Raw genomic sequence first — 50,973 nt, forward strand, 5'->3', positions numbered from 1 at the left:
TCCTTATAAACGTACGTCACTTCCGTCGTCCCTTCACTTACTTTCCCTTGTTCGTTACTTGGAAGTTGGTCTAAAAGCAATTCGTAAGTTTTTCCATTAGAAGTTACTATAGTCGTTTGTCTATGTTCCGTCGTATCATAATTAGCACCAATGGATGTATTAGGTGTATCTTCAACACTCTCTTTAATCGTTTCGCCAGCTTGATTTCTATAATTTACGATAACATTTCCAGTCACTTCAACGTAAGAATTATATACATTGGTTATTCCTAATTTAACTGTACCTGTTATATTATCAGATGACGATACATATTTATAAACTTTACCATTGAATGTTATTCGGTCTTCATGCGTTCCTGTATAACTTTCACCTATAAGTGTGCCTTTAGGTTTGACAGTTTGTGTTTCTGTCAACTTAGTAGTTGTACCTTGAATATAATTGTCAAGTAATACAGTCCCTGCTTTATTATAGCTAAAGAATTTATAACTTAAATTAGGCTTAGTTAAAACGAAAGGTGAAGGCAATTTACTTGTAATGGCTAGCCAATATCCTTTATCAAATTCCGAATATCTACGCATAGTAAACGAAATAACACTGCCATTTTCTGTTACACCTGCAATACTAGTTTTATAAAAATCAGGATTGTCGTAGCTATCTGTAATTCCTGCTGTAGAAGTAGTTGCAGCTAAACGATTATCAGATTGTTTCTCAACATAAGAACCAGTTATTTTTACTGGTTTGAAGTTATAATCTGTTATCCCTTCCTCATGAGTCTTTCCATCAGCAAGTATCGTTTTTGACAAACTTGTCAGCGCCAATATAGCCGGATTGTCTTGATTAAATTGAATGAGATTATCATCTTCATCATAAAAACGGATTTTGACACCATACCTAGACGGTGCTGATAAATTATAAAAAGTATAGATTCCTTTTGTTGGATCTTTTTCCGCAAAACCGATGATACCTGTTCCACTATTTAAATTTGTTACTTCATACACGACTTTAGCAATTTTTTTACCATTATAGCTTGAATTTTGTAAATTTGTGTAAGTGGCTGTTATAGTCTGACCTTTGTCAATCTTTGGAATAACAAATCTACCCGAAAGAGTGGTGGTATAAGCTGCTACGGGATTGTTAGCAAATTTCTTACCACTGCTTACATATTCTTCGTATGACATCGCTTTAGGCATATCTTGCTGACCAAATTCAGTTGTACCTGTAATTGATAGGTGAGCATTTGGTTCGTTTTCAAATTTCAGTCCTTGAGTTACAACTTCACTAAGATATCCTGGCTTAGTTGTATTGGCCTGCGCTACTGCAAGATCGTTTTTGTATTTCTCTATCGCTTCTTTGATACGTTTTGCTTGTTCTTTTTCACGCGCATTAGCTTCTGCTTCTAGAGTAGCGACTTCTGCTTCAGTATTCGCAGTTCCAATATTTTCTGTCGCCTCTTGCTTTGCTTCAATCCCATTATTCTTGGCTTCTGTTACAGCGTCTTTTAATTCTTGATTTTCAACTGTTACATTTGGATTTTGATTTTCTGTCTGTGCAGTAGATAGCATTGCTTGAGAAGCGGCTGCAGTAGGTGCTGTTGCAGCTGCTCTACTAGTTGAATTCATAGTAGTAGCTGAATCAGCCTTTGTAGTTGTCAGAGTAGTATTATCTTCTTGTCTAGCCATTTGTGATTGTACAACAAGACTTGTATCTGACGCTTCAGCTATAGGTATAGGTGCTGTTGTTTTAGGACTTTCAATATCATCAGCCGCCACACTCTTGTGTAAACTAAACATTGCGATTATTCCAAATATAATAACACCAACAGTCCCGTAAATTTTATTTTTACGAATTGAGCCATGACCTTGAAGTTCATTATTTTTTCTAAACATGCTAGTATCCTTTTTATAAATTATTTATCTTATCTATTCCTGAAGGTATAACTATATATGGAAATAGAAGAATTTCATTACTAATTACAACTATATTATTACTTGTAATCACGTTAAAGATGTCATTATACATTATACTTTGATAACTGGAATAATTCAACTAATATGATACTAAAATACATAAAAAACACATATAAACTGTAGTTAAAATAAAGATAGCTGCAAAGTTGTTCACAGCTATCTTATAATGAGATGAAGATTGTTCGTTTTATCTACATTTCTTTTGTTGTTTTCAAATTATCATTTTCAAAAGAAAGACCCGTACCATGAGGTAGGGACTTTCAATTCTTATTTCGCAATTGGGTAAACAGAAACTTGTTTTTTATCGCGACCTTTGCGTTCAAAGCGTACAACACCTTCAACTTTTGCAAACAAAGTGTCATCTCCACCACGTCCAACGTTGATACCTGGATAAATGTGAGTACCGCGTTGACGATAAAGAATTGATCCACCAGTTACAGTTTGTCCGTCAGCCGCTTTAGCTCCAAGACGTTTTGCTTGTGAATCGCGTCCGTTAGATGTAGAACCTCCACCTTTTTTATGGGCGAAAAGTTGCAGATTAGCAAGATTCATTTTCAACATAATGTTTTTCCTCCGTGTTAGTTTTCTGTGATAACTCTTGTCTGGACGAACTCAGCTGAGTCCTCCGATAGGTTTGCCATACCCAAGAAGAATGATTCAAAGAAAAGCTGAGTCATTTCTCTTTGGTGAGGTGGAATATCTGTAGGAATCTCTACCCGTAAGAATCCACCTTCTTCTTCGTTTAATTCTAAGATTGGTTCATAGCCTGCGAATTTTTCAATCGAATTGATGAAATTTATGGCAAGCGTAGAAACCGACGCACACACGACATCAAAGCCGTATTCGCCACTTTCGGCGTGTCCAGTAATTTCTGCACTCCTCAGCTCACCATCCTCGGCTCGTTCAAAGACTGCTTGTATCATGTGCTCTCCTTAAAAATCAAGCGTTGATTGCATTGATGACAACCTTAGTATATGGTTGACGGTGACCTTGTTTACGATGGCTACCTTTTTTAGGTTTGTACTTGTAAGTAACAACCTTCTTTTGTTTTCCTTGTTTTTCAACAGTTCCAACAACAGTAGCTCCAGAAACAAGCGGAGTTCCGACAACAGTGTTTTCACCACCAACAAGAACAACTTCGTCAAATGTTACATCTTGACCAGCTTCAACGTCTAATTTTTCAACGTAGATTGCTTGACCAACTTCAACTTTAACTTGTTTGCCGCCAGTTTTAATGATTGCGTATGTGCTCATTATGCACCTCCTATGAATTTTACGGGTTTCCCCTAATTTTGTGAAGACTCGCCTAGCATCGTGGGACGAACCACTTATGACGATGTTCGAGCGGTTGCACAGGCTGTGCATAGTCAACTCTCTAAGTATAGCATTTCTAGAATTATTTGACAAGTATTTTTTATCAAAAGACTAACTGAGTAGCTTTTAGTAATTTCCCAGAATAACTTCCAATCTCAAAATCCGTTCTTATTACAACAATCCTTCAATCATCTCATCCACTTCGTCTGTTTCTGCTTCTGGTGTGATTTCAGTAATGATGATATCAGCAACAGCACGTTCCACTAATCCTTCCACATCCATACGTGTTTCGTATTGCTCTGCATTTTTTATCTTTGGATTGGTTTTCGGACGATCTGGGGCAAAAATGGTACAGCAATCTTCAAAGGGCTGAATTGAGATATTAAAGGTATCAATCTTTTCAGCAATGTCAATGATTTCCAGCTTATCCATGGTCACAACTGGGCGAATAATTGGAGTGTTAGTGACAGCATTGATTGCTTGCATGCTTTCTAGCGTTTGGCTAGCAACTTGACCAAGGCTTTCTCCGTTGATGATAACGAGCCCACCACGTTCTTCACGAATGCGATCTGTAATGCGCATCATAAAACGGCGAGTCAGGGTCATCAGATAAGCTTCTGGTGCTTTCGCTTTGATTTCTTCTTGAATTTCCGTAAATGGCACTTCAATAAATTGGATATTACCACCAAATTTGGTTAACTTGCGTGTCAAATTCTGCGCCTTTTTAAGAGCACCTGGACTTGTATAAGGCGGGCTCGCAAAGTGAACCGCTTCAATATCCACTCCACGTTTAAGGGCTAGATAGCCCGCAACCGGGGAGTCAATTCCGCCTGACAGCATCAACATCCCTTTTCCAGATGTCCCAACAGGAAGCCCACCTGCTCCACGGATTGTTTCATAAGACAGATAAGCTGCTTCTTCGCGGATTTCTACTTGCAGTGTAATATCTGGCGCTTTCATCATGACTTGAACATGTGGAATCGCATCAAAGACTGCATTTCCCAAGGTCTGGTTCAATTCACGACTATCCAATTCAAAATTGTGGTCACTGCGTTTACTGGCAATCTTAAAAGTCATCCCCTCTTTATAAATCTCTTTCATAATTGTCTGCACCGCTTCAACTAAAGCTGGTACTGATTTTTCAATCTTATAAGACGGAGAGAAATTTTGAATCCCAAAAATCTGTTTGAGCGATTCTGCAACTGGCTGATAGTCCGTTCCGTGAAGATAGACATGTGCACGATCTCGGTCTGCTTTCACATGCACATCTGGGTAGATAGAGAGGACTGCTTGCATATTGCGTTTCAATTTGTTAATAAAACGCATGCGATTTTTTCCTTTAGTTGAAAGCTCGCCGTAGCGAACCATAATTTCTGAATATTGCATTGCTTACCTTACTTTTCTAGTTTTTTCATAAATGAGTTTAAACGTTGTCAGGAATTGCTCAATCTGACTCATATCATTATTGACATCCAGACTAATTCGCACAGCCGTTTGAGCTAAGGATTTTTCAACACCCATGGCTATCAAAGTTCCAGCTGGTTTGCCAGCTTTAGAGGAACAAGCACTCGTAGTAGATATATAAATGTCATACTCTTCAAAAGCATGAACCACTACTTCACCTCGTACGCCTTTAATCCCAAAAGTCAGGATATGGGGCGCAAACTCTTCTATTCCTGAAAAAATCGTCACATCAGGGTATTTTGCTAGTTCTTCTAAGATAACCTCTTTCATCTTGGTCGTTCGTGTGATGAAGACTTCCAAATTTTCCATAGACATGCGCAAGGCTTTTGCAGTTGCTGCAATGCCCGCCAAATTTTCAGTTGTAGAACGCTTGTCTGATTCTTGACCGCCACCATTCAACAGCGGACTGATTTTCTTACCAGACTTGATATAGACAAAACCAACACCTCGTAAACCATGGAATTTATGGCTAGAAAATGTCGCAAAGTCCACGCGCTCGGTCAAGTAATCTTCCGTTGAAATCTTAGCTATGGCTTGTACTGTATCCACATGAAAAGAAATAGTTGGCTTGTCCGCTAAAAGTTCTGAAATAGCTGCAATTGGTTGAACAGAGCCGATTTCATTGTTGACCGCCATGACTGAAATTAAAGTCGTATCCGATCGGATAAGGGTAGCTAATCTTTCAACATCTACAAAACCTTTTTTATCAACAGGCGCAAAATCCACTTCAAAACCTTGCTGCGTCAGCCAGAGAGCGGATTCTTTCACTGCTGGATGCTCAATAGCAGATACAATGATATGCTTGCCATAACGCGCTTTTTCAAAAGCCACGCCCTTGATAATCCAATTATCTCCTTCCGTCCCTCCGGACGTAAAGAAAATCTCTTGAGAGGATTTACCGAGAAGCTCCGCAATTTGCCTGCGAGATGCATCTAACAAGCGGATCGCCTGATTGCCCAAACTGTGGAGACTAGAAGGATTTCCCCAAATTTTAGAAGCAACTTCTGTATAGGTAGCCAAAGCCTCTGGGTAAGGCTTGGTTGTTGCTGAATTGTCTAAATAAATCATCTTAAACCTCTACATTTCAATACTCCTATTGTAACATGAAAAAGAAATGGGGACAACAGCAAGACTTGAAATGAAAAGGCCCTCCAAGTTTTGGCTTGGAGAGATGTAAAGGTTAATCATAAAATTCATGCAAGAAAGCAGATAGTTCCTGTTGTTGTTCGATGAGGCTTTGCCCGATTGTCGTTGATTTTATCAAGGTTCGTTCGCGAACGTGCTCAATTACTCTCTTCAAGGATGAGAGATCTAAAGCTTCCTCAATCATTTTTTGGACGTTTTGGAAAGGTTGATGCGTCACAATTTGGAAACCATAAGAATTATTAAGCAAGGAATAACCAGCAATTCCTGTTTTCTTTTGATAAGCTTCGCACAAACCACCATCAATAACGAACAGCATTCCTTCTCCTCGAATCGGCGATTCTCCCTTCAGCGTTTTCACAGGTGTATGCCCATTTACAATCCTAGAATGTTCTGAAAAAAGCCCAAATTCTTCCAAAATCAACTTGCAAATCTTAGCAGAATTCCGATAGGAGAAATAGGGATTTTCCTTTTCAACGTGCGTTTCCTTATCCTCAATAAAATAACGCTCTAGGGTGGTCATCTTGTCCTTGCCAAACAAGGGAGACAGTTTTCCATTCCAGCAATACCAGATAAGATCCGTTGAGAAATCGTCTTGAATCTCCGGATTTTTAGAACTTTCCCGAATATGGTATTCAAAAAAGTCGAGCAATTCTTTACCAGCATAGCGGATTTGATTGATTTGCAAAGGTTGAAAGTCTCCTGATGTCTCTAGAGGAATACAGCCATGAAACAGGAGATGGTTGTTATAAATCTTATACATGGAACCCTTGTTCATCAAAAACGAAATGTGGTTCTTGAGCTGAATAGAATGCTGGAATGAATCCAGCAAAGTAGCAACCACTTCTTCTTCCTCGGCTGTCAGTTGATCTGGCTGTTGAGGATTGATTGTTTGGAAGCAAGTATTAGCTAAAAAATGCTTCTTTTCTCCAACTAGAATACTTTCTTCCCAATAATCAATCTTATCCAGAGTAAGGTGTTGAGACATATTAAATTCTGGTCGTCTTTTGATGAGCTGATTTTCCAATTTAAACTGGATAATCGCTAAAGCTTGGTGAATCTTTTCCAACTGAAGAATTTCCTCAGGAGAATAATCGTCACTTCTTTTTCCTAATTTTGGTTTGAACTTTGCATTTTCAGAATAAGTTTTTTCTGCAAAGAGAACGAGCGGTCTTAGATTGAGACCATAAGCTCTCTCAATATCGTAAAGATAGCCATATCTAGCAGCTATTCGCAAGAGAATAAGCAAGCATTCTTTTGATCCGAAGAAAGCCCCCATCCAGATAATATCGTGATTGCCCCATTGAATATCCACAGAATGATAAGCCATGATTTCATTCATTACTTTATCTGCGGCTGCCCCACGGTCAAAAATATCACCAACTATGTGAAGATGATCAATGATTAACTGCCGAATGACCTTTGCTAATGCCGAAATAAACTGACTTGCCTCGCCTAAATCAATCAAATAGTTCTGAATCGTTTCAAAATAAATATTGCTATCCGGCAGATTTCTATCAGTGTAAAGCAATTCCTCAATAATGTAAGCATATTGTGGCGGCAAGGCTTTCCTTACTTTAGAGCGTGTGTATTTGGCTGCTACAAAAGCTAGCAAAGTCAACAGATTTTGAATGATTTCTCCATACCAACTTTTATCTTTCAAAGGATAAAGGAACCCATCGCTCAAAACTTCCTGAGGATACGCAATTAGTAAGGTCAGCTTGTCTTTTTCCTCTTTTGATAATTTCTCTCCAAAGCAATCATTGATTTTTTCGTTCAGGTTTCCTGCACAGGTTCTCAAGATATAGTCAAAAGCCTCAAACTCACCATGAATATCACTAAGGTACAACTCGGTTCCCTTTGGTAAATTTAAAATGGCTTCCAGATTGATTAACTCTGTGATGACCTTTTGCTTAGAATCAAACTCTTTTAATAAAATTCGTTTGTATTGTTCCATTCGTTCACCTCGTTTAAATACAGCACCTTAGGGCTTTAATTCTTATTTTGAAGCCAGAGATTTTAAGTGTTCTTCAATAATGCAAGCCGTCTCTTCAATAGATTTATCTGTCATATTGATAACATGAGCCTGATATTTTTGGAAAACTTTTTTAGAATAGTCCAATTCTTCATAAATTTTTTCAATATCTGTATAGCTTGTAGTTTGCGTCAAACCGAGCGCATCCAGACGGTTACTTCTCACTTTTGCCAATTTATCTGGGTCACACACCAAGCCTATCATTCTTCTTCTATCTACTTTATCCAAGATTTGCGGTAGCGGAACTTCAGGAATCAAGGGAAGATTGGATACTTTGTAGCCTTTATTAGCTAAATAGATGCTGAGCGGAGTCTTGGAAGTTCGAGAAACTCCTAAAATCACAAGATCCGACTCCAAAAATCCTTGTGGGTTCTTACCGTCATCATATTTAACAGCAAATTCAATAGCTGAGATTTTATTGAAATATTCCGTGTCCAAACGGTGCAGAACTCCCGGAACTTCAATCGGCTGAGTACCTGTTTTTTCCTTGATGATTTCAAAGAACGGATTCATCAAATCCAGATAAGACAAATGATTGACTCTGCTAAATTCCCTCGCAGTTGCTGCTAAATGACTGTCTACTAAGGTACTGATCACAACTGCGTCATCCTTGATAGCGTCCTGCAAAATATCCAACAATTCAGATTCCTTATTTATAAAAGGAAACCGATAGCTATTATTAAAAATCAAATCTGGGTATTGAGCCATGACGGCTGATAGTAATTTTTGGGATGTTCCTCCCAAAGAATCAGAAATGGCGTAAATGGTAATCTCTTGTTTCATGAAAACTCCTTTTTTATCTATTCACTTCTGCATTTCTAGCTTCTTGGATAATAAAGTCCAACAAAGCCGACTTCGTAATTGTTCCGATAATATGACCTTCATTTTGCTCCTCCACAACAGGCAAGGAATCAATGGCAAAATCCTGCAAAAGCGCCGCAGCTTCAAGGATATTCAAATCCTTATGGCAGGTTTTTATATGTGGCATTCTGGTCATGCAAACGGCTACTGGTGTCACATCAATATTGTCATTGAGCGCCGCTCTTAACAAATCCTTTCGCGATAAAATACCTAGTAGCTGCTTTTTTTCATCTATCACATAGAGAACATCTGCATCATACATAAATAAAGTAATAATGGCATCTTGAATAAACGAATCGTGCGCCACCAATACTGGTGAGGTCATGACATCTTCAACTTTCTTCTGAAAAGTATCAAAGAAAAAGAGCGTTTCCAAATCCGAACCAGCATAAGTGTAGCCAACTTTCGGACTTGCTTTTAAAATCCCCACTAAGGTTAGAAAGGATAAATCTGAGCGCAAAGTTGCTCTAGACACATCTAGCAGTTCTGAGATTTTTTCACCGCTAACCGGTTGATCTTTCTTTACAATCTCAACGATCTCTTTTTGTCGTTTTGTTAATTTCAACTTTTACTCCTTTTCCAATATCAATTTCAAATTATTATTATGTGTCATATTATAACAAATAAAACTCGTTTGTCAACGATTTATGATTGGTTTTTTCAGTTGACAAACATATATGATGTATATTACAATGTATTTGTCTTTCATTATGACACATATTTAATAAATTGGAGGCAAAAATGGATAAATGGATTTATTCTTTTGAAGAAGGACGCGCTGAAGACAAGGCGCTACTAGGTGGTAAGGGTGCCAATTTGGCAGAAATGACCCATTTGGGGCTGCCTGTACCTGAGGGATTTACGATTACAACTCAAAGTTGTCTACGTTATTTAGAAACTCCTTCCTTTTTCGAATCTATTTTAAAAGAGGAAGTTTTGAAAGCGGTTACTAAACTAGAAACCAAAACAAATAAATTTTTCATGGGGAATGAACCCTCACTACTACTGGTTTCTGTCCGTAGCGGAGCTAAAACTTCTATGCCTGGTATGATGGACACGATTCTCAATCTTGGACTAAATGACTTGCGTGTTCAGACTTTAGCAGACGTAACAAACGCCAATTTCGCTTACAATTGTTACCGGCGTTTATTGCAGATGTTTGCAGATGTCGTTTACGGCATCCCCAAAGAAGAATTCGACCAATGTTTAGAAAAAACCGAAAAACAATTGAATAAGAAGGTCAATGACTTTTCAAAAGAAGAACACCAATCACTTATTCAACAATATAAAGAACTCTATCAAGAACACTATCAAAATTTCCCACAAAACCCTAAAGAGCAACTCTACGCTGCTATCAAAGCGGTATTCAAATCATGGAACAATCCACGCGCTAAAGTCTACCGTGAACTAAACCACATTCCACATGATTTAGGTACGGCTGTCAATGTCCAGAGTATGGTATTTGGCAATAGCGACCAAAAAAGCGGCACAGGCGTTGTTTTCACCAGAAATCCTGCCACTGGTGAACATCATCTGTTTGGGGAATTTTTGCTCAATGCTCAAGGAGAAGATGTCGTTGCCGGTATTCGGACTCCAGAGCCGATTGACTCTCTTAAACGAATCTTACCACAGGCCTATGAAGATTTTTGCAACTACGCCAAGATTCTTGAAAAACACTACAAAGATATGCAAGATATTGAATTTACTATTGAAAAAGAAAAACTTTATATCCTGCAAACTCGAAACGGAAAACGGACGGCTAAAGCAAGCTTAAAAATTGCTTTGGATTTAGTGAATGAAAAAATGATTTCAAAGCAAGAAGCTCTCCTACGAGTCAGTCCTTCTGCCATTACCCAACTGATTCACCCTGTTTTTGAAGAAAAAGCTTTAACATCAGCTCATCACTTAACTCAGGGGCTTCCCGCTAGTCCAGGTGCCGCAACAGGAGAAATTGTCTTTACTGCCGAGCGCGCCAAAGAATTTCATGCACTTGGAAAGAAAGTGATTTTAGTTCGCCAAGAAACTTCTCCCGAAGACATTGAAGGAATGGTAGTTAGTCAAGCAATCGTGACCAGTCACGGTGGCATGACTTCTCATGCAGCCGTTGTAGCTCGTGGCATGGGCACTTGTTGTGTCGCAGGATGCGGAGAATTATCTATCAATGAAGACGGAAAAACACTTGTATGCGGTAAGGTAACCTTAAAAGAGGGAGACATCCTTTCTGTAGACGGCACTTCCGGCAAACTCTACATTGGAAGCATTCCAACCACTATGATTGATAATAATGACGAATTACAACTGTTCCTTTCTTGGGCAGATGAAATGGCACAGCTAACCGTTCGAGCAAATGCCGAAACCATTCAAGATTTGAAAACAGCTGTTCAATTTGGAGCCAAAGGCATTGGTCTTGCTCGTACAGAGCACATGTTCTTTGGTGAGGAACGGATTTTAGAAATGCGCAGATTGATTTTATCAACGAATGAAATCGAAACTAAGTCTGCTTTAATGACACTTTTAGCTTTCCAAGAAGAAGATTTCTATCAGATGTATCAAACCATTCAAGATAAACCGATGATTGTCCGTTTACTAGATCCGCCTATGCACGAATTTTTACCAAAAACACAACAGGAAATTGAGCAATTAGCTGGGAAATTGCAAGTACCTCTTGATTCACTAATGCGGAAAATCACTTCTCTGCAAGAAACGAACCCAATGCTGGGACATCGTGGTTGCCGCTTGGGAATTACACAGCCTGAAATTTATAAAATGCAGGTAGAAGCCATTTTTAATAGCGCTATAAGACTAGCCAAAGAAGGCATGGTTATTAAACCAGAAATCATGATTCCTTTAATTGCAGAAAAGGCGGAGTTGGTTTCAATCAAAACATCTCTTTGTCAGCATATTGAGAAGATTTTCAAGAAACATCACATGCAGCCATTCCCTTATGAAATCGGTACAATGATTGAGCTGCCACGCGCTTGTTTCATCGCAGATCAATTAGCCAAGGAAGCAGACTTCTTTAGTTTTGGTACCAATGATTTGACGCAAATGACCTATGGTTTTTCTCGTGATGATATTGGAAAATTTATCCAGCATTACAAAGAGGGAGAAATCATGTCATTTGATCCATTCCAAACCATTGACCGAGCTGGAGTGGGCGAGCTCATGAAAATAGCTATTTCAAAAGCTCATCAAGTAAATCCAGAACTTCCAATTGGCATTTGTGGTGAAGTCGGAGGAGATCCTGCTTCTATTCCTTTCTTCCAAGAGATTGGCATTACTTATGTTTCTTGCTCACCTTATCGCGTTCCTGCTGCACGATTAGCTGTTGCGCAAGCACATCTTTCCTAGTTCCTTCCTTATAAGTGAATCAGCTCTTTCTATCTGCTAACAGGACAGACAAGGATGGAGCTGATTTTTTGTAAAAGGTAATTTTTTCAATCAATTTTCGATTGCTTTACATGAAATTTTCAACATTTTAAATTTTTTTAAGACAATTTTAAATAAAGAGGGTATAATGAAGATGAGAAAGGAGATTATCAACTCACAATGGAAAATTATTCTCGAAAAAACAAAACTTCAACTACTAAAGAAGAAAAAGCGCCTACTCGTCACCATATCAAAAAAGGGCTGTCAGCTTTTCAAAAGACCCTTGCTACGATTGGGAGTATTCTTGGGATTATCACCGCAACAATCACAATCCTGACTTTCATGAATAACAATAAATCTGATAACAAAACAAAAACCAGTCAGACAACACAAACAACTATTATCAAAGAAATTCAGAAAGAAACAACAACAGACGGGGCTCAATCTAGCAACACGACTGCTACTAGTCAAGGCGAAACAGAAACAAGTAGCGCTAGTTCTGACACCACGCAGTCTAGCAATACATCAAACGATATTAGCTCTAGTCAGACAAGTAGCAAAACGACTGACAACGACACAAATACAACTACTTCAAGCTCTAGTAATTAAAAAAACGGAAGTGAGACAACCAATCAGATCAATGTCTAGGAGTTGCTCAACTTCCGCTTTTTTATATTTAATTTCATACTCTCAATGAAAATCAAAAAGTTTGAATGAGATTCACTGCGTGAACCTTGTCCTACGACTTCAACTGACTTCCAGAAGTTTTTTGATGGAAACCTTGCTTCCTTTATCCGCAGTCTTTAATAGTTCCTCGAGCTGTTAAAGTTTACGAAGTTCGAAACAATTTTCACGGAGCATTATTTCCGATACATTTTCACTTGAAGATACAAGTCATTATAAATTCCTAGCCATTTTGAGCCGAGCTGTTGATAGACTTCTAAGTGCTTCATTGTTTCTTCATCTGGGTAAAAAGCTTTGTCCTCTTGGATTTCTTTTGGCAGCATCGCCTTAGCAGGCATGTTAGGCGTTGAGTAGCCAACATACAAAGCATTTTTATAGGCATTTTCAGGTCTTAACATAAAGTTAATAAATTGATAAGCAGCTTTTTTATTTTTGACCGTTTTAGGAATGACAATATTGTCAAACCAAAGATTGCTAGCTTCTGTTGGGACAACGTAGCGAAGTTTGTCATTCTTTTCCAACATTTGCCGTGCTTCTCCTGAAAAACTAACGCCAATCGCTGCATTGTTTTGAATCATATAGCCTTTCATCTCGTCTGCTACAATGGCTTTGATATTCGGCGTTAATGTATAAAGCTTATCAACTGCTTCTTGTAATTGCTTAGTATTTTTAGAATTGAGGCTATAACCTAAAGCATTTAGCCCGACACCCATTACCTCGCGAGCTCCATCAATCATCATAATAGAGTTTTTATATTCAGGTCGCCACAGGTCACTCCAATGCTTAGGTGCTGTTTTAACTAATTCTGTGTTGTAGACAATGCCTAGCGTTCCCCAAAAGTAAGGAATAGAGTATTGATTTTGGGGATCAAATGATTGATTTAAAAATCGTTTTCCAATATTTTCTAGCCCTTTAATTTTTGAATGATCCAATTTTTCAAGCAAGTGTTCCGACATCATTTTAGAAATCATGTATTCACTAGGAATTGCAATATCGTAAGTTGTCCCGCCCTGCTTAATCTTAGTGTACATGGATTCGTTGGAATCAAAGGTTTCATATTGGACTTGGACACCGGTTTCTCTGGTGAACTTCATCAGCAACTCTGGATCAATGTAGTCTCCCCAATTGTAGATGACCAATTTGTCACCATTCCCGCTTTTTATCCGACTTTCAATATGATAGCTTACTCCCCAAAGGACAAGGATAATGGCAACAATGCCCATTAAAAATGAATAGAGCTTTTTCATGCTGCATCCTCCTTCTCACGAGAAATAAAGTAATAGCCAATCACCAAAAGAATACTAAACAGAAATACCAAAGCAGAGAGAGCATTGATTTCTAAGGAAATTCCTTGCCGAGCCCGCGAGTAAATCTCAACCGATAAGGTTGAAAAACCATTTCCAGTCACAAAGAAGGTCACTGCAAAATCGTCCAAGGAATAGGTGAACGCCATAAAATACCCTGCAATAATCGCTGGTGTCAAATAGGGCAACATGATTTCTTTTAACATCTGAACTTGGCTTGCTCCTAAATCATAGGCCGCCTTAATCATGTCGTCATTCATCTCTTTTAGCCGTGGCAATATCATCAAAACTACAATAGGAATTGAAAAAGCAATATGACTCGCCAAAACGGATAGAAAACCTAATTGAAATTTGATAGTTGTAAAAAGAATTAAGAAACTTGCCCCAATCATGACATCTGGCGCCACCATGAGGATATTATTAACCGATAAAAAGGCATTTTGGTATTTCTTTTTGGCTTGATAAATATAAATGGCACCAAACGTTCCGATTGCTGTGGCAATCAAAGAAGACAAAAAAGCCAGAAAAAAGGTTTGTGCCAAAATTAGCATCAAGCGAGTATCACTAAACATATTTTGAAAATGCGTCAGACTAAAGCCTGTAAACTTGCTCATATCATCGCCAGCATTAAACGCATAGCCAATCAAATAAAAAATCGGCAAATAAAGAATTAAGAAGACGACTGTTAAATAAATACTAGCAGTTTTTTTCATCGTTCTCCCCTTTCTTTCGTTGCCCACATGATAACGAGCATGGCTACAATCAAGACAACACCAATGGTTGAGCCCATTCCCCAATTTTGTGTAGTCAGAAAATGCTGCTCAATGGCTGTACCTAGCGTAATAACACGATTGCCACCGATCAAACGCGTCAGCATAAAAAGACTGAGACTGGGAATAAAGACAGACTGCACACCACTTCTCACGCCATTCATAGATAAAGGAAAAACGACACGACGGAAGGTTTCCCAACGATTGGCACCAAGGTCATAGCTGGCATTGATCAGATTTTGATCCATATCCTCTAGAACATTAAAAATCGGCAATATCATAAAGGGCAGCTCAATATAGCTGGCTACAAAAATAAAAGAGAAATCTGTAAACAGGATTTGTTGAGCACCTATCCCAATAAAACTTAAAAATTGATTGACAGATCCATTTTGTCCGAAAATCCCAATAAAAGCATAAGCTTTGAGAAGCAGATTGACCCATGTCGGCAAAATAATGAGCATCAACCAAAGCTGTCTATGCTTTAATTGTGTCAACAAAAACGCAGTAGGGTAACTAATTACCAAGGTAACAACTGTGATAATTCCTGCATATAAAACAGAGTTCAAACTCATTTTAAGATAAGTCAGATTTTGCGAAGCGAAGTAAGTTTTATAGTTTTCAAGGGTGAAATGACCTTCGATATTGAAAAACGACTGCCAAACAATCATGGCAACAGGTGCCAATACAAATAATAAAATCCAAAGAATATAAGGAGCAACAAAAAGATTAGAGGTTGTTTTCTTCATCGCGCTCCTCCTCAATGGCATTGATTAAGCCAGCTTCTTGCTCTTCCATTTCCACATATTCTTCAATTCGAGCATCGAACTCTTCCTCTGTTTCATTAAGCCGCATGATATGAATGTCTTCTGGTTCAAAGTCCAGCCCAATCTCTTCTCCGACAATGGCCTTGCGAGTCGAATGAATCATCCACTCATTGCCCAATTCATCATAAGCGATAATCTCATAATGCACGCCACGGAAAAGCTGCGTATCAACCTTAACTTGCAGTTTTCCTTCTTCCGGAAGTGTAATCCGCAAATCTTCTGGACGAATGACCACTTCCACCTGCTCATTAGGACGCATCCCTCCATCCACTGCTTCGAATTGCTTGCCATTGAACTCAACCAGATAGTCTTCAATCATCTTTCCTGGAAGAATATTAGATTCGCCGATAAAGGTCGCTACAAAGTGATTGATAGGTTCGTCATATATATCAACAGGTGTTCCTGACTGAACAATCTCTCCCTCATTCATAACAAAAATCCAGTCGCTCATGGCCAGAGCTTCTTCTTGGTCATGGGTGACAAAAACAAAAGTAATCCCTAGACGCTGCTGCAATTCACGTAATTCATACTGCATGTCTGTTCGCAACTTCAAATCCAGTGCAGATAAAGGCTCGTCCAGCAAAACAACCCGCGGTTCATTGACAATAGCACGCGCAATAGCCACTCGTTGGCGTTGTCCACCGGACAATTTGCGAATAGAGCGTTTCTCAAAACCATCCAAACGCACCATTTTCAGGACTTCTGCAACCCGTCGCTCTATTTCTTGTTTTTCAACTTTACGCAAACGCAACGGAAATGCCACATTTTCAAAAACAGTCATGTGCGGAAAAAGGGCATAGGACTGAAACACCGTATGCACATCACGTTTGTTGGTCGGAATATCGTTGATTCGGACGCCGTCAAGAAAAACATCACCGCTGGACGCATCCAACAAGCCAGCGATGATATTTAGAATGGTTGATTTTCCTGATCCTGATGCACCCAGAAGTGTGTAAAATTTGCCTTCTTCTAGCTCAAAGTTGATGTCCTTTAAGACGACTGTATTATTATCTTCAAAAACCTTTGATACGTTTTTAAATTCAATGATTGGTTTGTTCAATTGCCATAAATTCCTTCTTTTTCATAGATTGACAGATTAAAGTCTTGTCCTGACTGATTTTTTTAGAGAATAATATGAATGTTGCCGCTAGAGACACTCATTTCTCGCCAATAATGCGGACTTCTCTTTCCAAAGTCACACCAGAATGAACTTTCACTGTCTCAATCACATGTGCAATCAAATTTTCATAATCTGCTGCAGTTCCATTATCAACATTGACCATAAAACCTGCATGTTTTGTCGAAACTTCTACCCCACCAATGCGGTACCCTTTTAAATTTGCTTCACTAATCAATTGCCCTGCGAAATGCCCCACCGGACGTTTAAAAACAGAGCCACAAGAAGGATACTCTAAAGGCTGCTTCAATTGACGAAGATGTGTCAATCGTTCCATTTCCTGACGAATCACACGATGCATACCTGGCGCTAGGGCAAACTTGGCAGAGATTACCACATCGCCTGTCTGTTGAACGTAAGAACGGCGATAGCCAAATTTCATGTCTTGAGCACTAATATTTTTTATTTCTCCATCTCGTGTCAGCACCTTACAAGAAAGTAAAATATGCGAAATTTCACCACCATAAGCACCAGCATTCATAAAGACAGCTCCGCCAATACTCCCTGGAATCCCACAGGCAAACTCAAAACCTGTCAGACTGTGATAAAGCGCAACATGGGTCGTCTCAATCAGATTGGCACCTGCTTCTGCTTCAATGGTGTAGCCATCCACTGCAACACCATTTAATTTATCAAACATAATCACAAAACCACGAATACCACCATCACGAACGATGATATTGCTAGCATTTCCTAGTACCATCCAAGGAATCTGCTCCCGATTAGCAAATTTTACCACTCGTGCCAATTCATAACGATTTCGCGGAAAAACCAGATAATCGGCAGCTCCACCTACTTTTGTATAAGTGTATTGTTTCAAAGGTTCATCAAAACGGATATCAATTCCGTTCAATTCTGATTTTAACATTTCTAAAGTTGACATTTTCTCTCTCTCTTAAACAAAACTCAATCTATTATACCAAATTTAGCAAATATTTACGATAAATTGAAGAAAAATATTCTTTCAAAAAAGCCCCAAATAATGACAGAACCCTTTCTTATAGCTTTCCAGACTATTTAAAAAGTGGATTGAAATCGCGATGCTTGTAAAATCACAATTTGAACTCCACTTTACTTTTAAATTTTTGTTTTTTCTTTACTCAAGCTCCATGTATTTTCGATATAATTAATGAACCTTATGAGTGTTGCTCGATCGCCCTCGAATGCAATGAGATAAACTTTCTCGTCTTTTTTGAAAATCCAACTAATCAAGTATTGACCTGATTTCATTATAACATTAACTTGATAAGCTTCGTTACCTGCAACCGTGCTTTTTGAACCCCAAATTTTCTTTACGTCTGCATTGTTTTGCCAATTGTAGTAAATGCGATTAGCAATCGTTTGTGCTGTAAATTCTTCTCCTTCTTTGATGTTGGCTTTTTCTTTCGTATAGGCATTCATGGTCACAATATTATAGGCAGAACCATCTGTATATTGAATACTATCGCCACCATTTACATCAGTAAACTTCACCCACTTTTTAGGAATATCAATATAACCGTAATCATCCGAACCAACACGTTGCATTTCTTCCATCTTCACATCTTTTTTCGTAGCATTTGATGAACTTGAGCTACTGCTTTCTTTTGCAGAGACTCTACTTAACGAAGATGACTGTTGTGATGATTTTGGTTTATTCCCTCCGCTTGAACTACATGCTTCTAGTATAAAGATAAGGAGTACCACTAAAAATAAAATCAGCCAGCTCTTTTTCTTCTTCATAACCAATCCCTCCTATCTTTTTATTTTAGCATATTTATTTAGAGTTCACAATTATTTCACGACACAAGAAAAGAGAGCATTCCACTCTCTTTATAACTTTTGTACATATCACTCATCATCCATGCTGAGGACGCTGAGGAACGCTTCTTGTGGCACTTCAACAGATCCGATGGCCTTCATCCGCTTCTTACCAGCCTTTTGTTTTTCCAAGAGCTTACGTTTACGGGAAACATCTCCACCATAACATTTGGCAAGTACATTTTTCCGTAGAGCTTTGATGTCTGTCCGTGCCACAATTTTCTGACCAATTGCTGCCTGAATCGGCACTTCAAATTGCTGACGCGGAATAATTTTCTTTAATTTTTCAACAATCAATTTTCCGCGTTCATAGGCAAATTCCTTGTGAACAATGAAGCTAAGAGCATCTACTTTGTCACCATTAAGGAGAATATCCATTTTAACGAGACTCGACTTGCGGTATTCTGAGATTTCATAGTCAAAGCTAGCATAACCACGAGTTGAGGATTTTAGTTTGTCAAAGAAATCAAAGACAATTTCTGCCAACGGAATTTGATAGATGACATTGACCCGATTTTCATCGATATAGTCCATAGTCACAAAGTCACCGCGTTTACGCTGAGCCAATTCCATGACTGCTCCGACAAATTCCTGCGGCACCATAATCTGTGCTTTGACATAAGGCTCTTCAATGGAATCAATCTTGGTCGGTTCTGGAAATTCGCTCGGATTGGAAACATCAAGGGATTCGCCGTCTGTCATATTAACCTTGTAGATAACCGACGGTGCCGTCATAATCAAGTCAATATTAAACTCTCTCTCCAAACGTTCCTGAATCACATCCATGTGGAGCAAACCGAGGAAACCACAACGGAAGCCAAAACCTAAAGCTTGAGAAGTTTCGGGTTCAAATTGAAGACTAGCATCATTAAGCTGAAGTTTTTCCAAAGCTTCCCGCAAATCATTATATTTATTGGACTCAATCGGATAAAGTCCAGCAAAAACCATCGGGTTCATCTGCTTGTAGCCATGAAGTGGTTCATCTGCTGGATTGTCCGCTAAGGTCACCGTATCTCCGACCCGAGTATCCTGCACCGTCTTGATAGAGGCTGCGATATAGCCAACATCTCCTGTTGCAAGAAAATCTCGTCCAACAGCTTTTGGAGTAAAAATACCCACTTCAGTTACATCAAAAGTCTTGCCATTACTCATGAGCTGAATGGTATCACCTGGCTTCACAACTCCGTCCATCACGCGCACTTGCAGAATAACTCCACGATAAGCATCATAAACCGAGTCAAAAATAAGGGCTTTGAGTGGTGCAGTCACATCTCCTGTCGGCGCAGGAACTTTCTCCACGATTTGCTCTAGAATCTCTTCAATCCCGATACCAGCTTTAGCCGAAGCCAACACAGCTTCGCTTGCATCCAAACCAATGACATCTTCAATCTCTGTTCGAACTCGCTCTGGATCAGCAGCTGGAAGGTCAATTTTATTGATAACTGGTAAGATTTCCAAATCATTATCTAAGGCAAGATAAACATTGGCTAAAGTTTGTGCTTCAATACCTTGTGCTGCATCGACCACCAGAATAGCCCCTTCACAGGCTGCCAACGATCGCGATACTTCATAAGTAAAGTCCACATGCCCTGGTGTATCAATCAAATGAAAAATATAAGTTTCACCGTTCTTAGCTCTATAATTGAGTTCAATCGCATTGAGCTTAATAGTAATGCCCCGCTCCCTTTCCAAATCCATACTATCTAAAAGTTGAGCTTGCATTTCCCGGCTGGATACAGTATCCGTCGCTTCCAAAATTCGATCTGCCAAGGTTGACTTACCGTGGTCAATGTGAGCAATGATGGAGAAATTCCGAATCCGCTCCTGCCGTTTTTTTAATTCATCTAAGTTCATTTTTCTCATCCTTTTCGGGTATTCTATTTATTATAACATAAGGCAGGTGACTTTTACCAGTCTTGAAAAAGCGTTCCATATCCCGTTTCATTTGTGCTATAATAAAAGCAAATACATTTACAGAAATGAGGGTGCTATGATTAAATTAATCGCATTAGATATGGATGGCACACTTTTAAATAGCCAAAAAGAAATTCCCCAAGCACATATTGATGCTATTCATGAGGCAGTTGAAAACGGAGTAAAGCTCGTTCTTTGTACAGGTCGTCCCTTGGTCGGAGTGAAACCTTACTATGAACAATTAGGGTTGAGCGGAGAAAACGAATATGTCATCATTAACAACGGCTGCTCTACTCATCAAACGAAAGATTGGAATCTTGTTGCTTGGAAAGAACTGAGTGTGAAAGACATTCTTTATCTAGATAACATTGCCAAGCAAACTCCCGCCCAATTGACTCTTTTTGATGAAGAACGTTATTTAGTGGTAGACGAAAAGCCAAGTGAGCTAGTCACTTATGACGCTAGCCTTGTTTTTACAACCCCCACAGAAATCAGCCTCAAAGAAGCTATCAGCGGCAAGAATATCATGTTCCAAGCTATGTTTCTAGCACAGCCTGATGAATTAGACACCTTTGAAAAGCAATTTGCAAGCCAGATTTGCCAGCATTTCAGCGGCGTTCGTTCCCAACCAGTCATTTACGAAGCTATGCCCAAAGGCACTACTAAAGCGACTGCTCTTAGGGAATTAGCTCAACGATTAGATATCAAGCCCCAAGAAATTATGGCAATTGGTGACGCCAATAATGACATCGAAATGCTAGAGTTTGCAGGTCTTGGTGTGGCTATGGGAAATTCCAGTGATTATGTAAAAAAACTCGCTGATTACGTTACAGATAGCAATGATGAAAACGGTGTTGCCACAGCTATTGAAAAACTCATTTTGAGTAACTAATAGGATGAATCATGAGCTTCTTTTCAAGTTCATGATTTTTATTGAAACATATTGTCATTCTTTCACTATTTGTAGATAGCCTTCCCTCCCAAAATATGATACACTAGTTACATCTATGCAAAAAGGAGAACTTATGAACTACCCTACTCTTTTAGAACGTTTTTTGACTTATGTAAAAGTAAATACGCGTTCAGATGAACATTCTACGACGACACCAAGCACACAAAGCCAAGTAGATTTTGCCAATAACATCCTCATTCCTGAAATGAAACGCGTTGGTTTGGAAAATGTATATTATTTACCAAATGGCTACGCTATCGGCACTCTTCCTGCAAATGACCCAAGTCTCACGCGCAAAATTGGTCTCATTTCCCACATGGACACAGCAGATTTCAATGCAGAAGGTGTCAATCCGCAAATCATTAAAAATTATGATGGCGGTGTAATTCCGCTAGGACAATCTGGTTTTAACCTTGACCCTGCTGATTTTGATAGTCTGAAAAAATATAAGGGACAAACCTTGATTACAACTGATGGAACAACCCTTCTCGGCTCTGATGATAAATCAGGTATTGCTGAAATTATGACAGCGATTGAGTATCTGACAACTCATCCTGACATCAAGCACTGCGAAATTCGAGTTGGCTTTGGTCCAGATGAAGAAATCGGTGTTGGAGCTGATAAGTTTGATGCAGTAGATTTCGATGTAGATTTTGCTTATACGATTGACGGTGGACCTCTCGGAGAACTTCAATTTGAAACTTTCTCTGCAGCTAGTGCAGAAATTATTTTCCAAGGACGCAATGTCCACCCAGGCGCTGCCAAAGGACAAATGATTAACGCTCTGCAATTAGCCATTGACTTTCATAATCAATTGCCAGATGGTGCTCGCCCAGAGCTGACAGATGGCTACGAGGGCTTCTATCACCTTATGAATGTAGAAGGAACTGTCGAAGAAGCAAAAGCAAGTTATATCATTCGTGACTTCGACACAGCAACTTTTGAGCAACGCAAAGAACTGATGCGCTCTATTGCCGCTAAAATGAATGCAACGCTTGGCGGTGAACGCGTTCAGCTAGAGCTTAAAGATCAGTACTACAATATGCGCCAAGTCATTGAAAAAGACATGACACCTATCAATATTGCAAAGGCTGTTATGGAAAAATTGGACATCCAGCCAATTATCGAACCTATTCGTGGCGGAACAGACGGCTCAAAGATTTCCTTTATGGGCATTCCTACACCAAATATCTTTGCCGGCGGTGAAAATATGCATGGGCGCTTTGAATATGTCAGTCTGCAAACAATGGAACGCGCTGTTGATACCATTATTGGTATCGTTTCTTACAAAGACTAACATTCCATAACTCTATCAAAAAACTGCAACCCTCATCAAAGCTGAGTTGCAGTTTTAATTTATCTTCTGCGAATGTATTGCACCATTCTAAAAGTTAAAAATGCTAGTAAAATAATAGCTACGAGCCAAATTGTTTTCAACAAATAAAATTGTATCAAATAAGTGGAAACAATCGCTCCTGTCACAAAACTTCCTAATAAAGCAACGAAGAAAATACCTTCCGCTAAGCAAGTTTTTTCTTTTGTCCGCACATAAGTACCAAAAGCAACCATTGTTTTTTTGATATTGCCCGTCATAAAGGAATTATTGTAGACAATACCGTCCACTTCACCAAAAGCTGTTGCCACCATCCCCATACAAAAACCAATCGGTGGAACAATGAAAAGGTTGGACACGGTTACTGGTAGAAATCCTGTAAGCCCACAAACCAAAATCAGTGGAAGAATGCTGGATAAGCGCCATAAAGAATTTTCAAAGTTATTTTTGAAAATAGTTAGCACAAAAATGCCTAGCATAAAAGCCAGCATCGTTGCTAACTTCACTTCTATTTCTCCTGTCTCATGATGAATCAATTCAACTGACAAGAAAACAACGTTTCCTGTTTGGCCCGCAACCAATGTCCCGCCTCTTTCAATAAATGTATAAGCATCAATAAATCCCGCACAAAAAGTCAGCAGACAGGCAAAAAATTTCGATCGCGAATGAAACTCTCTTTTTCTTTTTACACTATTTATCATCATCACCTAAAAAGTCTAGCACTCCCTCACTAGACTTCCTTTCTATTACTCTCTTGCTTCCTGCAAGATTTTTTCAATTTTCGTTGTAATCAAATCAATCGCCACTGTATTAGAAGCTCCTTCTGGAATAATCACATCCGCATAGCGCTTCGTAGGCTCAATAAATTGATGATACATGGGTTTTACCACACCTAAATATTGCTCAATGACACTGTCTAAACTACGTCCACGCTCATCCATATCACGCTTAATCCGACGAATGATTCGAACATCATCATCCGTATCAACAAAAATCTTAATGTCCATTAAATCACGTAAGCGTTTGTCCTCTAAAACCAGAATTCCTTCTACAATAAAGACATCCTGTGGGTCTTGACGATAGGTTTTATCACTGCGTGTATGAGCTGTATAGTCATACGTCGGAATATCTACCGGACGTCCTGCCAATAATTCCTTGATTTGCGCAATCATCAAATCTGTATCAAAAGCAAAAGGATGGTCATAATTGGTCTTAATCCGCTCTTCAAACGTCAAATGTGACTGATCCTTATAATAAGAATCATGCTCAATCATAGAAATCTTTTCATTTGGAAAATTTGACAGAATGGCTCTTGAAACACTCGTCTTACCGCCGCCAGAACCACCAGTAACGCCAATAATAATCGGTCTATTTTGCATTATTCACTCCATTTTTTATCATCTTATCTATTTTACACCAAATCATGATATAATGAAAGAGGTAAATCAAAATAAATGACAAGACAAAAAATAAGGAGAAAACGATGTTAAAACTTGGAACGATTGGAACAGGAGACATTGTTCACCAATTTGTCAAGGCTGCTCATGCTACAAAAGAGTACCAATTGACTACGGTGTATTCACGGACGATACAAGCTGCTCAAGCATTTGCCAGTCATTATGAAAATGTAGATTGCTACACAGATATGGCTGATTTTTTAACTAGTGATATAGACATTATTTATATTGCAAGCCCCAATTCTCTGCATTTTCTACAAGCAAAAGCTGCTATTTTAGCAAGCAAACATGTAATTGTAGAAAAACCTGCTGTCTCACGCCCAGAAGAATGGGCTGAATTGGTAACATTAGCTCAAGAACAGCATGTATACATTTTTGAAGCAGCTCGTAACTATCATGAGCAATCATTTGATGTCATTTCAGATTTTCTCAAAAACAAAACGATTCTTGGGGCACATTTCACCTATGCGAAGTATTCTTCCAAAATGCCAGCTCTGTTAGCTGGACAAGAGCCAAACGTCTTTTCTGCTAAGTTTTCAGGCGGTGCTCTAATGGACTTAGGCATTTATCCTGTCTATGCAGCCATACGACTTTTTGGATCACCAGAAAATGCTTATTACACCGCTCAGCAGTTACCAAATACCGTTGATCTAAATGGAATAGGAAGTTTAATCTATCCAGAATTTCAAGTGACTATCCAAACCGGAAAAAATATCAATAGCTTTTTCCCTGCTGAAATTTACACAACAGACGGTACGCTAACCTTAAATTCAATCGAATTCATCACTTCTGCTGTTTTCCAAAATCTAAACAAGGAGAAAACAACTCTTGAAATCACACGCTCTTCTCACACCATGGCTGAAGAAGCCAAACAATTCGCTAAAGTATTGAGCGGTGAGATAAAACAAGAAATTTACCAAAACTGGCTAGACGCTGCTGCCGCCGTGCATAAAGCTCTGTTTAGTATGCGACAAGATGCTGGTATTAGATTTGAGGCTGATGATGATAACAACTAAATTTCCCCAAAGTTGGCAAGACCAACTCACCAAACTTGGCTTCGAGCATTTAACTCCCATTCAAGACCAACTCTTTTCTCCCATTACGGAAGGAGAGAATCTCCTTGGGATAAGCCCTACCGGAACTGGAAAAACACTTGCCTACCTTTTCCCAACTCTTCTAAAACTAAAACCTAAGAAATCCCAGCAATTACTTATCTTAGCTCCCAACACTGAGTTAGCTGGACAGATTTTTGACGTTACTAAAACGTGGGCTGAACTACTTGACTTAACAGCTCAACTCTTTCTATCTGGTTCCAGTCAAAAACGACAAATTGAACGATTAAAAAAAGGTCCTGAAATTCTCATTGGTACGCCAGGACGCATTTTTGAACTCATCAAACTAAGAAAAATCAAAATGATGAATGTTGATACAATCATTCTGGATGAATTTGATCAACTGCTTAGCGATTCGCAATATCATTTCGTTCAGCAGATCCTGCACTATGTACCACGTGAACATCAATTGATTTACATGAGTGCGACTGCTAAGTTTGACCAAGACAAGCTTGCTGAAAATACTCTGCTCATCAAACTAGAAGAGCAACAGCTTGACAATATTCAACATTTTTATATGCAGGTCAAACAGCGCGACAAAGTTGAATACTTGCGAAAGCTGGCTCAAGTCTCAGAATTTCGCGCCCTTGTATTTTTCAATGCCCTCTCAGACTTAGGAAGTGCTGAAGAAAAGTTGCAATATCGTCATATTCAAGCTGTGTCCTTAGCTAGTGATGTCAACATTAAATTCCGTAAGATTATCTTGGAGCAATTTAAAAACGATGAACTCACACTCTTACTTGCTACCGACTTGGTAGCTAGAGGAATTGACATTGATTCTCTCGAATGCGTCATCAACTATGACCTGCCTCGCGATCTTGAAACCTATACTCACCGCGCTGGACGAACCGGCCGTATGGGCAAAGAAGGCTATGTCATTACATTCGTCAGCCACCCAGAAGAATTAAAAACGCTTAAAAAATATGCTCACGTTCAAGAAATTATCTTAAAAGATCGTGAACTCTATGTGAAATAAAAAGAGTATAGAAAAAGGATAGGAAATAACCATTTCTATCCTTTTTTTCTATCTAATTTGCACCGTAATACAGCTGATGTCCTTCTAATCGATGATTCAGAAGTTCACTAACTGTAACCAAAGTGTACCCATTCTTTTGCAAATATTCAATCACACTCGGCAAGGCATTAATGGTTGTTTGATGAATGTCATGCATTAAAATGATTGATCCTGGACAAGTCTGCTTTTTCACTTGCTCCATGATAGACCCAGTATTGCGATTTTTCCAATCCAAGCTATCCACATTCCACATGATGAAAGACATATCAACAGCATTTCGAATTGTATCGTTGATAGCTCCATAGGGCGGACGCATCATTTTTGGACTCTCTCCGATAACAGCCCGCAGTGCTGCTTGTGTATCCTCAATCTGTTTTTTAGCTTGTTCAAGAGAAAGAGTTGGTAACTGCGGATGACTCCAACTATGATTGCCAATTTCATGCCCCTCATCATGAACACGTTTGACAAGTTGCTCATTTTCAGCTACATTTTTCCCCAACATGAAAAAAGTTCCTTTGACATGGTATTTGGCTAAAATATCCAAAGCCTGCGATGTCGTTGCTGCATTGGGACCATCGTCAAACGTCAAAGCTACTAATTTTTGCTGTTTTTTAGCTTGATAGGACTGATAAGCTGCCAAATCCTCTCCCTTTAAATAATGCTCATCAATTACCTCATATAAGGCTGGTAAGGCGATTTCTACCTTTGAAGCTCGTTCATTGTTTTTATAAAATAGTTTGAGTTTTCCTTTTTCATAACTGAATGTCCATTGGGAGACATCTCTTGTTTGAAATTCTTGTAGAGTCTTCTGTCCTTCTGTTTTATGGAGAGTAGTGATTTGCTGCTGAATTTCTTCTAGCAATAACTTTTTGGCTTGCTCAGTATTTTTAAAAAGTCGATTTAAGCTAAACAATTTATTGTCAGACGACATGTAAAGCGAGTCCAAAACCTCTTCTCTAGCCTTTCCAACTTTCGTAGTCAACACTGGATAAGAGATTCGCTTGATTTCAACTTGCTTTACTCCAGAAAAATTTGTCTCTGTAAAATGACTCACATAAAAAATAAGTTTATCGTATTGCGATACTTGACTTTGTTTATCTGAAAATTTCTGAATATCGGCATCGATTTTCTCTTTAATAACACCAATATCTTGCTTACTCTCTGTTAATGGATAGTAAGACGTAATGAGCCGACTTCCTACACGTCCTGTTTGCTTTCGTACTGAACCCTGATGATATTTTGTATCTGCCCTTTTCAGAACTTGTGAAATTTGTTGATTTAATTTTCTTTCTTGCAGTAATTTTCTAATCCGAAAACTCCCAAAAATAATAATCATTAAAAAAGCGACATTTAGGACAATGAGAAGTATTTTTTTCACTACACTACCTTTCTACCTCGTCTCTTTCGTTTAAAAAAGACTTTACCTACTAAAAAAGGCTAAAATAGTTTCAAGCCTTTCATTTTCAATTATTTACAAACTTATAAAGTTTTTTCTTGAATCACTTCAACTTTATAACCATCCGGATCCTTAATAAAGTAATAATTCGGCTTTGTTCCAGGAAGTCCATTTGGCTGTGTAACCTCATATCCTTTAGCAGTGTGTTCAGCGTGAAGCTGTAGCAAATCAGCCGTACTCAAAGCTACATGAGAAAATCCATCGCCAATCACATAAGGTCCGTGTCCATAATTATAAGTCAATTCTAACTCATACTCATCACCTTCAAGCCCCAAATAAACAATTGTAAATTGATGTTCTGGGAAGTCCTTGCGCCGTAATTCTTTAAATCCAAATGCATCTGCATAAAATGCAATAGATTTTTCTAGATTTTCCACTCGCAAGCACGTATGCAACATTTTCGAAACCATAACATCCTCCTTTGCTTTTTTCCATTATATCCTAAATCACGAATTTTCTCCAGCTTCAGCTATGAAGAAAAAATAAGGAGTGGGATCGAACTAAACAAAAATTTAGTCCCATCCCGCTCCTATAAAGTTGCTGAGTTAAAAAACAAATAGCCCTGAGATTTGTTTCGCACATTCTATCTTGCAATCTCAAGGCTCTCCTTTGAACAATCAATCATTGCGTCGTTGATCTATGACACAGTATAATTTAAGGCTGGAAACATTCTCCCAGCCTATTTTTCATTATTTACCTAATTTTGCTTTAGCTGCATCTGCAAGAGCTGTGAAAGCTGCTACATCGTTGACAGCTAGGTCCGCAAGCATTTTACGATTGACTTCAATTTCAGCCAATTTCAAACCATGCATCAATTGTGAATATGACAAACCATTCATACGAGCTGCCGCATTGATACGTGTAATCCACAATTTGCGGAAATCACGTTTCTTTTGACGACGGTCACGGTATGCATAGTAGTAAGAATTCATTACTTGTTCTTTTGCTGTACGGAACAAGATATGTTTTGCACCATAGTAACCTTTAGCTAATTTTAAAATACGTTTACGACGTTTGCGTGATACAACGCCACCTTTAACACGTGCCATTTATATTTCCTCCAATATTTCCTAGAATAATCTGCTACAAAATCTCTTATTTAAGACCTGTCAGCATTGCTTTGATACGTTTGAAATCTCCTGAATGCACCATTGCTGCTTTACGAAGATGACGACGTTGTTTTTTTGTTTTTCCGTGGAAACGGTGAGAAGTGTAAGCACGGAAACGTTTCAAGCCACCAGAACCTGTACGTTTGAAACGTTTAGCTGATGCGCGGTGTGTTTTTTGTTTTGGCATGATATTTTTCTCCTTTTTCTAACTTCTGACAGATTACTTTTTGTCAGGGATTGGTGCTAATTGCATGAACATTTGACGTCCATCCATTTTAGCTCTCTGCTCAATAATCGCAATGTCTTGCGTTGCTTGAGCAAAGTCGGCTAATACTTTAGCTCCGATTTCTTTGTGAGTAATCATCCGCCCTTTAAAGCGAATAGAAACCTTCACTTTATTTCCTTTTTCAAGGAACTTGCGTGCGTTGCGAAGTTTTGTATCAAAGTCACCTTTATCAATCGTTGGACTGAGACGAACTTCTTTCACAGTAACAACACTTTGTTTTTTGCGCTGTTCTTTTTGTTTTTTCTGATACTCAAATTTGAACTTTCCGTAGTCCATAATTTTCGCAACAGGTGGTTTAGCTTGTGGTTGAATTAGAACAAGGTCTACATTTGCATCGTCGGCAATTGCTTGCGCTTCGCTAAGTGGTTTAATGCCTAATTGTTCACCATCAAGACCGATCAAACGAACTTCACGCACACGAATTTCATCATTGATGAATAAGTCTTGTTTTGCTATGGTTTTCACCTCTTTTTTATTTTTAGAGAAAAACAAGAGCAGACTTGCTAACGCAAGCCCGCACTACATGATAGTATTTCATTTCTGAAACTTAATCCGTAGAGCCAGACAACGTTAGTCGCAAGGCGAGAAGTTCTCACTTCTGCTTTTCTCAACTTTTATATAATACCAAGTTTTGGATTATTTGTCAAGGATTTTTTTAGCTTTTTCTTCGATAAAAGCCACAACTTCATCAATTCCAACACCCGTTGTATCAAAATGAATGGCGTCGGCTGCTGGTTTTAAAGGAGAAACCGCTCGGTGACTGTCTTTATAGTCCCGCTCTGCAATTTCTTTTTTCAGAGTTTCTAAGTTCGTCGGAATGCCTTTTTCACGATTTTCTTTATAACGGCGCTCAGCTCTTTCCTCAACTGAGGCTACGAGGAAAATTTTTAATTCTGCATGAGGCAATACAACCGTTCCAATATCACGGCCGTCCATAACGATACCGCCTTGAGCAGCAATTTCTCGCTGTAAATCAACCAACTTTTCTCGTACTTCTGGAATTGCAGACACCCAAGAGACATTGTTGGTCACTTCGTTTTCACGAATCGGATGCGTCACATCTACATCTCCGACAAAAACAAGCTGCTCCCCATTTTTATCACGCCCAAAACTAACTGGATAAGTGTCTAATAATGCGACAATTTCAGACCACTTTTCTGCCGATAAATCATTCTTTAAAGCTAAGTAAGTCGCCGCACGATACATAGCGCCTGTATCCAAGTAAGTGTAGTCGAAATCTTTCGCAATAATCTTGGCAACTGTTGACTTTCCGCTTGAAGCTGGACCATCAATGGCGATTTGAATTTGTTTCATTCTATACTCCTATCGAATTTTCACCACATCACCCGGATTGGCATACCAAGCACCTGTCGTCATGTGAGAAGGATTTAAACGCTCCAATTCAGCAATCGAAATCCCTGCACGCGCAGCAATAGCCGCCTCACCTTCTCCAGCTTGAACAGTAAGCGTTCCTTCAGATGATTGGGGTTGACTGCTATCACTTGTTGCCTTAGAAGACTCTGGAACGCTAGAACTTTCACTTGGTTTGCTGGTAGCCTTAGTATTATAAAAGCCCTCTGTTGCTGCTTTTTTGCTGCTTCCGCCAGTTGATAAATAAATCATCATACCTACAATTGTAATCACCATGATGAAAAAAATAACCGCTAAAATTGTCAACACACGATTGGCCACTACATCGCTCGTTTTTTTACTTCTCGTCAATTCTTTTTCTCCCTCGTCGTAAATATCTTCTTCCCATGGTTCCTTTGCCATGACTTCCTCCTTGTATTTTTTCCAAATTCCGATTACAATATGAATATGAAAGTTACACTCATTCCTGAACGGTGCATTGCTTGCGGGCTTTGCCAAACTTATTCTAACTTATTTGATTACCACGACAATGGCATTGTCAAATTTTATCAAGATGATGAATTGCTAGAAAAGGAAGTTCCTGAAACAGCTGATGTTATCGAAGCCATCAAAAACTGTCCTACAAAAGCTCTTAAGAAAGAGTAGTTTTTTTAGGATGAGCATAATAGGTTTCAAAATAGTCTACGTGGGTTAAGTTGTCCATTAGTTCAACTTCCCCTTTAAAATGGTCATTCAAAGCCAAAGCATTTACAAAATACTTCTTAGGCCACTTACGCATACAAAACGTACGGCCTTTTTCTTTGCCATCAAATAAAAGAGTAATAGAAGTTTTTGTCACTTCCACTTTACGAATTGTTGAAATTTCAATCTTTGAAGGTGTGAATGGATTTGCCGTAGTAATTCTCAAAATCCCGTCATCGTATATAGTGAAATATCTATGTACGCCAATCCCTAACAAAACCATAAAGAGAAAGAAAGAGAAAAGAACTAAAAACGGAACTTCTGAACTCTCAAATAAAAATGCAAAACCTATAAAAATCGGAATGACCGATAAAGACCAATAAATGATTAGAAGAGAAAGATCTGGCTGCCAATGATAACGCAATTGACCAAAAATCTTTATCATATCTACACCTCCTCTTATATAGTTTATCATAAAAAAAAGAAAAATGGGAGTGAGATTAGACAACAAAAGAAAAAATTAAGGAAGTGAAAGAATACTAGCTCTAATCCCTTATTAAATTAGTCGAAAATGGCAGATGTGATAGAGATAATCGCCTCAACGAAAATGCAAATAGCTCAAATTCCACTTTCTCAAGATTCAGCCGATAGAGTGAAATATTACATTTTCATCTTCAACAAATTTCCAATATTTTGGGCTGTTCGGATGAGACTTTCTTCTGCCTTGGCTAGAGTAATAGCTAGAGGTTCAACTTGAGAAATGATCGGAAAAGCAGCTTGAATATTTTCTACTGGAAAATCAGGTAAGTTATCACTTAAACTACCACAAATAGCAATCACAGGAATATTACTAGGCGTTCTTTTGGCTACTCCAATCGGAGCTTTGCCTGCCAGACTTTGTTGATCCATTCGTCCTTCACCCACGATGACTAAATCAGCTTTTTTGACATGATTATCAAAATCAAGCAAATCAAGACAAGTATCAATTCCTGAAACAATTTTTCCATGTGCAAATGTTACCAGACCAGCTGCCATACCTCCTCCAGCACCTGCACCAGTCAGTGAAAAAATTGCTGGATTAGCCTGTTTATAAAATGTTGCCATTGCCTGATCCACTTGAGAAAATAGCAGAGCGGATAAGCCTTTTTGACCTCCAAAAACGTATGTAGCTCCGTTTTCACCACAGAGAGGATTCATAACATCTGTCAGAATCTGAATATCCAAATTTCCTAAAATTTCAGGAACTTTATCCGCTGAAATGCGAGCCACACGGTCTAAAGACGAACCCTTTGCTTGGAGCAAGTGATTATCCTTATCAAAAAATTTATAGCCCAATCCAGCTGCCATTCCAATTCCACCATCATTGGTAGCCGAACCACCTACGCCAATATAAATTTGCCTCACACCTTCTTTGGCGAGATACAAAATTAACTCTCCTAATCCTCTGGTATCAAGAGTCAAAGGGTTTCTTTTTTCTGACGGGATATTCGCCAACCCAACCAAATCAGCCATTTCAAAGAGAGCTATATCGCCTTTTTGAGCATATTTCATCGTAACCGGCTCGCCGAATGGTCCGGTTACTGTCCTTTCATATTCGGATAATTTCATTGAGGCGGCTAAAGCAGCAACTGTTCCTTCACCACCATCTCCAATGGGTAGCAAGTCAAATGTTGCTTCCGGGAGCGCCTTGGAAAAACCTGCTTTTATAGCCTCTGCAACGCTTTGAGCTGATAAACTTTCTTTAAAAGAGTCCGGTGCAATTAAAATATGCATGACCTAGTCCTCACTTTCTATCTTTTCTAAAAGGCTTACAACTTGATATAAGTCAGCTTGATCGATTTGATAAGGTGCTTGCTCTCTCACAATAGGCTTGGCATTAAAAGCAATCCCAATTCCTGCTGTTAATATCATTGGAAGGTCATTAGCACCATCTCCTACAGCAATGGTTTGAGCAAGAGTCAAGTTGTTTTCCTCTGCCCATTGCTTTAGCATTGCTTTTTTGACTTCTTTTGTGACAATTGTTCCTAAAACTCTGCCGGTTAGCTTACCGTCTTTCACTTCTAAACGATTAGCTTTTACGTAATCTACATTCAATTTCGCGGCTAATTCGTCTACCATCTCATGAAAGCCACCTGATACAACGCCAACCTTGTATCCACGCTGATGCATGTCTTCTATCAACTGTTGAGCTCCTTTTGTAAAATGAATTTGCTTAGAAACTCGTTTAAAAATTGTTTCAGGAAGTCCTTTGAGCAAGGCCACGCGTTCTATCAGAGCTGTCTCAAAATCATATTCCCCTTGCATAGCCCGTTCTGTAATGGCTGCGACTTGCTCACCAACTCCTGCTGCAGCACCTAGCAAATCAATTCCTTCTTCTCTAATCAAGGTACTGTCAACATCCAGTACCAATAGCCCTCTTGTTTTCACATCATCACCCCATATATTGCTTGTATTATATAAAAAATTGATTAACAAAACAAGTTGCAATAGAAAGAAAAAAGCCTCGTTTGCTGTACAAACAAGAGCTTCTTTACTTTATTCAATACCAATTTCAGTACGTACAATATCTGCAATTGTATCAACGTAATAGTCTACTTCTTCGTGGCTTGGTGCTTCTGCCATGACTCGTAAAAGTGGTTCTGTTCCGCTTGGACGAACAAGAATACGACCATTGCCAGCCATTTCCGCTTCCATTTTTTCAATCACCGCTTTAATAGCAGGTACTTCCATAGCCTTGTGCTTCATGCTGTTTTCAACACGGATATTGACCAATTTTTGTGGATAAATCGTTACTTCTGACGCTAATTCAGACAAAGGTTTACCTGTTTCTTTCATCACTTTTGTCAATTGAACGGCTGTTAGCTGACCGTCACCCGTCGTATTATAATCCATGATGATTACGTGACCAGATTGCTCACCGCCCAAATTGTAACCAGATTTGCGCATTTCTTCTACAACATAGCGGTCACCAACAGCTGTAATCACCTTGTTAATGCCTTCACGATCCAAAGCTTTATGGAAACCAAGATTTGACATAACAGTTGTTACAATTGTATTTTGAGCAAGCAAACCTTTTTCAGAGAGGTATTTCCCGATGATATACATAACTTTATCACCATCGACAATCTCACCATTCTCATCAACTGCAATCAAGCGATCGCTATCTCCGTCAAATGCCAGACCAAGTGCTGATCCTGATTCACGGACTGTTTCTTGCAATTTTTCAGGATGTGTAGAGCCAACATTCAAGTTGATATTTAACCCATCTGGATTTTCCCCAATGACTGTTAATCTAGCTCCCAAATCTGCAAATACTTGGCGAGCACTGGTTGAAGCAGCACCATTTGCTGTATCAAGAGCAACTTTCATTCCGTCTAAATCAAGACCAGTAGATACGAGATATTGTTGATATTTGCGCAATCCTTCTGGATAATCCATAAGAGTTCCTAACCCTTCCGCACTTGGACGCGGTAAATCGTCTTCTTTAGCATCAAGTAGAGCTTCAATTTCTAATTCACGTTCATCGTCCAATTTATAGCCATCGCCACCAAAGAATTTAATACCGTTGTCAAGCGCTGGATTGTGGCTAGCTGAAATCATGACACCAGCACTTGCTTTCTCAGATTTCACCAGATAAGCCACACCTGGTGTGGCGATAACCCCAAGCTTGTAAACACGGATTCCAACCGATAAAAGTCCTGCTATTAATGCACTTTCCAGCATTTCTCCTGAAATACGTGTGTCACGTCCTACAAAGACGCGCGGCACATCTTTCTCATGTTGGCTCAATACATAGCCACCAAATCGCCCTAATTTAAACGCTAACTCTGGTGTTAATTCCACATTTGCTTCTCCACGAACTCCGTCCGTTCCGAAATATTTTCCCATTTTTATAAAATCCTTTCGATACTTTTATTTAGATGAGCTCGTCGAACTTGAAGACGAACTTGATGATTTAACAGTAATTTTTATGGTTGTCTCATAAGGAGTAATCACACTTGGCAAAACTGTACCATTTGCATCAACCGCCTGTAGTGGGGCATTTCCTGAATAGTTAGCGGATATTTTTTCACTAGTTGGCACTACCGCTTCTACATGATCTACCTTAGCCAGCGTATCTTCGTCACTTGTAACAGTTACCTTATTGTCACCAACCGTCACGCGATCAACCATCAACCCATCTGCTAACTGGGCTGAACTGATAGTTGTTTTCACTTCAACTGTCTTACTTGCTTTCTTGCCAACTTTCACCGTAATCTTAGCCGGTGTAACAGTCGCAGTCAACCCACTTGGTAAATTTTTAATAGCTAAAGGTACCTCTCTTGTTCCTTCTGTAGCTTTTGTCAAATCTGCCACAACCTTGAATTTTCGTGTACTTTCTTGCATTTCACTAGCAAGTGTCACACGGTTAGAGCCTGTTAACACTACTGATACTTCGGACGCAAACCCACTAATAAAATACTTTTCACTATTGTATTTAATATCAATTGGTACACTAGGCAAGGTGTTGGTATAGGTTTCAGAAGTTGTTTGTCTAGCATTTGAATTATTTTGGTAATTTGTCGTGGTGGCGTAAATAAATAAAACAGCAGCAAAAAAGATGGAAGAAACGATATACCAAATCTGTTTACGATTTTTCATGTTTCCGACCTCCTAGCACACGATTTCTAAAGGGTGATTTTGGTTGTTCATCTGAAATCAGCACTTTCCGCAATTCTGCTTCAAATTCCTCTAATGTCAAATTATGCTTGAAAACTCCATTATGTGTGATAGAGATACCTCCAGTTTCCTCCGATACTACAAAAGTAAGGGCATCGGATACTTCTGACAGACCGATTGCCGCGCGGTGACGTGTCCCAAATTCCTTAGAAATCCCTGTGTTTTCTGTGAGCGGAAGATAAGCGCAAGAAACGGCTATTTTATTGTCTCTTACAATGACAGCACCGTCATGTAGCGGTGTATTGGGAATGAAGATATTGATTAACAACTCACCAGATACATCAGCGTCCAACGGAATCCCTGTTGCAATGTATTCTTGCAAGGTTCTGCTACCTTGGATAGCAACGAGAGCTCCAATTTTCCGCGGACTCATATAATCTACTGCTTTGACAAATGCCTGCACCATTCTTTCTTCTGAGCTAATCGGTGCTGTCGAAAACAAATCGGTAGCACGCCCCAGCCTCTCCAGACCTGTACGAATCTCAGGTGTAAAAATCACAACCGCCGCAATGACCCCATAGGTGATAACTTGGTTAATCAACCAGGAAACCGTTGTTAAACCAATTGCATTGGCAAGAATCTGAGCCAGCACAAATATTAAAACCCCTCGAACAAGAATCATAATTTTAGTGCCCGCGATTGCCTTTGTAAAATAAAATAAAATCCAAGCAACCAGTGCAATATCTATAATATTGGTAACAATACTCCAAGGGCTAGAAAATAAACTAGACCAATATTGGAGATTGGACAATTGCTGAAAATTCATTTTCAGTGTCCTCTCTTTCTCAACCTAAAAACGTTCTTGACTATTATATCACTTTTCAAAATATTTTTCTGTAACCTTCTTTACTTTTTTATGATAAAATATTTCTTATGAAGATAAATACATTATTTGGCAAACTTGTAGGAAAATCCTCCCATTTTGTGTTAAGCAAATTGGGACGCGGATCGACCTTGCCCGGAAAGCTTGCTCTGAAATTTGACAACAACATTTTAAACACACTAGCGCGTGACTACGAAGTGGTGGTAATCACAGGAACCAACGGTAAAACTCTGACTACTGCTCTTACAGTTGGAATCCTCAAAGAGGCTTTTGGCGAAGTTGTGACCAATCCCAGCGGAGCCAATATGATTAGCGGGATTGCGACGACTTTTCTGACCGCTAAAAAAGGAAAATCCGGCAAGAATATCGCCGTACTAGAAATCGATGAAGCCAGTCTCTCACGCATTTGCGACTACATTAAACCGAGCCTCTTCGTCTTTACTAATATTTTCCGCGACCAAATGGATCGTTACGGGGAGATTTACACGACCTACCAAATGATTTTGGATGCTGCTCAAAAGGTTCCTACGGCAACCGTCTTGCTAAATGGAGACAGTCCGCTGTTTAACTCTGTTACTCTCAAAAATCCGGTTCAATATTATGGTTTTGATACAGAAAAAGGAAAGCCAAAACTAGCTCATTACAATACGGAGGGTATTCTCTGTCCTAAATGTCAGCACATTCTAAAATACAAGCTCAACACTTATGCCAATCTAGGCGATTATATTTGTGAGCACTGTGGCTTTAGGCGCCCTGAATTAGACTACAAACTAACCCAATTGACCAGTCTTCGTCACAACAGTTCGGATTTTGTCATTGACGGTCAAAGCTATCACATCAATATCGGTGGTCTCTACAATATCTACAACGCTTTAGCTGCCGTTTCCGTTGCTCAATTCTTTGGAGTTGAGCCAACCACTATCAAGACCGGTTTTGACAAGAGCAGAGCCGTTTTCGGACGTCAGGAAACTTTCAAGATCGGAGACAAAGAGTGCACGCTGGTTCTCATTAAAAACCCTGTCGGAGCCACGCAAGCTCTAGAAATGATTAAGCTAGCTCCTTATCCATTTAGCTTGTCAGTTCTGCTCAACGCAAACTACGCGGACGGTATCGACACGAGCTGGATTTGGGACGCGGATTTTGAGCAGGTTTTAAACATGGATATCCCGCATATGATTGCTGGTGGGGTTCGTCATTCTGAGATTGCTCGACGCTTGCGGGTAACTGGCTATGACGCTGAACAAATCAGTGAAGTAGCTGATTTAAGCCAAGTCTTTGAAGAAATTAAAAACCAAGAAACCAAGCATGCCTATATCCTAGCTACTTATACAGCCATGCTAGAATTCCGCGACTTGCTGGCTTCTCATCAAGTCGTCAGAAAGGAGATGAACTAATGGTTTATACATCACTAACTTCTCCTGAAAATCGGGATTATACTTATGATTTGAAGATTGCCCATCTCTATGGCAATCTCATGAACACTTACGGCGACAATGGCAATATTCTCATGCTCAAATATGTAGCTGAAAAACTAGGCGCTCGCGTTCAAATTGATATTGTCTCACTTGAAGATGAGTTTGATAAAGATTACTATGATTTGGTATTTTTCGGCGGAGGGCAAGACTACGAGCAGACCATTGTGGCACGAGATCTGCCTGCAAAAAAAGATAGCTTGGAAGAATTTATCAATCATGACGGCGTGGTACTAGCTATCTGTGGTGGCTTTCAGCTTCTAGGTCAATACTACATCGAGGCTTCTGGTCGGCGGATTGAGGGACTTGGAATTATGGGACATTATACTCTCAATCAAAAAAATAACCGCTACATCGGCGACATCAAGATTCATAACGATGAATTTGACGAGACTTACTACGGTTTTGAAAATCACCAAGGACGGACATTCCTATCTGAAGACGAAAAACCGCTTGGCAGAATTATTTATGGGAATGGAAACAACAAGGAAGACCAAAGCGAAGGCGTACACTACAAGAATGTCTTTGGCTCTTACTTCCACGGTCCTATCCTATCCCGCAATGCCAATCTAGCTTACCGCCTAGTGACAACTGCTCTGAAGAATAAATATGGTCAAGATATTCCCCTCGCCAACTACGAGGACATTCTAGCTCAAGAAGTCCCAGAAGAATACGGAGACGTCAAGAGCAAGGCAGATTTTGAATAGGGGTATAAAATGAGAGTGGGGATGTAAAAGTTGATTTATCAACGCATTAGAGTCCACTCAGCAGTGTTTGATTGGCACTAAAGTGCCTAATCAATTGTGCATTGGAAACTCTACATTGACTAAAGTCAATAGAGCTTCTCCAAACTACTGCGTCTTATAATTATGACTATATAAGCAAAGGAAGCTGAGCACTTTTGTCTCAGCTTCCTTTTGTGTGCAATGATTTTTGATAAAAAATTGAGAAAACAGCCAGACTCATCACTCCAATGCCAATGACAATAAAAGAAAACAGGTGTACGCTTGGAATCAATGTCATAATTGCTGTTGCAAGCGGCATAAAAAGAATAGCCAGTGTAAAAATAGCAGAGAATACTCGACCTAAATACTGATTGTCAACCTTGGTTTGCACCTGGCTGAAAAAATGAATGTTAAAAACTGTCATGAATAACTCACAAAGAAAATTACCGCCATAAGCTAGATAACCAGGAACAGGAAAAATAGCAGAACTCCCTATTATTACAACTCCTAAACCTGTCAGACAAAGGGTGATTAGCAAATTCTCCATAGTATCCTTAATCTTACTTGCCAAGAGTGCTCCAATGATAGAGCCGATAGCTCCCATTGTCAAAATGGTCGCATAAGCTCCTTTTTGTTGAAAAAGCTGATTAGTGAAAGGTAGGAGGTAGTTAAAAGCTGCAAAGAAAAAATTAACGCTAGATGCTACTACGAGTAGAAAGAAGATTTCCTTTTGTTGTCGAATATAAAGCACTCCTTCTCGCATATCTTCCAAAATTGCTCTTACTGTCAGCCTACCAGTTGATTTCATTTCTGGTTCTTTGTTAGGTAGGAAATAAACCAAAATAAAGGCGAGGAAAAAACTCAGTGCATCTAAAAGCAAAGTAATCCGCAGATTGGCATAGTTCATGACTAAGAAAGAGAGGACAGGAGCTGACACACTGATTAACTGCAAAACCACCTCCAAATGAGAATTGTAAGCTACGATTTCCTCTTTATTTACAATCTCGGTGATATAGGATTTGTTTGCTGGTCGTGAGAAAGAAAAAGCAATAGCTTGCACCACATTGGCGAAAATGAGAGCTCCAATCATCAACTGTTTATGAGTAATAAAGGAAATTCCTAAACACAGGAGAGAACAAATCAAGTCAGTTGTCATTAAGACTTTTCGTTTAGAAAAACGATCGGTGATAACACCGCCGAAAGGATTGAATAAAATAGCTGTTATTAAATCGGACAATTGGTAAATTCCTAAAACGGTCTGACCTATAACTCCTAACGACGCTAGCCAAATACTGTTTCCATAATCATAGAGCATATTGCCAATCTTGTTGATAGCTCCGCGTGCAATGAGTTGTACCGCTTGTTTGTTCATAAAGAAACCTCCAAATTATTTTTTTATATTTTAACAAATAAAAAAAGAAAGGCACTATTTTTCCCGTATTTGGGAAAAGTGTCTCTCTTTTTATATTTTTTGTGTAATAAATTTCTGGTAATGTTCTTGATAATAATCAACTTGTTCGGGTAATTCTAAGGTCTCAAAAATCTGAATAGCTTCTTTCATTTTTGCAATACCTTGCTCCTGCTGACCTTTTTGATATGCTTCAAAGCCCTTGACATAGAGAAAAATTGTCCGCTCGTAAAGCTTAATTTCTTTATCTAAAATTTTAGCAACTGCGTTCTTGAAATACGTTGCTTTCTCAAAATCCTTTCCCTCTAAGCAATGCAGGTAAAAATTCAGAGCCAAAATCAAAACCAACCGACGATGCTTGTTGATATTTTCATAAAAATATTCACGCTCTAAAACTTCCTTACCCATCCGATAAACATAGTCCACCTCATAGAACGAATAAAGATTTCCGATTAAAATCAGCTCATACATTCCCCAATTTTCTCTCTGAAAAAGGTAATCCGCCACACGCTCTAGGTCAGCCGGTTTCATCTCATAACGATTATCTCGCTGACAAATTAGTCCTTGTACCAAGATAATATTGAGCTCATGAATGAGGCTATCCTGTAGCTGTCTAGCTTTTTCTCTCTCCTGATGCTGCAACTTCTGAAAACCTTCAATATCTTTAGCATAATAGAGCGGGACAATGTGGGACATAAATTCAACAATTTCAGCTCGTTGGTAGTTTCTAGCTGCATCCATAAAATTTTCCACACTGACCTGAATATTATCCAGAACCGCTAAGAACTTATCCACTGTTAGCTCAGACTCTCCTCGTTCAAAACGGGACAGCTGAGAAGTTGATACCTGATTCCCCGCTGCCTGAGCAAGAGAATAATTACCATTCAAGCGAAAATCACGAAACACCTTGCCTAAAGCTTCCATTTCTTCAATATTAACTCCTTTCACAATTTTTAGTCTTTTCAGATTTACATTAAAGCTGTACTACTTCAAATCTAGTATTTGAACCTCTAGGTCAACAGGCATTTCATCTGCTCTTCTACAAAGATTGCTACTTCCATATATCGCCCTCAAAAGACTGGGGACTACTGATAAAGCAAGTAAATGGAACACTTCCCCTGACTTTCCCCGTCAATCAAATTCTTTCTTCGCCCTAAAAGTTCCTTCATTCAAACGGGCGAGCAAAATAACCTTACTAGAAAAAATGGGATATGGGTAATTCCGTCTCAAATGTTCGGGTTTTACTTTCAGAAACGTCTTTTTTTGTTAAAATCTTCTTGTCCGCAAATCGGACAACATTATTTTTTCAAAAAAGCTTTGTCCGAAACAAGAATGTTCGGAATTTGTTCCAAAAACTTTCGTCCGAAAACTGAACAAAGCCATTTCCCCCTAAAACCTCTCGTCCGAATGTGAAAAATGGCAAGTTACTTAAAAGTTGCCTCATCCTTCATGAAGGACGAAGTTTTTTGCTCAAAAAGCTCTCATCCCCGTTTGAAACGTTCGAGATTTAGTCTCAGGGAAGAATTTCTTCGCTTCGGATGAACTTTCTTGACTTAAAAATAGCTCGCTCACACCTGTTCTGCCACTTCTTCCCACTCCGTCATGGCTGCTTCCTGCCGTTCAGTCAGCTGGTCTAGCTTTTGCTGAAGCTCCATGAGTTCACTTGCGTCATTGGTTTCCTGCATAGCTGTAGTCAACTCGGTCGTTTGCATCTCCAGCTCTTCGATTTCAGCTTCCAGCTGCTCCAAACGGCGAGCTAATTTCCGAGCTTCTTTCTGCGTTTCTTTCTGGAGTTGGTAGTTGGTGACTGGCTGAGACTGACTAGGCTCTGTCGCAGTAGCTTTCTCCTCTCTCAAAGCTTCCAGCTCTGCTTTTTTCTCCAGATAATAGTCATAATCGCCCAGATAAAGAGTGGAGCCAGTATCAGAAAGATCGATAATCTGCGTGGCAACTCGGTTGATAAAGTAGCGGTCATGACTGACAAAGAGCAGAGTGCCGTCAAAGTCAATCAAGGCATTCTCTAGCACCTCTTTGCTATCAATATCTAGGTGGTTGGTTGGCTCGTCCAACACCAGAAAATTCTTGTTTTCCATAGACAGCTTAGCCAGTAAAAGCCGTGCTCGTTCCCCACCTGACAGCATGCTGACAGACTTTTTGACATCATCGCCTGAAAAGAGAAAGGCACCCAGACGATTGCGAATTTCCACTTCTGGCGTTAGTTTAAAATCATTCCAAAGCTCGTCTAAGACTGAATTGCTCGGTGTCAATCGGCTTTGGGTCTGGTCATAGTAGCCCAGCTCCACATTTGCCCCCAGATGCTCCTGACCGCGGATAAAAGGAATTTGTCCCACAATGGACTTGATAAGAGTTGTTTTGCCAATACCATTTGGCCCGACAATAGCTACTGCGTTAAATTTACGAATATCCAGATTGATAGGCTCGGACAACACTTGGTTATCATAACCAATAGCCGCATCTTCTACAGTCAGAACGACATTTCCAGAAGGCTTAGCCGAGCGAAAGGTCATATTAGCAGAACGACTGCCTCTGTCTGGCTTGTCCAGACGCTCCATTTTTTCCAGCTGTTTGCGTCTGGATTGAGCGCGTTTGGTTGTAGATGCTCGAACCAGATTGCGATTGACAAAATCCTCCAAAGCAGCAATTTCCTTCTGCTGCTTTTCATAATTCTTAGCCTCCGTCAAGAGCTTCTGCTCCTTTTGCTGAACAAAACTAGAGTAATTTCCCACATAGCGGTCCAACGAATGCTGGGTCAAGTCCAGTGTCACAGTGGCTACTTTATCAAGAAAATAACGGTCGTGACTGACGATGATGAGAGCTCCGCTATAGTTGCTCAAGTAATTTTCCAGCCAAGCAATCGTCTCTATATCCAAATGGTTAGTAGGCTCATCCAGTACCAATAAATCTGGCTTTTCCAGCAGCATTTTCACTAGAGCCAATCGAGTATTCTGCCCGCCAGAAAGCTCTTCTATTTTCATCTGCCACATGGACTCGTCAAACTTGAAACCATTGAGAATCGCACGAATATCTGCCTCATAGGTAAAGCCGCCTGCCTGACGGAAATCCTCTGACAAGCGGTCATAGTCTGTCATCAGTTTTTCCAGATCCGTCCCAGTCAAATCCCCCATAGACAGCTCCATCTGTCGCAATCGTTGCTCCTGCTGACGTAAATCATCAAAGACATACAGCATTTCATCGTAAATGGTGTTGGCAGACTCAAAGCGACTATCCTGCGCCAAATAAGACAGGGATATATCCCGCCTTTTATTGACTTCCCCAGTGCTTGGGGCTTCCTCACCGACTAAAATCTTCAAAAGAGTGGACTTACCAGCTCCATTTTTCCCTACTAAGGCAATTCTATCTCGTTCATCCACTTGCAGGTTGATATTATCAAAAAGAACCTCCCCTGCAAAAGAGCGTTCAATCTTATTTGCTTGTAAAATAATCATAAACCTATTATAGCAGATTCCTATCCCAACTGCTATCTTAGAAAACAAAAATGCGGTTCATTTTGACTGCATTTTCATTTAAAACTACTTAAAATTTCTTGATTTTGCATCACAAGGTAAACACCTAATAGAATAATCAAAGCAAAAAGCCCTAATTTGATGATTCCTTTTACAAAACGGATAACCCAGAGAATCATCATCGAACCAATCAACCACATCACAGCTGAATGATTGAAAAATCCTTGAATAGCTTGACTATTTTGACCAAAGAAATTCTGAATGGACACAGGAACATGTTCCTGCCATGCAGCTATCACACCGATACGATCGGAAATATCAGAACCACTTTTCCAAAGCCAGGCAAAAATACTGGAATTAAAGACAAACAAGAAAAACTGCTCTGGGAAACGTCTAATGATTTTAAAGATATTTCTTATCATTTTATGCTTGATACAACTCCTTTACTGCTTGAACATCTACTGCTTGAATCCCGTAAAATGAGCCAGCGGACTGCATGACGGATTTTTCTTCATTATGCTCCAATCCAATCGCATGTCCCAATTCATGCTCTGCTGTGTTTACGATTCGCTCATAAGAGTAGCCGTATTGACTATTCAATAGATAATAACGATTTAGTCGAACCGTTACATTTGTGAAGCGTTTCGTCAATAAATTAGTTTGTGATTCTGCCTCACCTGCCGCACTCACCGTACCATCATTCATCTCTGTCGCCACAATATTGGCTTGATTTTTATCATTTACAATCTGAAAAGTGAAAGCCCCTGTTTGATTCCAAGCACGAATGGCTTCTTGATAAGCTGAGCGAAATGTCTCATCTTGTGTATCTATATAAACCGTAGCGCTTGCTGTGTCCCATCGGACACCAGACGCTTGATGAACATGATTGTCCGATAGCTGTTTGGTCAGGTCTTTCACATTTTGCCCGACGCCTAGCTGACTATCCTGTCCACTTACATATCGATAAATTTGACTGACATCTTGCTGAAGTGTTGTCGAAAAACTGCTTTTAGAAGGACTCATGATATACAAGATTCCGACTAAAAAGAGTGCTGTTAATGCAAGACTATAAACTAAACGCCATATCAAGCGCAACAGCGCTGAAAATATTCGAAATATAAACCTCATACTTCCCTCCTAATCTCAAATGTAAAGAGTAAGTATAATGAGATTCGCTTAAAAATTTCTTAACATAGAGAACTGTAAAAGAAAGAATAAAATATTGACAAAAAAATGTAAATTGCTGTCAAAAAAGTCATCTCTCAAGCAACTTTAGGATAAGCGCTCCTCCACTTCAAAATCAATCGGCAACCATTTCAGAAATTCTTCTAGTTGATTTTCCCAATAATACCACTCATGCTTTCCCGGATTATGATGATAGGTGATATCTAAGCCACATTCGCGCAATTGTTTAACAGCTACTTCATTTGCTTGATAAAGAAAATCCTGCTCCCCACACCAAGCGTAAAATTTAGTCTTTTTATCTGACTTCTTTGCCATTGTCGTCAAAAAATGCTGCTTGACATCAGCTGCTTTCAAATCACCAAACACACCTTGCCAATAGTTGAGCGTCCCACCTGGAAGTTCTTCTATGTCCACATCATCTAGACCGAGCCCAATAGCGCCTGAAAATGACCCTGCATAAGAGAATCGATCTGTCGTCAAGGCTATTTTATAAGCCCCATAACCTCCCATTGACAGACCTGCAATAAATGTTTTCTCCCGTTTCCGACTCATATTGGGAAAGAAACGCTGCATAACCTCAGGCAATTCTTTTGCTATGGCATCATAATAATTCAACCCATAAGCAGTATTAGTGTACCAAGCAAGATCTGTTGACGGCATAATGACAATTAAATTTGTATGGCGCAGTAAACGCTCAATATTCGTCCGTTTTCGCCACGAATTTTCATTGCCTCCCATGCCGTGCAAAAGGTAAAGAACGGGAATATCCATATCTGCTATCTGACTGGGGGCTACTGCATCCGCATCAGGATAGATGACATTGACACGACGCTCCATTTCTAGTACTGCTGAATGATATTCTATTTCAAAAAATGCCATTTTTTCTCCTTTTAATATAAATGTAAGAAAGGGGTTGGAACAAACGTCCTGACCCCACGATTTTTGTAACTATATAAAATGTGCTAATTTAACCTACTTAACGCACTTCCATTACAACAGGTAAAATTGCCGGACGACGTTTGGTTTGCTCAAAGAGATATTTCGCAAGATTGTCACGCACCGAGCCTTTCAACTCACTCCAGTCAAAATTATCTTTTGCAAGGTAATCTTCAACTGTTTTATTGATTAAGTCAGCACTCTCACGCAAAATATCACGGCTTTTCTTGACATAAACAAATCCACGTGTATGAACCTTGGCTTTGGAAATAATCTTCTTGTCACGACGGTTTACTGTAATGGCTACGATAAAGATACCGTCTTCAGACAGAACTTTGCGGTCACGAAGAACGATAATTCCGACATCACCAATCGCATTTCCGTCAATCATAACATCACCAGAAGATACCGCACCAGCAGGTACAAAATCACCCTTTTCATATTCCATAATGCTACCACGCTTTGGAATAAAAATGTTCTCTGGCAACATACCAATTGCCATGGCAGCTTTAGCATGTGCTGCCAATTCACGATATTCTCCTTGAATTGGGAACAAGAATTTTGGCTGCAAGAGGTTTAACATCAATTGCAAATCGCGCTCATTTCCATGTCCAGACACTCGCAAATCTTGCGTAATTAGTTTGACAACACCACCTGCTTGGTAGATCATGTTTTCTACACGTGCCACCAAGGCTTCTTTTGCGATAGACGGTGTTGTAACAATATAAATCAAATCACCTTCTTTGATTTCTACATAACGGTGACGACCAATAGACATCTTGCGCAAGCCATTGATTGGCTCACCCATACGCCCAGTTTCCAAAATAATCAACTCATGATCTTCAAACTTGGACATTTCTTTTGGTTTGATTAGCAAACGTTCGTCCACAAGTGATAATTTCTTCAAGCGAATAGCTGTACGAACGATATTTTCAATGTCAAATCCAGTCAACACAACACGACGCCCTGTCCTAGCAGCAGCTTCAAAGACTTGTTGAATCCGAGAAAGATTGCTTGCAACCGCCGCAACAATCACGCGTCCTTCCCAGTCTCCAATTGTATCGCTAATTTCCTTTGCAACTTCGCTCTCACTTGCCACTTGAATCGTACTATCCGCATTTGAAGAATCACTAAGAAGAGCTAGAACCCCTTCACGACCAATTTCCGCCAAGCGAGCAAAATCTGTTGCGTAAGACTGACTAGCCGTTTGGTCAAACTTGAAATCACCTGTGTAAACAATATTCCCTTCAGACGTTTTCAAAACAATCCCTAAACTCTCTGGAATAGAGTGCGTTGTTTTAAAGAAAGATACAACTGTACCTCCAAAATCAATCTCTGTGTCTTCATCAATCACATGAAAATCATTGAACTTTTTGACCGTATCATTTCCTTTGACAAATAACTTAGCCAACTCAATCGTCAATTCTGAGCCAAATACAGGGACTTTCGTTTCAGCCAATAAATAAGGCAAGGCACCAATTGCATCCGCATGACCGTGTGTCAAAAAGACCCCTGCAATACGGTCCTTATTTTCAAACAAATAGTCCATATTTGGAATAACAAAATCCACACCAAGCTGTTCATTTTCTGGATATTTTAATCCGACATCCAGGACAAAAATATATTCATCCACTTCAGCGATGTAAAGATTTTTTCCATTTTCACGTACACCGCCCAAAGCAATCAATTTAATATTGCTCATTGATTCTCCTTTTCAATTTTTTTTACTAACGGTCCTTGGAATCCCAAGTCGAATTACAGTTTTGCAAATCTTTTGCATATCTAATTTATTATACTACTTTTCATGATTTTTTTCAAAGAACAGAGCATACAAAAACTCCTAGTTACTGTATACCTACAGAAAGCTAGGAGCCGTCTCTATTTGCTAATAAGTGATAGATAGACTTTCAGAAAGTAATTATCTGAAAAGAGATTCTTATGATGATTCCATCGTTATCTTATTAAAGAATGATTTTCTTGTCCACAATATATCAAAAACAAGTTTTTTCATCTAAAACAATAGCGGTTTTTTTACTAAGCATGAAAATCATTAAAAAGCTTCTACCAACTGCATCAAATAACATTCTTATTTATTCTTACTTTGCGTTCTTCATACGCGATGCAATTCTACAAACCACTACATGACATCTTCAGAAATATTTATCAAATACCTCCAATTAAGAAAAACAATTAGCAAATAGAAACTAATACATCATAAACGATTTAAAATATGAATGTTCCGATACCCATTGGAATCAGCCCTTTCTTATCTTTCTTTAATTATATTGTACACCTTCTTTTTTAAAAAAGCAAGCGTTTACATTCATTTTTTTTAAATATTTTTTACAAATGAAAAGAGGCAGAATTAACCATTCAAACCTCTTCTCAATGTGGATTTTTATGCCCGTACTGTGACACTTGTGCCGTCTTCTTTATAAAGATTTATCAAACCTTCTTTACGACTGCGTACCATATCACCTGGATAAACCGGATGTGGCAAGGAAATCGTCAACAGTTCCATCGGATTTGGAGCCCGATCAATTTTATTTCCATCTGAATCATGTAAATCTGTAATGACTGCGTTAAAATGACGGAAACCAGGACCATAAAACTCAACTGGGTCGCCCTCATTGATGACATTTCGTTGCCGAATAGTCGCTGTTTGCGTATCAGGGTCATAAGCCACCACTTCTGCCACAAATTTATATTGCGGAATTTTGCGGCGTGCTCCAAAAAGCTGCTCATTTTCAGTTGGTGTATGATAGTAAAATCCCGTTGCCAACTCACGTTGCGCAACTTTCCACATTTCATCTACTAAATCTTGCTTGATTGCTTCAAACTTTTCAGGACTTTCAAGATAAGCATCTACTGCCGCCTTGTAACAATTTGAAACAGTAGATACATAGTGAATAGACTTCATGCGCCCTTCAATTTTCAAGCTGTCCACCCCATTTTCAATCATATCTGGAATATGATCAATCATGGACATATCAACAGCCGACATAGAAAATTCTTCTGGAATTTCTCCTTTTAAGCTCTTGCGCTCTTGTCCAAAGGGCATATCGTAGAGGTCATATTTCCAGCGGCAAGACTGAGAGCACCCCCCACGATTGGCATCCCGCATACTCATGTGATTAGATAAAGTACAGCGCCCTGAGTAAGAAATGCACATAGCCCCATGAACAAAAGCTTCAATCTCCACATCAGTATGTTTGCGGATTTCTGCCAATTCTTCCATGGAAACCTCACGTGCCAAAACGACACGTGTCAACCCCAAATCCTTCCAAAATTCTAAGGTTTCATAGTTTGTTGCGCTAGCTTGTGTTGACAAGTGTACTTCCAAACCTGGCGCTTCTGTACAAGCAATGGCAATCAATGCTGGGTCAGATACGATAACGGCAGAAATGCCAATATCTCGCAAAGTGCGGAACCATTCCCCAGCTCCTTCTTCATTTCCTTCGTGGGTTACCATGTTCGCAGCCACATAGACTTTTGCGCCATGTTCACGAGCAAATTGAACGCCCTCTTCCATTTCTTCAAACGTAAAATTTCCAGCACGACTGCGCAAACCATAGGCTTGTCCGCCAATGTAGACAGCATCCGCTCCATAGCGAATGGCGACTTTTAATTTTTCCAACGTTCCAGCAGGCGCCAGAACTTCTGGTCTTTTCAAAGTTTTTGTCATATTCTCGCTCTTTTCTAAATTCTAATACTTAGCCTTTTTATTTTATAGCAAAAAAGGTTTGAAAGCAAGCTAAAGGAAACAGATTGTGAAAGTTAAACAAGCAGTTGCAACTCGCAACTACCTGCGTCCCTTATTTCACCTGGTCTGGATCATATTCATAAAATCCAGTATCCAAGAAACGATTCTTTGGATGCAATTGATGAACCTGCTCATCCAAAAGGAAAGCCTGATCATGTGTAAATTGATTGGTCTCAATCAGCTCACGCGCTTGCACAAAGAGTTTGACAATTTCAACAAAATTGTGTCCTGGCGTGTAAATACCTTCTAATTTCCAATGTGTAAAGCCATGTTCTACCAACTCTCCAAGTTTCGTCATCATATCCAAATCATTATTTGCAAAAATATGCGTCCCATGATTGTCCTCAAAAATAGAATAATGGCTATCTGGGTCACTCGGCTCTGCAAGGAATAAATCACGCTCACGACTCTTTTCGTCATCAATATGAGTGAAATTGTAATAATTCTGCAAAAGCGGTCGCTTAGAATGATGAATGACGCTAGCACCATAGACTAGTATCTCAACAGGAATTTCTAACACTTCCTGCATTTTAAACAATTCTGCCGATGGGATTTCACGCGCTAGAACTGCCTCAGAAGCGCCAGCTTTTTGCCCCCAGAAGTTCACTTGACGACTGCTAGCAACCATAGTCGAAGCATCATAAATCGTCTTAAACGGATAACCGTCGCGTTTTAACACATAAAAAACACCGGCATCTCCTACAGTAATATAATCCGCCTGAATATCCACTAAAAAATCAAGAAATGGCTTGATTTTATTCATCATTTCCTGATGCATCAAAGCATTGACAGCAATTGTCAACTTTTTGCCTACCTCATGTACAAGGGCTGCAATCTGTCGCAATTCGTCATAAGAAAAAGTACGGGGTAATCGAAGACCATACTCTTTTTCGCCTACATAAATGCGATCCACACCTGCTTCTAAAAGCTCTTTTACTTGTTCAACGCTCTCAGCTGTCGCTGTAATGATAATCTTTTTCATAGCAAAATTATAACATATTTTTGATTTCTCTTCTATTTTTTAATTTGATAAATTGTAAAATATAGTGCAACAAAAAA

At 39.3% G+C, this 50,973-nt stretch carries 49 protein-coding genes and 2 other annotated features; of the genes, 9 read left to right on the forward strand and 40 right to left on the reverse strand.

Annotated features, from left to right (window positions below; translation table 11 throughout):
• The 9 genes from HMPREF3249_RS00005 to HMPREF3249_RS00045 form a co-directional block, all read right to left on the reverse strand.
• A partial coding sequence (locus tag HMPREF3249_RS00005) for a GbpC/Spa domain-containing protein (RefSeq protein ID WP_180363188.1) occupies positions 1 to 1,886 on the reverse strand: 1,886 nt, incomplete at its 3' end.
• Between the two features lie 348 nt (positions 1,887 to 2,234).
• Positions 2,235 to 2,528, reverse strand: coding sequence for a 50S ribosomal protein L27 (gene rpmA, locus HMPREF3249_RS00010; RefSeq protein WP_003024983.1), 294 nt, complete (start codon positions 2,526 to 2,528; stop codon positions 2,235 to 2,237).
• A gap of 17 nt (positions 2,529 to 2,545) precedes the next feature.
• A complete protein-coding gene (locus HMPREF3249_RS00015; protein ID WP_003040403.1) occupies positions 2,546 to 2,890 on the reverse strand; it encodes a ribosomal-processing cysteine protease Prp in 345 nt (114 codons plus the stop codon).
• Between the two features lie 16 nt (positions 2,891 to 2,906).
• Complete coding sequence (gene rplU, locus HMPREF3249_RS00020) at positions 2,907 to 3,221, reverse strand: 50S ribosomal protein L21 (RefSeq protein ID WP_003035040.1); 315 nt, start codon at positions 3,219 to 3,221, stop codon at positions 2,907 to 2,909.
• A 34-nt stretch (positions 3,222 to 3,255) separates the two neighbouring features.
• Positions 3,256 to 3,327 (reverse strand) — a sequence feature (ribosomal protein L21 leader region).
• Positions 3,328 to 3,452: 125 nt separating this feature from the next.
• A complete protein-coding gene (gene thiI, locus HMPREF3249_RS00025) occupies positions 3,453 to 4,667 on the reverse strand; it encodes a tRNA uracil 4-sulfurtransferase ThiI (RefSeq protein WP_049516688.1) in 1,215 nt (404 codons plus the stop codon).
• Between the two features lie 3 nt (positions 4,668 to 4,670).
• Positions 4,671 to 5,813 (reverse strand): cysteine desulfurase family protein, encoded by a 1,143-nt coding sequence (locus HMPREF3249_RS00030; RefSeq protein ID WP_059220639.1) that lies wholly within the window; start codon positions 5,811 to 5,813, stop codon positions 4,671 to 4,673.
• Between the two features lie 112 nt (positions 5,814 to 5,925).
• Entirely contained in the window at positions 5,926 to 7,845 is a 1,920-nt protein-coding gene (locus tag HMPREF3249_RS00035) for a fructose-bisphosphatase class III (RefSeq protein WP_059220638.1), read from the reverse strand.
• 42 nt (positions 7,846 to 7,887) lie between these two features.
• Entirely contained in the window at positions 7,888 to 8,706 is an 819-nt protein-coding gene (locus HMPREF3249_RS00040) for a pyruvate, water dikinase regulatory protein (RefSeq protein ID WP_049508215.1), read from the reverse strand.
• Between the two features lie 13 nt (positions 8,707 to 8,719).
• Positions 8,720 to 9,349 carry a CBS domain-containing protein gene (locus HMPREF3249_RS00045; protein ID WP_059220636.1) on the reverse strand — a complete coding sequence of 210 codons (630 nt, stop codon included), beginning with the start codon at positions 9,347 to 9,349 and terminating at the stop codon, positions 8,720 to 8,722.
• Positions 9,350 to 9,525: 176 nt separating this feature from the next.
• Between HMPREF3249_RS00045 and ppdK the strand changes: the two genes are divergently transcribed.
• Positions 9,526 to 12,135 (forward strand): pyruvate, phosphate dikinase, encoded by a 2,610-nt coding sequence (ppdK, locus tag HMPREF3249_RS00050; RefSeq protein WP_059220634.1) that lies wholly within the window; start codon positions 9,526 to 9,528, stop codon positions 12,133 to 12,135.
• A 198-nt stretch (positions 12,136 to 12,333) separates the two neighbouring features.
• Positions 12,334 to 12,762 (forward strand): DUF6556 family protein, encoded by a 429-nt coding sequence (locus HMPREF3249_RS00055; RefSeq protein WP_003027515.1) that lies wholly within the window; start codon positions 12,334 to 12,336, stop codon positions 12,760 to 12,762.
• Positions 12,763 to 13,013: 251 nt separating this feature from the next.
• Here HMPREF3249_RS00055 and HMPREF3249_RS00060 read toward each other — a convergent pair whose 3' ends face one another.
• The 7 genes from HMPREF3249_RS00060 to lepA all read right to left on the reverse strand — a co-directional run bounded on the left by HMPREF3249_RS00060 (position 13,014) and on the right by lepA (position 20,566).
• Complete coding sequence (locus HMPREF3249_RS00060) at positions 13,014 to 14,084, reverse strand: ABC transporter substrate-binding protein (protein WP_059220632.1); 1,071 nt, start codon at positions 14,082 to 14,084, stop codon at positions 13,014 to 13,016.
• Positions 14,081 to 14,854, reverse strand: coding sequence for an ABC transporter permease (locus HMPREF3249_RS00065; protein WP_059220631.1), 774 nt, complete (start codon positions 14,852 to 14,854; stop codon positions 14,081 to 14,083). The genes HMPREF3249_RS00060 and HMPREF3249_RS00065 overlap by 4 nt, the downstream gene beginning before the upstream one ends.
• On the reverse strand, positions 14,851 to 15,657 hold the full coding sequence (locus tag HMPREF3249_RS00070) for an ABC transporter permease (protein ID WP_003027522.1): 807 nt from the start codon (positions 15,655 to 15,657) through the stop codon (positions 14,851 to 14,853). The genes HMPREF3249_RS00065 and HMPREF3249_RS00070 overlap by 4 nt, the downstream gene beginning before the upstream one ends.
• Positions 15,638 to 16,795 carry an ABC transporter ATP-binding protein gene (locus HMPREF3249_RS00075; protein WP_059220628.1) on the reverse strand — a complete coding sequence of 386 codons (1,158 nt, stop codon included), beginning with the start codon at positions 16,793 to 16,795 and terminating at the stop codon, positions 15,638 to 15,640. Before HMPREF3249_RS00075 ends, HMPREF3249_RS00070 begins: the two co-directional genes overlap by 20 nt.
• Before the next feature lie 97 nt (positions 16,796 to 16,892).
• A complete protein-coding gene (murB, locus tag HMPREF3249_RS00080) occupies positions 16,893 to 17,795 on the reverse strand; it encodes a UDP-N-acetylmuramate dehydrogenase (RefSeq protein WP_049534296.1) in 903 nt (300 codons plus the stop codon).
• 194 nt (positions 17,796 to 17,989) lie between these two features.
• Complete coding sequence (locus tag HMPREF3249_RS00085; protein ID WP_003027527.1) at positions 17,990 to 18,634, reverse strand: hypothetical protein; 645 nt, start codon at positions 18,632 to 18,634, stop codon at positions 17,990 to 17,992.
• Positions 18,635 to 18,742: 108 nt separating this feature from the next.
• Complete coding sequence (gene lepA, locus HMPREF3249_RS00090) at positions 18,743 to 20,566, reverse strand: translation elongation factor 4 (protein ID WP_049534294.1); 1,824 nt, start codon at positions 20,564 to 20,566, stop codon at positions 18,743 to 18,745.
• Between the two features lie 136 nt (positions 20,567 to 20,702).
• Here lepA and HMPREF3249_RS00095 point away from each other — a divergent pair, with 136 nt between their 5' ends.
• Together HMPREF3249_RS00095 and pepT are read left to right on the forward strand one after the other, a co-directional pair.
• On the forward strand, positions 20,703 to 21,518 hold the full coding sequence (locus tag HMPREF3249_RS00095; protein WP_049534292.1) for a Cof-type HAD-IIB family hydrolase: 816 nt from the start codon (positions 20,703 to 20,705) through the stop codon (positions 21,516 to 21,518).
• Positions 21,519 to 21,651: 133 nt separating this feature from the next.
• Positions 21,652 to 22,875, forward strand: a complete 1,224-nt coding sequence (pepT, locus tag HMPREF3249_RS00100; RefSeq protein WP_070867435.1) for a peptidase T — start codon at positions 21,652 to 21,654, stop codon at positions 22,873 to 22,875.
• A gap of 59 nt (positions 22,876 to 22,934) precedes the next feature.
• On the opposite strand, the gene HMPREF3249_RS00105 is transcribed toward pepT, so the two are convergent.
• Both HMPREF3249_RS00105 and udk read right to left on the reverse strand, forming a co-directional pair.
• Positions 22,935 to 23,615 carry a YoaK family protein gene (locus tag HMPREF3249_RS00105; protein WP_003027537.1) on the reverse strand — a complete coding sequence of 227 codons (681 nt, stop codon included), beginning with the start codon at positions 23,613 to 23,615 and terminating at the stop codon, positions 22,935 to 22,937.
• A gap of 42 nt (positions 23,616 to 23,657) precedes the next feature.
• Positions 23,658 to 24,290, reverse strand: a complete 633-nt coding sequence (gene udk, locus HMPREF3249_RS00110; RefSeq protein ID WP_003039926.1) for a uridine kinase — start codon at positions 24,288 to 24,290, stop codon at positions 23,658 to 23,660.
• 104 nt (positions 24,291 to 24,394) lie between these two features.
• Between udk and HMPREF3249_RS00115 the strand changes: the two genes are divergently transcribed.
• Positions 24,395 to 25,384 (forward strand): Gfo/Idh/MocA family protein, encoded by a 990-nt coding sequence (locus HMPREF3249_RS00115; RefSeq protein ID WP_070867436.1) that lies wholly within the window; start codon positions 24,395 to 24,397, stop codon positions 25,382 to 25,384.
• The gene (locus HMPREF3249_RS00120; protein ID WP_053090519.1) at positions 25,368 to 26,456 is read left to right on the forward strand and encodes a DEAD/DEAH box helicase; all 1,089 of its coding nucleotides are present in this window, start codon (positions 25,368 to 25,370) and stop codon (positions 26,454 to 26,456) included. The genes HMPREF3249_RS00115 and HMPREF3249_RS00120 overlap by 17 nt, the downstream gene beginning before the upstream one ends.
• 52 nt (positions 26,457 to 26,508) lie before the next feature.
• Here the strand turns inward: HMPREF3249_RS00120 and HMPREF3249_RS00125 are convergent, their stop codons facing one another.
• From HMPREF3249_RS00125 to HMPREF3249_RS00155, 7 genes are all read right to left on the reverse strand, one after another.
• On the reverse strand, positions 26,509 to 27,873 hold the full coding sequence (locus tag HMPREF3249_RS00125; protein WP_049534283.1) for a polysaccharide deacetylase family protein: 1,365 nt from the start codon (positions 27,871 to 27,873) through the stop codon (positions 26,509 to 26,511).
• Positions 27,874 to 27,974: 101 nt separating this feature from the next.
• Entirely contained in the window at positions 27,975 to 28,361 is a 387-nt protein-coding gene (locus HMPREF3249_RS00130; protein WP_049534279.1) for a lactoylglutathione lyase, read from the reverse strand.
• 279 nt (positions 28,362 to 28,640) lie between these two features.
• The gene (gene rplT, locus HMPREF3249_RS00135; protein ID WP_003027551.1) at positions 28,641 to 29,000 is read right to left on the reverse strand and encodes a 50S ribosomal protein L20; all 360 of its coding nucleotides are present in this window, start codon (positions 28,998 to 29,000) and stop codon (positions 28,641 to 28,643) included.
• 46 nt (positions 29,001 to 29,046) lie between these two features.
• Complete coding sequence (gene rpmI / locus HMPREF3249_RS00140; protein WP_003025048.1) at positions 29,047 to 29,247, reverse strand: 50S ribosomal protein L35; 201 nt, start codon at positions 29,245 to 29,247, stop codon at positions 29,047 to 29,049.
• A 33-nt stretch (positions 29,248 to 29,280) separates the two neighbouring features.
• Positions 29,281 to 29,811, reverse strand: coding sequence for a translation initiation factor IF-3 (gene infC, locus HMPREF3249_RS00145; RefSeq protein ID WP_003025051.1), 531 nt, complete (start codon positions 29,809 to 29,811; stop codon positions 29,281 to 29,283).
• Positions 29,812 to 29,826: 15 nt separating this feature from the next.
• Positions 29,827 to 29,956 (reverse strand) — a sequence feature (ribosomal protein L20 leader region).
• 26 nt (positions 29,957 to 29,982) lie between these two features.
• Positions 29,983 to 30,660, reverse strand: coding sequence for a (d)CMP kinase (cmk, locus tag HMPREF3249_RS00150; protein WP_059220624.1), 678 nt, complete (start codon positions 30,658 to 30,660; stop codon positions 29,983 to 29,985).
• Positions 30,661 to 30,669: 9 nt separating this feature from the next.
• Entirely contained in the window at positions 30,670 to 31,119 is a 450-nt protein-coding gene (locus tag HMPREF3249_RS00155) for an SAG1386/EF1546 family surface-associated protein (protein WP_049534225.1), read from the reverse strand.
• 45 nt (positions 31,120 to 31,164) lie between these two features.
• Here HMPREF3249_RS00155 and HMPREF3249_RS00160 point away from each other — a divergent pair, with 45 nt between their 5' ends.
• Complete coding sequence (locus tag HMPREF3249_RS00160; RefSeq protein WP_003040052.1) at positions 31,165 to 31,362, forward strand: ferredoxin; 198 nt, start codon at positions 31,165 to 31,167, stop codon at positions 31,360 to 31,362.
• On the opposite strand, the gene HMPREF3249_RS00165 is transcribed toward HMPREF3249_RS00160, so the two are convergent.
• The 6 genes from HMPREF3249_RS00165 to cdaA all read right to left on the reverse strand — a co-directional run bounded on the left by HMPREF3249_RS00165 (position 31,349) and on the right by cdaA (position 36,883).
• The gene (locus HMPREF3249_RS00165) at positions 31,349 to 31,843 is read right to left on the reverse strand and encodes an EbsA family protein (protein ID WP_022525091.1); all 495 of its coding nucleotides are present in this window, start codon (positions 31,841 to 31,843) and stop codon (positions 31,349 to 31,351) included. The genes HMPREF3249_RS00160 and HMPREF3249_RS00165 overlap by 14 nt on opposite strands.
• A gap of 215 nt (positions 31,844 to 32,058) precedes the next feature.
• Positions 32,059 to 33,171, reverse strand: a complete 1,113-nt coding sequence (locus HMPREF3249_RS00170) for a glycerate kinase (protein ID WP_059220622.1) — start codon at positions 33,169 to 33,171, stop codon at positions 32,059 to 32,061.
• 3 nt (positions 33,172 to 33,174) lie between these two features.
• Positions 33,175 to 33,825, reverse strand: coding sequence for a phosphoserine phosphatase SerB (gene serB / locus HMPREF3249_RS00175; RefSeq protein ID WP_059221315.1), 651 nt, complete (start codon positions 33,823 to 33,825; stop codon positions 33,175 to 33,177).
• 108 nt (positions 33,826 to 33,933) lie between these two features.
• Positions 33,934 to 35,286, reverse strand: a complete 1,353-nt coding sequence (gene glmM / locus HMPREF3249_RS00180) for a phosphoglucosamine mutase (RefSeq protein WP_049534219.1) — start codon at positions 35,284 to 35,286, stop codon at positions 33,934 to 33,936.
• A gap of 24 nt (positions 35,287 to 35,310) precedes the next feature.
• A complete protein-coding gene (locus tag HMPREF3249_RS00185; protein ID WP_037612632.1) occupies positions 35,311 to 36,039 on the reverse strand; it encodes a CdaR family protein in 729 nt (242 codons plus the stop codon).
• A complete protein-coding gene (gene cdaA, locus HMPREF3249_RS00190) occupies positions 36,026 to 36,883 on the reverse strand; it encodes a diadenylate cyclase CdaA (RefSeq protein WP_003040173.1) in 858 nt (285 codons plus the stop codon). The genes HMPREF3249_RS00185 and cdaA overlap by 14 nt, the downstream gene beginning before the upstream one ends.
• A 107-nt stretch (positions 36,884 to 36,990) precedes the next feature.
• On the opposite strand from cdaA, the gene murT reads away from it, so the two are divergent.
• Together murT and gatD are read left to right on the forward strand one after the other, a co-directional pair.
• The gene (gene murT, locus HMPREF3249_RS00195; RefSeq protein WP_059220620.1) at positions 36,991 to 38,334 is read left to right on the forward strand and encodes a lipid II isoglutaminyl synthase subunit MurT; all 1,344 of its coding nucleotides are present in this window, start codon (positions 36,991 to 36,993) and stop codon (positions 38,332 to 38,334) included.
• Positions 38,334 to 39,119, forward strand: a complete 786-nt coding sequence (gatD, locus tag HMPREF3249_RS00200; protein WP_049534212.1) for a lipid II isoglutaminyl synthase subunit GatD — start codon at positions 38,334 to 38,336, stop codon at positions 39,117 to 39,119. The genes murT and gatD overlap by 1 nt, the downstream gene beginning before the upstream one ends.
• 199 nt (positions 39,120 to 39,318) lie before the next feature.
• On the opposite strand, the gene HMPREF3249_RS00205 is transcribed toward gatD, so the two are convergent.
• The 9 genes from HMPREF3249_RS00205 to HMPREF3249_RS00245 form a co-directional block, all read right to left on the reverse strand.
• The gene (locus HMPREF3249_RS00205) at positions 39,319 to 40,509 is read right to left on the reverse strand and encodes an MFS transporter (protein ID WP_049534209.1); all 1,191 of its coding nucleotides are present in this window, start codon (positions 40,507 to 40,509) and stop codon (positions 39,319 to 39,321) included.
• 90 nt (positions 40,510 to 40,599) lie between these two features.
• Positions 40,600 to 41,469: a helix-turn-helix domain-containing protein gene (locus tag HMPREF3249_RS00210; RefSeq protein ID WP_059221313.1), complete on the reverse strand. Its 870-nt coding sequence runs from the start codon at positions 41,467 to 41,469 to the stop codon at positions 40,600 to 40,602.
• A 644-nt stretch (positions 41,470 to 42,113) separates the two neighbouring features.
• A complete protein-coding gene (locus HMPREF3249_RS00215) occupies positions 42,114 to 44,012 on the reverse strand; it encodes an ABC-F family ATP-binding cassette domain-containing protein (protein ID WP_049534208.1) in 1,899 nt (632 codons plus the stop codon).
• A 74-nt stretch (positions 44,013 to 44,086) separates the two neighbouring features.
• Positions 44,087 to 44,452, reverse strand: a complete 366-nt coding sequence (locus HMPREF3249_RS00220) for a hypothetical protein (protein ID WP_049534206.1) — start codon at positions 44,450 to 44,452, stop codon at positions 44,087 to 44,089.
• Between the two features lies 1 nt (position 44,453).
• Positions 44,454 to 45,158 (reverse strand): matrixin family metalloprotease, encoded by a 705-nt coding sequence (locus HMPREF3249_RS00225; RefSeq protein WP_049534204.1) that lies wholly within the window; start codon positions 45,156 to 45,158, stop codon positions 44,454 to 44,456.
• A gap of 144 nt (positions 45,159 to 45,302) precedes the next feature.
• Positions 45,303 to 46,094: an alpha/beta hydrolase gene (locus tag HMPREF3249_RS00230; RefSeq protein WP_049534203.1), complete on the reverse strand. Its 792-nt coding sequence runs from the start codon at positions 46,092 to 46,094 to the stop codon at positions 45,303 to 45,305.
• A 97-nt stretch (positions 46,095 to 46,191) separates the two neighbouring features.
• Positions 46,192 to 47,853: a ribonuclease J gene (locus HMPREF3249_RS00235; RefSeq protein ID WP_049534200.1), complete on the reverse strand. Its 1,662-nt coding sequence runs from the start codon at positions 47,851 to 47,853 to the stop codon at positions 46,192 to 46,194.
• A 696-nt stretch (positions 47,854 to 48,549) separates the two neighbouring features.
• Complete coding sequence (locus tag HMPREF3249_RS00240; RefSeq protein ID WP_049534198.1) at positions 48,550 to 49,836, reverse strand: peptidase U32 family protein; 1,287 nt, start codon at positions 49,834 to 49,836, stop codon at positions 48,550 to 48,552.
• A 130-nt stretch (positions 49,837 to 49,966) separates the two neighbouring features.
• Complete coding sequence (locus HMPREF3249_RS00245) at positions 49,967 to 50,896, reverse strand: peptidase U32 family protein (RefSeq protein WP_049534195.1); 930 nt, start codon at positions 50,894 to 50,896, stop codon at positions 49,967 to 49,969.
• Between the last annotated feature and the right edge of the window lie 77 nt (positions 50,897 to 50,973).

It is taken from the genome of Streptococcus sp. HMSC36C04, assembly GCF_001839535.1.
Lineage (GTDB): Bacteria > Bacillota > Bacilli > Lactobacillales > Streptococcaceae > Streptococcus > Streptococcus hominis.

Coding starts and splice junctions, on each gene's coding strand:
- rpmA (WP_003024983.1), bottom strand. CDS start 2,528: ATGTTGAAAATGAATCTTGCTAATCTGCAACTTTTCGCCCATAAAAAA.
- HMPREF3249_RS00015 (WP_003040403.1), bottom strand. CDS start 2,890: ATGATACAAGCAGTCTTTGAACGAGCCGAGGATGGTGAGCTGAGGAGT.
- rplU (WP_003035040.1), bottom strand. CDS start 3,221: ATGAGCACATACGCAATCATTAAAACTGGCGGCAAACAAGTTAAAGTT.
- thiI (WP_049516688.1), bottom strand. CDS start 4,667: ATGCAATATTCAGAAATTATGGTTCGCTACGGCGAGCTTTCAACTAAA.
- HMPREF3249_RS00030 (WP_059220639.1), bottom strand. CDS start 5,813: ATGATTTATTTAGACAATTCAGCAACAACCAAGCCTTACCCAGAGGCT.
- HMPREF3249_RS00035 (WP_059220638.1), bottom strand. CDS start 7,845: ATGGAACAATACAAACGAATTTTATTAAAAGAGTTTGATTCTAAGCAA.
- HMPREF3249_RS00040 (WP_049508215.1), bottom strand. CDS start 8,706: ATGAAACAAGAGATTACCATTTACGCCATTTCTGATTCTTTGGGAGGA.
- ppdK (WP_059220634.1), top strand. CDS start 9,526: ATGGATAAATGGATTTATTCTTTTGAAGAAGGACGCGCTGAAGACAAG.
- HMPREF3249_RS00055 (WP_003027515.1), top strand. CDS start 12,334: ATGGAAAATTATTCTCGAAAAAACAAAACTTCAACTACTAAAGAAGAA.
- HMPREF3249_RS00060 (WP_059220632.1), bottom strand. CDS start 14,084: ATGAAAAAGCTCTATTCATTTTTAATGGGCATTGTTGCCATTATCCTT.
- HMPREF3249_RS00065 (WP_059220631.1), bottom strand. CDS start 14,854: ATGAAAAAAACTGCTAGTATTTATTTAACAGTCGTCTTCTTAATTCTT.
- HMPREF3249_RS00070 (WP_003027522.1), bottom strand. CDS start 15,657: ATGAAGAAAACAACCTCTAATCTTTTTGTTGCTCCTTATATTCTTTGG.
- murB (WP_049534296.1), bottom strand. CDS start 17,795: ATGTCAACTTTAGAAATGTTAAAATCAGAATTGAACGGAATTGATATC.
- HMPREF3249_RS00085 (WP_003027527.1), bottom strand. CDS start 18,634: ATGAAGAAGAAAAAGAGCTGGCTGATTTTATTTTTAGTGGTACTCCTT.
- lepA (WP_049534294.1), bottom strand. CDS start 20,566: ATGAACTTAGATGAATTAAAAAAACGGCAGGAGCGGATTCGGAATTTC.
- HMPREF3249_RS00095 (WP_049534292.1), top strand. CDS start 20,703: ATGATTAAATTAATCGCATTAGATATGGATGGCACACTTTTAAATAGC.
- pepT (WP_070867435.1), top strand. CDS start 21,652: ATGAACTACCCTACTCTTTTAGAACGTTTTTTGACTTATGTAAAAGTA.
- HMPREF3249_RS00105 (WP_003027537.1), bottom strand. CDS start 23,615: ATGATGATAAATAGTGTAAAAAGAAAAAGAGAGTTTCATTCGCGATCG.
- udk (WP_003039926.1), bottom strand. CDS start 24,290: ATGCAAAATAGACCGATTATTATTGGCGTTACTGGTGGTTCTGGCGGC.
- HMPREF3249_RS00115 (WP_070867436.1), top strand. CDS start 24,395: ATGTTAAAACTTGGAACGATTGGAACAGGAGACATTGTTCACCAATTT.
- HMPREF3249_RS00120 (WP_053090519.1), top strand. CDS start 25,368: ATGATGATAACAACTAAATTTCCCCAAAGTTGGCAAGACCAACTCACC.
- HMPREF3249_RS00130 (WP_049534279.1), bottom strand. CDS start 28,361: ATGGTTTCGAAAATGTTGCATACGTGCTTGCGAGTGGAAAATCTAGAA.
- rplT (WP_003027551.1), bottom strand. CDS start 29,000: ATGGCACGTGTTAAAGGTGGCGTTGTATCACGCAAACGTCGTAAACGT.
- rpmI (WP_003025048.1), bottom strand. CDS start 29,247: ATGCCAAAACAAAAAACACACCGCGCATCAGCTAAACGTTTCAAACGT.
- cmk (WP_059220624.1), bottom strand. CDS start 30,660: ATGAAACAAATTCAAATCGCCATTGATGGTCCAGCTTCAAGCGGAAAG.
- HMPREF3249_RS00155 (WP_049534225.1), bottom strand. CDS start 31,119: ATGGCAAAGGAACCATGGGAAGAAGATATTTACGACGAGGGAGAAAAA.
- HMPREF3249_RS00160 (WP_003040052.1), top strand. CDS start 31,165: ATGAAAGTTACACTCATTCCTGAACGGTGCATTGCTTGCGGGCTTTGC.
- HMPREF3249_RS00165 (WP_022525091.1), bottom strand. CDS start 31,843: ATGATAAAGATTTTTGGTCAATTGCGTTATCATTGGCAGCCAGATCTT.
- HMPREF3249_RS00170 (WP_059220622.1), bottom strand. CDS start 33,171: ATGCATATTTTAATTGCACCGGACTCTTTTAAAGAAAGTTTATCAGCT.
- glmM (WP_049534219.1), bottom strand. CDS start 35,286: ATGGGAAAATATTTCGGAACGGACGGAGTTCGTGGAGAAGCAAATGTG.
- HMPREF3249_RS00185 (WP_037612632.1), bottom strand. CDS start 36,039: ATGAAAAATCGTAAACAGATTTGGTATATCGTTTCTTCCATCTTTTTT.
- cdaA (WP_003040173.1), bottom strand. CDS start 36,883: ATGAATTTTCAGCAATTGTCCAATCTCCAATATTGGTCTAGTTTATTT.
- murT (WP_059220620.1), top strand. CDS start 36,991: ATGAAGATAAATACATTATTTGGCAAACTTGTAGGAAAATCCTCCCAT.
- gatD (WP_049534212.1), top strand. CDS start 38,334: ATGGTTTATACATCACTAACTTCTCCTGAAAATCGGGATTATACTTAT.
- HMPREF3249_RS00205 (WP_049534209.1), bottom strand. CDS start 40,509: ATGAACAAACAAGCGGTACAACTCATTGCACGCGGAGCTATCAACAAG.
- HMPREF3249_RS00210 (WP_059221313.1), bottom strand. CDS start 41,469: ATGGAAGCTTTAGGCAAGGTGTTTCGTGATTTTCGCTTGAATGGTAAT.
- HMPREF3249_RS00215 (WP_049534208.1), bottom strand. CDS start 44,012: ATGATTATTTTACAAGCAAATAAGATTGAACGCTCTTTTGCAGGGGAG.
- HMPREF3249_RS00220 (WP_049534206.1), bottom strand. CDS start 44,452: ATGATAAGAAATATCTTTAAAATCATTAGACGTTTCCCAGAGCAGTTT.
- HMPREF3249_RS00225 (WP_049534204.1), bottom strand. CDS start 45,158: ATGAGGTTTATATTTCGAATATTTTCAGCGCTGTTGCGCTTGATATGG.
- HMPREF3249_RS00230 (WP_049534203.1), bottom strand. CDS start 46,094: ATGGCATTTTTTGAAATAGAATATCATTCAGCAGTACTAGAAATGGAG.
- HMPREF3249_RS00235 (WP_049534200.1), bottom strand. CDS start 47,853: ATGAGCAATATTAAATTGATTGCTTTGGGCGGTGTACGTGAAAATGGA.
- HMPREF3249_RS00240 (WP_049534198.1), bottom strand. CDS start 49,836: ATGACAAAAACTTTGAAAAGACCAGAAGTTCTGGCGCCTGCTGGAACG.
- HMPREF3249_RS00245 (WP_049534195.1), bottom strand. CDS start 50,896: ATGAAAAAGATTATCATTACAGCGACAGCTGAGAGCGTTGAACAAGTA.